The sequence below is a fragment of the Streptomyces sp. GL_140 genome (assembly GCF_057834465.1).
The window spans coordinates 7,373,908-7,429,617 of record NZ_CM174404.1 but is presented as its reverse complement, the minus strand read 5'-3'; the positions used below and the strand labels follow the sequence as shown (position 1 = coordinate 7,429,617).

52 protein-coding genes and 3 pseudogenes (2 of these 55 cut by a window edge) are annotated in these 55,710 nt (G+C 71.3%); 21 read left to right on the top strand and 34 right to left on the bottom strand.

All coding sequences use genetic code 11. The features are described from left to right. Both AC3IYJ_RS34575 and AC3IYJ_RS34570 read left to right on the top strand, forming a co-directional pair. Positions 1–466, top strand: the 3' portion of a protein-coding gene (locus tag AC3IYJ_RS34575; protein ID WP_371619012.1) for a sigma-70 family RNA polymerase sigma factor. The gene continues 74 nt to the left of window position 1, outside the view; the window shows 466 of its 540 coding nt (coding positions 75–540); its start codon lies off the left edge, out of view; its stop codon occupies positions 464–466. A gap of 198 nt (positions 467–664) precedes the next feature. Further along, positions 665–1,183: a hypothetical protein gene (locus AC3IYJ_RS34570; RefSeq protein ID WP_489398440.1), complete on the top strand. Its 519-nt coding sequence runs from the start codon at positions 665–667 to the stop codon at positions 1,181–1,183. Between the two features lie 48 nt (positions 1,184–1,231). Here AC3IYJ_RS34570 and AC3IYJ_RS34565 read toward each other — a convergent pair whose 3' ends face one another. The 4 genes from AC3IYJ_RS34565 to AC3IYJ_RS34550 form a co-directional block, all read right to left on the bottom strand. Beyond that, positions 1,232–1,627 carry a hypothetical protein gene (locus AC3IYJ_RS34565; protein WP_489398439.1) on the bottom strand — a complete coding sequence of 132 codons (396 nt, stop codon included), beginning with the start codon at positions 1,625–1,627 and terminating at the stop codon, positions 1,232–1,234. A gap of 21 nt (positions 1,628–1,648) precedes the next feature. Then, entirely contained in the window at positions 1,649–2,509 is an 861-nt protein-coding gene (locus AC3IYJ_RS34560) for an Fpg/Nei family DNA glycosylase (protein WP_489398438.1), read from the bottom strand. A gap of 73 nt (positions 2,510–2,582) precedes the next feature. After that, positions 2,583–4,646, bottom strand: a complete 2,064-nt coding sequence (locus tag AC3IYJ_RS34555) for a SpoIIE family protein phosphatase (RefSeq protein WP_489398437.1) — start codon at positions 4,644–4,646, stop codon at positions 2,583–2,585. A gap of 7 nt (positions 4,647–4,653) precedes the next feature. After that, positions 4,654–5,916: a DUF6777 domain-containing protein gene (locus AC3IYJ_RS34550; protein ID WP_489398436.1), complete on the bottom strand. Its 1,263-nt coding sequence runs from the start codon at positions 5,914–5,916 to the stop codon at positions 4,654–4,656. A 174-nt stretch (positions 5,917–6,090) separates the two neighbouring features. Between AC3IYJ_RS34550 and AC3IYJ_RS34545 the strand changes: the two genes are divergently transcribed. Genes AC3IYJ_RS34545 through AC3IYJ_RS34530 form a run of 4 tightly spaced genes read left to right on the top strand, consistent with a single transcriptional unit; the run spans position 6,091 to position 10,077 of the window. Continuing rightward, positions 6,091–7,089, top strand: coding sequence for a YndJ family protein (locus tag AC3IYJ_RS34545; RefSeq protein ID WP_489398435.1), 999 nt, complete (start codon positions 6,091–6,093; stop codon positions 7,087–7,089). Continuing rightward, positions 7,086–7,640 (top strand): DUF1990 domain-containing protein, encoded by a 555-nt coding sequence (locus AC3IYJ_RS34540; protein ID WP_489398434.1) that lies wholly within the window; start codon positions 7,086–7,088, stop codon positions 7,638–7,640. The genes AC3IYJ_RS34545 and AC3IYJ_RS34540 overlap by 4 nt, the downstream gene beginning before the upstream one ends. Beyond that, positions 7,637–8,653, top strand: a complete 1,017-nt coding sequence (locus AC3IYJ_RS34535; protein ID WP_489398433.1) for a YndJ family transporter — start codon at positions 7,637–7,639, stop codon at positions 8,651–8,653. Before AC3IYJ_RS34540 ends, AC3IYJ_RS34535 begins: the two co-directional genes overlap by 4 nt. Further along, on the top strand, positions 8,611–10,077 hold the full coding sequence (locus tag AC3IYJ_RS34530) for a lipase maturation factor family protein (protein WP_489398432.1): 1,467 nt from the start codon (positions 8,611–8,613) through the stop codon (positions 10,075–10,077). Before AC3IYJ_RS34535 ends, AC3IYJ_RS34530 begins: the two co-directional genes overlap by 43 nt. On the opposite strand, the gene AC3IYJ_RS34525 is transcribed toward AC3IYJ_RS34530, so the two are convergent. After that, positions 10,063–11,046: an NAD-dependent epimerase/dehydratase family protein gene (locus AC3IYJ_RS34525; RefSeq protein WP_489398431.1), complete on the bottom strand. Its 984-nt coding sequence runs from the start codon at positions 11,044–11,046 to the stop codon at positions 10,063–10,065. The genes AC3IYJ_RS34530 and AC3IYJ_RS34525 overlap by 15 nt on opposite strands. Before the next feature lie 160 nt (positions 11,047–11,206). Further along, a complete protein-coding gene (locus AC3IYJ_RS34520; protein ID WP_489398430.1) occupies positions 11,207–11,383 on the bottom strand; it encodes a hypothetical protein in 177 nt (58 codons plus the stop codon). Positions 11,384–11,723: 340 nt separating this feature from the next. Here AC3IYJ_RS34520 and AC3IYJ_RS34515 point away from each other — a divergent pair, with 340 nt between their 5' ends. Further along, positions 11,724–12,059: a hypothetical protein gene (locus AC3IYJ_RS34515; RefSeq protein ID WP_489403022.1), complete on the top strand. Its 336-nt coding sequence runs from the start codon at positions 11,724–11,726 to the stop codon at positions 12,057–12,059. Between the two features lie 91 nt (positions 12,060–12,150). Here AC3IYJ_RS34515 and AC3IYJ_RS34510 read toward each other — a convergent pair whose 3' ends face one another. Together AC3IYJ_RS34510 and AC3IYJ_RS34505 are read right to left on the bottom strand one after the other, a co-directional pair. After that, on the bottom strand, positions 12,151–13,638 hold the full coding sequence (locus AC3IYJ_RS34510; protein WP_489398429.1) for an SDR family NAD(P)-dependent oxidoreductase: 1,488 nt from the start codon (positions 13,636–13,638) through the stop codon (positions 12,151–12,153). 203 nt (positions 13,639–13,841) lie between these two features. Next, a complete protein-coding gene (locus tag AC3IYJ_RS34505) occupies positions 13,842–15,098 on the bottom strand; it encodes a transglycosylase family protein (RefSeq protein ID WP_489398428.1) in 1,257 nt (418 codons plus the stop codon). Positions 15,099–15,304: 206 nt separating this feature from the next. On the opposite strand from AC3IYJ_RS34505, the gene gndA reads away from it, so the two are divergent. Continuing rightward, positions 15,305–16,750, top strand: a complete 1,446-nt coding sequence (gene gndA, locus AC3IYJ_RS34500; RefSeq protein WP_489398427.1) for an NADP-dependent phosphogluconate dehydrogenase — start codon at positions 15,305–15,307, stop codon at positions 16,748–16,750. Between the two features lie 41 nt (positions 16,751–16,791). On the opposite strand, the gene AC3IYJ_RS34495 is transcribed toward gndA, so the two are convergent. The 4 genes from AC3IYJ_RS34495 to panD all read right to left on the bottom strand — a co-directional run bounded on the left by AC3IYJ_RS34495 (position 16,792) and on the right by panD (position 18,501). After that, positions 16,792–16,992, bottom strand: coding sequence for a hypothetical protein (locus tag AC3IYJ_RS34495; protein ID WP_489398426.1), 201 nt, complete (start codon positions 16,990–16,992; stop codon positions 16,792–16,794). Positions 16,993–17,094: 102 nt separating this feature from the next. Continuing rightward, positions 17,095–17,715: an aspartate/glutamate racemase family protein gene (locus tag AC3IYJ_RS34490; RefSeq protein WP_489398425.1), complete on the bottom strand. Its 621-nt coding sequence runs from the start codon at positions 17,713–17,715 to the stop codon at positions 17,095–17,097. Beyond that, positions 17,712–18,065: a GNAT family N-acetyltransferase gene (locus tag AC3IYJ_RS34485; protein ID WP_489398424.1), complete on the bottom strand. Its 354-nt coding sequence runs from the start codon at positions 18,063–18,065 to the stop codon at positions 17,712–17,714. Before AC3IYJ_RS34485 ends, AC3IYJ_RS34490 begins: the two co-directional genes overlap by 4 nt. Before the next feature lie 16 nt (positions 18,066–18,081). Further along, positions 18,082–18,501 carry an aspartate 1-decarboxylase gene (gene panD / locus AC3IYJ_RS34480; RefSeq protein ID WP_356868243.1) on the bottom strand — a complete coding sequence of 140 codons (420 nt, stop codon included), beginning with the start codon at positions 18,499–18,501 and terminating at the stop codon, positions 18,082–18,084. Between the two features lie 241 nt (positions 18,502–18,742). Between panD and AC3IYJ_RS34475 the strand changes: the two genes are divergently transcribed. Beyond that, positions 18,743–20,431: an SWIM zinc finger family protein gene (locus tag AC3IYJ_RS34475; RefSeq protein ID WP_489398423.1), complete on the top strand. Its 1,689-nt coding sequence runs from the start codon at positions 18,743–18,745 to the stop codon at positions 20,429–20,431. Between the two features lie 413 nt (positions 20,432–20,844). Here AC3IYJ_RS34475 and AC3IYJ_RS34470 read toward each other — a convergent pair whose 3' ends face one another. The 6 genes from AC3IYJ_RS34470 to AC3IYJ_RS34445 all read right to left on the bottom strand — a co-directional run bounded on the left by AC3IYJ_RS34470 (position 20,845) and on the right by AC3IYJ_RS34445 (position 26,187). Next, positions 20,845–20,997: a hypothetical protein gene (locus AC3IYJ_RS34470; protein WP_489398422.1), complete on the bottom strand. Its 153-nt coding sequence runs from the start codon at positions 20,995–20,997 to the stop codon at positions 20,845–20,847. An 847-nt stretch (positions 20,998–21,844) separates the two neighbouring features. Then, complete coding sequence (locus AC3IYJ_RS34465; RefSeq protein WP_489398421.1) at positions 21,845–22,855, bottom strand: DUF6286 domain-containing Asp23/Gls24 family envelope stress response protein; 1,011 nt, start codon at positions 22,853–22,855, stop codon at positions 21,845–21,847. Further along, a complete protein-coding gene (locus AC3IYJ_RS34460; protein WP_489403070.1) occupies positions 22,852–23,109 on the bottom strand; it encodes a hypothetical protein in 258 nt (85 codons plus the stop codon). The genes AC3IYJ_RS34465 and AC3IYJ_RS34460 overlap by 4 nt, the downstream gene beginning before the upstream one ends. Beyond that, on the bottom strand, positions 23,106–23,591 hold the full coding sequence (locus AC3IYJ_RS34455) for an Asp23/Gls24 family envelope stress response protein (RefSeq protein ID WP_489398420.1): 486 nt from the start codon (positions 23,589–23,591) through the stop codon (positions 23,106–23,108). Before AC3IYJ_RS34455 ends, AC3IYJ_RS34460 begins: the two co-directional genes overlap by 4 nt. Before the next feature lie 827 nt (positions 23,592–24,418). After that, the gene (locus AC3IYJ_RS34450) at positions 24,419–25,285 is read right to left on the bottom strand and encodes a universal stress protein (RefSeq protein WP_489398419.1); all 867 of its coding nucleotides are present in this window, start codon (positions 25,283–25,285) and stop codon (positions 24,419–24,421) included. Further along, positions 25,285–26,187: a universal stress protein gene (locus AC3IYJ_RS34445; RefSeq protein ID WP_489398418.1), complete on the bottom strand. Its 903-nt coding sequence runs from the start codon at positions 26,185–26,187 to the stop codon at positions 25,285–25,287. The genes AC3IYJ_RS34450 and AC3IYJ_RS34445 overlap by 1 nt, the downstream gene beginning before the upstream one ends. Positions 26,188–26,485: 298 nt before the next feature. Between AC3IYJ_RS34445 and AC3IYJ_RS34440 the strand changes: the two genes are divergently transcribed. From AC3IYJ_RS34440 to AC3IYJ_RS34425, 4 genes and pseudogenes are all read left to right on the top strand, one after another. Continuing rightward, complete coding sequence (locus AC3IYJ_RS34440) at positions 26,486–27,109, top strand: CBS domain-containing protein (RefSeq protein WP_489398417.1); 624 nt, start codon at positions 26,486–26,488, stop codon at positions 27,107–27,109. Positions 27,110–27,147: 38 nt separating this feature from the next. Continuing rightward, complete coding sequence (locus AC3IYJ_RS34435; protein ID WP_489398416.1) at positions 27,148–28,020, top strand: universal stress protein; 873 nt, start codon at positions 27,148–27,150, stop codon at positions 28,018–28,020. 48 nt (positions 28,021–28,068) lie between these two features. Further along, positions 28,069–28,293: pseudogene (locus AC3IYJ_RS34430) on the top strand (DUF4389 domain-containing protein); the annotation flags it as partial. 99 nt (positions 28,294–28,392) lie between these two features. Next, positions 28,393–29,274, top strand: coding sequence for a universal stress protein (locus AC3IYJ_RS34425; RefSeq protein WP_489398415.1), 882 nt, complete (start codon positions 28,393–28,395; stop codon positions 29,272–29,274). Positions 29,275–29,738: 464 nt separating this feature from the next. On the opposite strand, the pseudogene AC3IYJ_RS34420 reads toward AC3IYJ_RS34425, so the two are convergent. The 8 genes and pseudogenes from AC3IYJ_RS34420 to AC3IYJ_RS34385 all read right to left on the bottom strand — a co-directional run. Then, a pseudogene (locus tag AC3IYJ_RS34420) lies at positions 29,739–30,450 on the bottom strand (Tn3 family transposase); the annotation flags it as partial. Positions 30,451–30,506: 56 nt separating this feature from the next. Next, positions 30,507–33,197, bottom strand: a complete 2,691-nt coding sequence (locus tag AC3IYJ_RS34415) for a cation-translocating P-type ATPase (protein ID WP_489398414.1) — start codon at positions 33,195–33,197, stop codon at positions 30,507–30,509. Further along, positions 33,190–33,777: an Rv1733c family protein gene (locus tag AC3IYJ_RS34410; RefSeq protein ID WP_489398413.1), complete on the bottom strand. Its 588-nt coding sequence runs from the start codon at positions 33,775–33,777 to the stop codon at positions 33,190–33,192. The genes AC3IYJ_RS34415 and AC3IYJ_RS34410 overlap by 8 nt, the downstream gene beginning before the upstream one ends. 26 nt (positions 33,778–33,803) lie before the next feature. Continuing rightward, positions 33,804–34,319 (bottom strand): flavodoxin domain-containing protein, encoded by a 516-nt coding sequence (locus AC3IYJ_RS34405; protein WP_489398412.1) that lies wholly within the window; start codon positions 34,317–34,319, stop codon positions 33,804–33,806. Between the two features lie 173 nt (positions 34,320–34,492). Beyond that, a pseudogene (locus AC3IYJ_RS34400) lies at positions 34,493–36,888 on the bottom strand (glycoside hydrolase family 65 protein). After that, positions 36,885–37,640: an HAD family hydrolase gene (locus AC3IYJ_RS34395; RefSeq protein ID WP_489398411.1), complete on the bottom strand. Its 756-nt coding sequence runs from the start codon at positions 37,638–37,640 to the stop codon at positions 36,885–36,887. Before AC3IYJ_RS34395 ends, AC3IYJ_RS34400 begins: the two are co-directional and overlap by 4 nt. After that, on the bottom strand, positions 37,637–38,317 hold the full coding sequence (locus tag AC3IYJ_RS34390; RefSeq protein WP_489398410.1) for a helix-turn-helix domain-containing protein: 681 nt from the start codon (positions 38,315–38,317) through the stop codon (positions 37,637–37,639). The genes AC3IYJ_RS34395 and AC3IYJ_RS34390 overlap by 4 nt, the downstream gene beginning before the upstream one ends. Positions 38,318–38,571: 254 nt before the next feature. Then, positions 38,572–39,006 (bottom strand): DUF1003 domain-containing protein, encoded by a 435-nt coding sequence (locus tag AC3IYJ_RS34385; RefSeq protein WP_489398409.1) that lies wholly within the window; start codon positions 39,004–39,006, stop codon positions 38,572–38,574. 285 nt (positions 39,007–39,291) lie between these two features. On the opposite strand from AC3IYJ_RS34385, the gene AC3IYJ_RS34380 reads away from it, so the two are divergent. The 3 genes from AC3IYJ_RS34380 to AC3IYJ_RS34370 all read left to right on the top strand — a co-directional run bounded on the left by AC3IYJ_RS34380 (position 39,292) and on the right by AC3IYJ_RS34370 (position 42,988). After that, complete coding sequence (locus tag AC3IYJ_RS34380) at positions 39,292–41,655, top strand: phosphoketolase family protein (RefSeq protein ID WP_489398408.1); 2,364 nt, start codon at positions 39,292–39,294, stop codon at positions 41,653–41,655. A gap of 116 nt (positions 41,656–41,771) precedes the next feature. Beyond that, positions 41,772–42,257, top strand: coding sequence for a Crp/Fnr family transcriptional regulator (locus AC3IYJ_RS34375; protein WP_489398407.1), 486 nt, complete (start codon positions 41,772–41,774; stop codon positions 42,255–42,257). Positions 42,258–42,301: 44 nt separating this feature from the next. Then, a complete protein-coding gene (locus AC3IYJ_RS34370; protein WP_489398406.1) occupies positions 42,302–42,988 on the top strand; it encodes a response regulator in 687 nt (228 codons plus the stop codon). Positions 42,989–42,997: 9 nt separating this feature from the next. Here AC3IYJ_RS34370 and AC3IYJ_RS34365 read toward each other — a convergent pair whose 3' ends face one another. The 3 genes from AC3IYJ_RS34365 to AC3IYJ_RS34355 all read right to left on the bottom strand — a co-directional run bounded on the left by AC3IYJ_RS34365 (position 42,998) and on the right by AC3IYJ_RS34355 (position 46,650). Further along, positions 42,998–44,713 (bottom strand): sensor histidine kinase, encoded by a 1,716-nt coding sequence (locus AC3IYJ_RS34365; RefSeq protein WP_489398405.1) that lies wholly within the window; start codon positions 44,711–44,713, stop codon positions 42,998–43,000. Between the two features lie 168 nt (positions 44,714–44,881). Beyond that, positions 44,882–45,745 carry a universal stress protein gene (locus AC3IYJ_RS34360; protein ID WP_489398404.1) on the bottom strand — a complete coding sequence of 288 codons (864 nt, stop codon included), beginning with the start codon at positions 45,743–45,745 and terminating at the stop codon, positions 44,882–44,884. Continuing rightward, positions 45,742–46,650 carry a universal stress protein gene (locus tag AC3IYJ_RS34355; protein WP_489398403.1) on the bottom strand — a complete coding sequence of 303 codons (909 nt, stop codon included), beginning with the start codon at positions 46,648–46,650 and terminating at the stop codon, positions 45,742–45,744. Before AC3IYJ_RS34355 ends, AC3IYJ_RS34360 begins: the two co-directional genes overlap by 4 nt. Positions 46,651–46,914: 264 nt before the next feature. On the opposite strand from AC3IYJ_RS34355, the gene AC3IYJ_RS34350 reads away from it, so the two are divergent. Then, a complete protein-coding gene (locus AC3IYJ_RS34350) occupies positions 46,915–47,538 on the top strand; it encodes a CBS domain-containing protein (protein ID WP_489398402.1) in 624 nt (207 codons plus the stop codon). A 159-nt stretch (positions 47,539–47,697) separates the two neighbouring features. Continuing rightward, complete coding sequence (locus tag AC3IYJ_RS34345) at positions 47,698–48,567, top strand: slipin family protein (protein ID WP_489398401.1); 870 nt, start codon at positions 47,698–47,700, stop codon at positions 48,565–48,567. Positions 48,568–48,987: 420 nt separating this feature from the next. Here the strand turns inward: AC3IYJ_RS34345 and AC3IYJ_RS34340 are convergent, their stop codons facing one another. Continuing rightward, positions 48,988–50,076, bottom strand: coding sequence for an alcohol dehydrogenase catalytic domain-containing protein (locus AC3IYJ_RS34340; RefSeq protein WP_489398400.1), 1,089 nt, complete (start codon positions 50,074–50,076; stop codon positions 48,988–48,990). Positions 50,077–50,502: 426 nt separating this feature from the next. Between AC3IYJ_RS34340 and AC3IYJ_RS34335 the strand changes: the two genes are divergently transcribed. Continuing rightward, complete coding sequence (locus AC3IYJ_RS34335; RefSeq protein WP_489398399.1) at positions 50,503–50,661, top strand: BON domain-containing protein; 159 nt, start codon at positions 50,503–50,505, stop codon at positions 50,659–50,661. Between the two features lie 170 nt (positions 50,662–50,831). Further along, entirely contained in the window at positions 50,832–51,398 is a 567-nt protein-coding gene (locus tag AC3IYJ_RS34330; protein ID WP_489398398.1) for a DUF5994 family protein, read from the top strand. A 297-nt stretch (positions 51,399–51,695) separates the two neighbouring features. Here the strand turns inward: AC3IYJ_RS34330 and AC3IYJ_RS34325 are convergent, their stop codons facing one another. From AC3IYJ_RS34325 to AC3IYJ_RS34310, 4 genes are all read right to left on the bottom strand, one after another. Further along, positions 51,696–52,805: an aryl-sulfate sulfotransferase gene (locus AC3IYJ_RS34325; protein WP_489398397.1), complete on the bottom strand. Its 1,110-nt coding sequence runs from the start codon at positions 52,803–52,805 to the stop codon at positions 51,696–51,698. A gap of 64 nt (positions 52,806–52,869) precedes the next feature. Further along, on the bottom strand, positions 52,870–53,880 hold the full coding sequence (locus AC3IYJ_RS34320; RefSeq protein ID WP_489398396.1) for an ABC transporter substrate-binding protein: 1,011 nt from the start codon (positions 53,878–53,880) through the stop codon (positions 52,870–52,872). Positions 53,881–53,947: 67 nt separating this feature from the next. Further along, complete coding sequence (locus AC3IYJ_RS34315; protein WP_489398395.1) at positions 53,948–54,664, bottom strand: ABC transporter ATP-binding protein; 717 nt, start codon at positions 54,662–54,664, stop codon at positions 53,948–53,950. Beyond that, on the bottom strand, positions 54,661–55,440 hold the full coding sequence (locus tag AC3IYJ_RS34310; RefSeq protein ID WP_489398394.1) for an ABC transporter permease: 780 nt from the start codon (positions 55,438–55,440) through the stop codon (positions 54,661–54,663). The genes AC3IYJ_RS34315 and AC3IYJ_RS34310 overlap by 4 nt, the downstream gene beginning before the upstream one ends. A gap of 140 nt (positions 55,441–55,580) precedes the next feature. Here AC3IYJ_RS34310 and AC3IYJ_RS34305 point away from each other — a divergent pair, with 140 nt between their 5' ends. Beyond that, on the top strand, positions 55,581–55,710 hold the start of the coding sequence (locus AC3IYJ_RS34305) for a helix-turn-helix domain-containing protein (protein ID WP_489398393.1). It continues 440 nt past the right edge of the window; 130 of the gene's 570 nt are visible here — the first part of the coding sequence; the start codon lies at positions 55,581–55,583; its stop codon lies beyond the right edge, outside the window.

Here is a 55,710-nt window from a genome sequence, read left to right as displayed (position 1 = left end):
CCTGTTCGGATTCCTTCTGGGCCTCACCGCCGGCGACGCGCAGCGCGCGGAGGACCTCGTACAGGAGACGCTCCTACGGCTCTGGCAGCACCCGGAGGTGCTGGCGAGCGGGCACGAGTCCCTGCGGCCCTGGCTGTTCACGGTGGCCCGGCGGCTCGCCATCGACGCCCGGCGGGCGCGGCTGTCGCGCCCGCTGGAGGTGGACCCGGAGGGGCTGGAGCACGCGGTGGCGCCGGGGGACGCGGTGGCGGGCTCGGTGACGGCCATCGACGTCCGGCGGGCCGTGGGCTCCCTGGGGCCGGAGCACCGGGAGGTGCTGATGCAGGTCTACTTCCGGGACCGCTCGGTGGCCGAGGCCGCGGCGGAGCTGGGCATTCCGGCGGGTACGGTCAAGTCCCGCACCTACTACGCACTGCGCGCCCTGCGCAAGGGCCTCCAGGGGTACGGGTACGGACTCGGCGCGTGAGGGAGGACCTCCATGAAACGCGTCAAAGAATGGCCCGAACGCGCACGGAGCGGACATCAACCGCATCGAAATCGGCACCAGACCGTTCAAGTTGAGTAAACATCCCCCGTTCCGCGAGCCGCTCAAGGAAGGCTCTGGACTGACGGCGGGATTGCTCGACAGCGTGCGGGAGAAGGTGGAACGGTGCAGCCCGAGGGTATGAACGGCACCAGTGACGGCGGGCTCGCGGTGCCCATGGCGTGGCTCTACGCGGAGTACATCGCCGACGAACTGCTGCGCACGGGCCGGCTGATCCCGGTCAGCACCCTGGAGTTCCGCGCCGGGCGCGACACGCTCGCGTTGACCATCTACCTCTCGGACGCGGCCGGTGAGCTCTCCGGGATCCGGGTCGTCTCCCAGCTCGACGAGTGGATGTCGCTGACGGCGTACGGTCACCCGTGGCGCGACTGGGTCCACACCCGGTTCCTGGCCCTGGGCGAGGAAGCCCGCGAACGGGCCCGCGAACGCGGCGAGGAACCGGAAGAGGACCCGGACCTGGAACTGGCCCGGGCGGCCTGGCGCTGGCTGGACCACACGGAGCTGTTCGCCACCAACCTCGACCCGGGCCGCCACGGCCACGCCGACACCCCGCCGGGGCTGGACGAGAACGCCAGGGTGTGGACCCCGGCCTGGCAGCTGGGGCTACCGCTCGGCCATCTGGCGATGCACCTCTTCTGAGCGGTCGGTCGGTTTCCGAGCCGCCACCGGATTCCGGTCTCTCGGCGGTCAGTCGGGGCCGCGCGGCCCCGGAGCCTCGGCCGGATCGGTGACCAGCCCGGTGAAATCGGCCTCGTTGCGCTCGGCCCGGATCACATAGGTGCGGGCGATGAACCACAGCACCGGGTACACCAGCACCCCGAGCGCGACCCAGACCAGCGGACCCGACGCGACGCTCGGGACCAGGAACAGCAGCGGCAGCGTGCCCACCAGGAGCGAGAGCACGGCCAGCGCACAGAGTCCGGCGCGGAGCTGGCTGCGCATGAGGGCCCGTACGTAGGTGGCGCCCAGGGTGGTCTGCTCGGAGATCTCGGAGCGGGCCGGGGTGTGCGCGTGCGGGCGGCGGGTACCGCGCGGGACCCCCGTGACGACCTCCCGCCGGGGCGGCTGCTGCGGCTCGACCATGGGGTGGAGTCTAGGCCGCCGCTACTTCAGGAGCTTCGACAGGCGCCGGTCCGCGAGGGGCTTGCCGCCGGTCTGGCAGGTGGGGCAGTACTGGAGCGAGGAGTCCGCGAAGGACACCGACCTGACGGTGTCCCCGCACACCGGGCACGGCTCCCCCGCCCGGCCGTGCACCCGCAGTCCACTCTTCTTCTCGGCCTTGAGCCTCCCGGCGGCCACCCCGTGGGCCCGCTCGACGGCCGAGCGCAGGGTCTCCTGGACGGCCGCGTACAGGTGGTCCACCTGGACCTCGTCGAAGGAGGCGGCCAGCTTGAAGGGGGACACCTTCGCATGGTGGAGGATCTCGTCGCTGTACGCGTTCCCGATCCCCGCGATGACGCTCTGGTCGCGCAACACGCCCTTGATCTGGCGCCGTTCACCGGCGAGCAGCGCGCCGAAGGCCTCCCGGTCGAAGTCCCCCGCCAGCGGGTCGGGGCCCAGCCGCGCGATCCCGGGGACCTCCTGGGGGTCGCGCACCACGTACACGGCGAGCCGTTTCTGGGTGCCCGCCTCGGTGAGGTCGAAGCCGCCGCCGCCCTCCAGTACGAGGCGCAGCGCGAGCGGCCCCTTCCCGGGGCCCGGCGGCCGGTCCGGAACGTGGTCGATCCAGCGCAGCCAGCCGGCCCGGGCGAGGTGGGTGACGAGGTACAGCTCGCCGATCCGCAGCGCCAGGAACTTGCCGTGGCGTGCCGTGGCCCCGGCGCTCTGCCCTTCGAGGGCGCTCAGGGGCGGGTCGTAGGTCTTGAGCACGCTCACGGCGAGCGGGAGGACGCGCTCGACCACCCGCCCGGCGAGGTGTTCGTCGAGGAACTCCCTCAGGGCCTCGACCTCGGGCAGTTCGGGCATGCCCCCAGCCTGCCTCGACCTCGGGCGGAGCGCGAGCCGTGGAGGAGGGTCCGTGTGCCGCCGGCCGGTCGGGTCAGGCCATCACGAACTCGCACCACACGCACTTGCCGCTCCCCCGCGACTCCACGCCCCATACGTCCGCCAGCCGGTCCACCAGCATGAGCCCGCGGCCCGAGACCCCGGAGTCGCCCGCCTCGCGCCGCCTCGGCAGGGCGGAGGACCGGTCCTCGACCTCCACCCGGAGCCTGCGCTCGGGGCCGGTGAGCACCCGCAACGTCACGATGGCGGGACCGTCCGTGTGCATCAGGGCGTTGACGATGAGCTCGTCCGCGACGAGCTCGATCTCGTCGGCACGGTCCCGCGCGCCCCAGGCGCGGACCGCCGCGCCGATCATGTGGCGGGCCGAGACCAGGGCTTCGGGGTCGCCGGGGGCCACGTGCTGCTGGAGGCGGCCGCCGCCCTGCGGGACGTCCTCGACCTCGCGGCGCAGGAGCAGCAGCGCCATGTCGTCGTCGCCGCCCCGGTCGTCGACCACCTCGCACAGCCGGTCCGCCAGCCGTGCGAGGTCCGCCGGTCCGGTGCGGATGAGGGAGGCGAGGAGCTCGATGCCGTCGTCGAGGTCGGCGCCGGGCTGCTCCACCAGGCCGTCCGTGCACAGCAGGAGCGTTTCCCCGGGCTCCATCTCCACCGTCGTGACCGGGTATTCCAGCCGCCCGAACTCGGCGGAGAGCCCGAGCGGCATGCCGCCCTCCAGCGTGACCCGCCTGCAGTCCCCGTCGCGGGTGCGCAGCAGGGGGTCGAGATGGCCTGCCCGGACCAGTTGCAGCACCCCGGTCGTGAGGTCGGCCTCGACGTAGGTGCAGGTGGCGAAGCGGTCGGTGTCCAGCTCGTGCAGGAAGACCGAGGCCCGCGCCATGACCGTGGCCGGCGAGTGCCCTTCGGCCGCGTAGGCGCGCAGCACGATGCGCAGTTGCCCCATGACCGCCGCCGCGTGCGTGTCGTGGCCCTGGACGTCGCCGATGACGGCTCCGACCCGGCCTCCGGGCAGCGGGATGACGTCGTACCAGTCGCCGCCGATGTCCTGGCCCATCCGGGCCGAGCGGTACCGTACGGCGATCTCGGCGCCGGGTACGGACGGGATCCTGCGCGGCAGCATCGCCTGCTGGAGGCCTTCGGCGAGATCGTGCTCCTGCTCCAGCAGCATCGCCCTCTGGAGGCTCTGCGCGATGCTGCTGCCGAGTGCGACGAGGAGGTTTCGCTCGTCCTGGGTGAAGCCGTCCTTGTCCCGGTAGAGCAGCCCGATCGCGCCGATCGGGCGGGCCTGGGCGATCAGCGGCAGGTACGCGGCCGCCGAGATGTCCATGTACGAGATCTTCGCCCAGAGCCCCGGGTAGCCGCTGGCGAACTCGGCCGCGGAGTCGAGGAACCGCGGCTGGAGCGAGCGGACGACCTCGCTCATCGGGTACTGCTCGTCGATGCGGGTGTACCGGGTGCCGGGCACGAAGCTGCCCTCCGGGCCCTCGGCGACGAGGTGGATCCGGCCCGCTTCGACCAGGCCCATCACCATGCCCATCGAGCCGAGCCGCTCCAGGCCGTGGGCGTCGCCGAGCGCGTCGATGACGTCCTGGACGGTACGGGCGTGCGCGAGTGCGGCGGTGGTGCTCTCGACCACCGAGGTCTGGCGGCGGCGCTCTTCGTCGAGTCCGAGGCGTTCGGCCGAGTGGCTGAGCTCCTCGGTGGCGTCGCGGACGATGCCGATGATCCGGTAGGGGCGACCTTCGGGGCCGCGCATGACCCGGCCCTGGGTGTGCGTCCAGCGCAGCCGGCCGTCGTGGCAGCGGATGCGGAAGTAGGCGCCGTAGCTGTCGACCCCGCTCTTGAGGGCGGCGGAGACGAGGGCGTCGAGCCGGGTGGCCTCGGCGGCCGGGACGCGCGGCCCGAGCGACTCGGGCCGGCCGTCGTACTCCTCGGGGGTGGTGTCGAAGACGTCCAGGCCGGCGGAGTCCATGTGCATGAGACCGGTGACCAGGTCCCAGTCGAAACTGCCCATGCGATTCAGTGCGAGCGACCGGTCCGCATGTGCGGGCCAGTCGTCCGGCAGCGATACGGCGGTCGGCACCGGTCCACCATGACACACGGGCCGGTCAGGCGCTCTCCAGGTACGGGGCTTCGCTCGCGGGCGTGGGCTGCTGCTGGTCGGGGACGGCGTACGGGTCCGCGTACGGGTCGTAGGGCGCGTACGGGTCGCTCGGCGTCGGCAACGCCCCGTCCGGGCCCACCAGGATCCCGGGGTCGCTCGGCGTCTGGCCGGGCAGGTCGGACGGGATGTCCGTGGGGACGTTGGAGGGGAGGTCGGAGGCGGGCGGCGGGGAGGTCTTCGGCCCGGTGGGGGTCTGCGGGGTGTTCGGCGCGGTCTGCGGGGAGCTCGGCGGGCATTCGGTCGGCTGCCCGCTGGGGTTCGTGCCGGGGCTCGCGCTCGGGCTCGGCGTCGGCGCGCCGGACGTGGGCGGGGTGGTACGGGCGAGGCTGTTGTTGTCCGGGGTCGCGCACGGATCGGCCGAAGAGCTGCCGGGCGGGGTCGCGGGACCGACCGGGATCCCTTCGGCCGGGTCGTACGGGGGCGGGCTCTGGGGGGCGTGGTCCTGGGCGCCGTCGTCGCCGGTCCTGCGCTCGATCCAGGTGTTGTCGGTGATGTTGACGATCACCAGGTTGTTGATCACCTGCGCGGTCGGCTCGATGACGACGACCTGGTTGGGCTGGTAGCCGGTCCAGGGGTCGCCCTTGAGCACCGGGGCGCCCTTGGCGGTGCGCGGCGCGAGGAGCGGGTTTCCGCAGGCGCAGCGGACCCGGGGCATTCCGTGGTCGTCCACGAGGACGGCGGTGCCGGCCTGGAGGACGGACTGGAAGGCGTTCGGGTTGCCGTCGGTGAAGCCGTGGTTGGTGACCCGGGTGTCGGCGCGCAGCACGACCGGGGTGAGGCCGCGCAGGAACTCGGGGATCTTCGCCTGGTCCACCTGGGAGGCGGCGGCGAAGGCGCGTGCCTTGGCGTCGTCGGCGGTGAGCGACTGGACCTGCGCTTCCACGTCGCAGCTGCCGAGCCGCTGGGTTCCGCCGTACAGGCCGGGGGTGGCCGCGTTGACGGTGCGGATGCCCTGGCCGGTCGGGTTGGGGAGCGGGGGCTGGACGGGAGCGGACTCGCCGGTGGCGGAGGAGGAGGTGAAGGGGTCGGGGCCGGCCGAGGCGACGGGCTGGAGGTGCACGTCCCTGCTCTCGGGGGCGGGGCCCTTGGTCTGCCCTTCGTCTCCGGAGGCGCCGCAGGCCGCGGCGAGGAGCCCGAGGACCGCGAAGAGGGCCGCGCGGGCCGGTGCGTGACGACGCGGCGCCTGACGAGGTGTCGGTGCGTACACGTTGCATCTCCCTGTTTGCCCCGGTTACTCCCTCTTGTCTGACGTATGTACGGGGTCTCCGCAACCCGAGGATCAAGAGCCCGACCCGGTCTTGAACATGTTCAAGCAACCCCCTAAGCTCACGACCGTGAGTTGAACGCGTTCAAAGCGTTCGGCGTCGGAGGGGAGTCCACGGTGACGGTACTGGTGAATCTGATCGTCACCCTGGGCATGTTCTACGTGGTTCCGGCCGGCCTGCGCCTGATCGATCCGGCCCGGCTGGGCCGCACGGCCCGGCTCTGGCCACTGCTCGCGGCCCCGGGGGCGGTGTGCCTCTGGCTTCCGCGCGGCGCCCCCGCCACGGCGCTCGCCGCACTCTACGCGGCGGCCACCCTGACGCTCACGGCCCGGGTCCCGGCCCGGCTGCTGCGGGCCCTCGCCCGGACCCCGTCCGGGCGGATCCGGCCGGCCCCCGCCGAGGTGGCCGTGCTCACCGCACTGGCCGCGCCCTCGGTCGCCGGGCTCGCCCTGGTCAGCGAACGCGCCGGATACCGGCTCTTCGGCTTCGACCTCGACATCCTGGCGCTGACCGTGCCGCACTTCCACTTCGCCGGCTTCACCGCGGCCCTGGTCGCCGGGCTGGTGTGCCGGGCCGTCGGAAACGGGGCGAGGGGAGGCGGGGCCGTCGGGGACGGGGCCGCCGCACGGGGAGGTCCCTCGACCGAAGCCCTCGCGCGCTGGGCCGGGTACAGCGTCCCGGCCGGCACCCTGCTCGTCCTGCTCGGCTACTTCGTCGACGACTGGGCCGAGCTGGTGGGCGCCGTGACGCTGACCGCCGGGATGTGGGCGGTGGCCCTGCTGACCTGGCGCGACATCCGCCCGGCGGCCCGCGAACCCGGCCGCCGCGACCGAATCACCGGCGGACTGCTCGCGACCTCGGCCGCGGTCCTGGTGGCCACCATGCTGCTCGCCCTGTGGTGGGCGCTCGGCGAAGCCACCGGGATCGCGCACCCCACCTTGACCTGGATGGCCGCGACCCACGGCCTCGGGAACGCCCTCGGATTCGCCCTGTGCTCGCTGCTCGCCTGGCGCCGGCTGACCGCCGCCGAGGCCACCGCACACCACCGGGCAACCGCACACGACCAAGCCACTCGGCCCGATCACACCGCTCGAACGGAGACCGTGACACCATGACGCGCCTCATCGGCGAAGGCCGCAGCACCTTCAACTACCCCGACAGGGGAGCCACGGCCCGGCGGCCGCTGCCCGCCGGATACAACCTCACCCACCACCGCACCCGGATCGGATACGGGTCGGCCGTCCTCGCGGCGGCCGGGGCCGCCGTCACCACCTTCGCCGCGCACCGCACCTCGGGCATGCTCGTCGAGGCCGCCCCGCAGCCCGTCCGCCCCGGCGACCGGGTCGTGGTCGGGATCGGGATCGGCCCGCTGCGGGTGGACGCCCCGTGCGAGGTGATCTGGACGGCGTACGAGCCCCGGCGGATCGGATTCGCCTACGGGAGCCTGGCCGGTCACCCCGAGAGCGGCGAGGAGTCCTTCGTCGTCGACATGGAGGCGGACGGCTCGGTGTGGTTCGAGGTCAACGCCTTCAGCCGCCCGGGAAGCTGGTACACCCGGCTCGCGGGGCCGGTCGTCCCCTTCCTCCAGCAGGCCTACGCCCGGCGCCTCGGACAGTTCGTCCGGCGGCTCGCCACCGACGCGGCACCGCGGGGGAACCGGAAGTGACTTCGTTCGGTGCAGTCTTCATACTCATCTGGCTGCCCCTCGTCGCGGGGCCCGCCACTGGCATGCTGTACGTGATCCCGCTGAGCCTGCGCCTGACCGACCCGGCCGGCCCAGCCGACCCCGTCGACCCGGCCGGCCCGCATCGCAGGGTCCGGCCCCGGCTCCGGCTCCTGATCGCCGCGCCCGGGGCGCTGAGCCTCTTCCTGCCTCACGGCGCCCCCGCCGCGGCCCTCGCCGCGACCTCGGCGGCGGCCGCCCTGGTCCTCGCGGTGCGGGCCCTGGCACCGCTGCCGCGGATCCTTCCCCGGCTCGTCGCCGGGAAGGGCCCCGGGCCCCTGTCCACACGGGTCGCGGTCCTCACCGCCCCGATCGCGCTCGTCGTCGTCGCGATCGCCCTGGTCGTCGAGCGCTCCGGGCACCGGCTCTTCGGCGTGGATCCGTCCGACCTGCAGGCCGTCCTGTGGCACTTTCAGTTCATCGCGTGCGCGGCCGTCCTGGTCGCCGGGCTGGCGCACCGGGCCGCCTCCCCCGGAGCCCTCGCCCGCTGCGCGGCGTACAGCGTCCCGCTCGGCCTCCCGCTCGCCCTCCTCGGCTACTTCGCCGGCCCCTGGGCCTGGCTGGCGGGCCTGCTGGTGCTGGCCGGCGGGCTGTGGGCGGCGGCCCTCCTCACGATGCGCGAGCTCCGGCAGCCGGGCGGCGGTTTCATCGCGGGCACGGCCCTGGCCTGCACCTCACTGATCACCCTGGGGTGGATGTCCTCCGGCTCCTCCGAGTCCGTCTCGACCGGCGAACCCACCGGAATCGTGGTGCTCGGCCTGATCCTCGCGGGCGCGGCCGCCGTCTTCGGAATGCTGCTGTGCCTGGCGGCGGCCCGGAGCCGGCTGGCCGCCGACCGGGCCGGCGCCGCCACCGGGACCACCGGGACCGCTGCGGTCGCCACGGCCGCCGCCCCGGCCGGATACTTGGGGGGATGGACTGGTTCACGGCGCCCGGATACTGGCTGGGGCGGCTGATCTTCCAGCGGGCCCTGGCCGGTGTCTACCTCCTCGCCTTCGCCGGGGCCGCCCTGCAGTTCCGGGCACTGATCGGGGCGCACGGCATGCTGCCCGTGCCGCGGTACGTGCGGTACGTGCCCTTCCGGCGCGCCCCGAGCCTGTTCCAACTGCGCTACTCCGACCGCCTCTTCGCCGCCTGCGCCTGGACCGGGGCGGCGCTCGCCGCGGCCCTCGCCGCCGGGGCCGGGGACGCCGTGCCGCTGGGCGCGGCGATGGCGATGTGGGCGCTGCTGTGGCTGCTGTACCTGTCCATCGTGAACGTGGGGCAGACCTGGTACTCCTTCGGCTGGGAATCGCTGCTGCTGGAGACCGGATTCCTAGCCGTCCTCCTCGGCAACGCGCGGGCCGGTCCGCCCGTGCTGGTGCTGTGGCTGCTGCGCTGGGTGGTCTTCCGGGTCGAATTCGGGGCCGGACTGATCAAGATGCGGGGAGACCCTTGCTGGCGCCGGCTCACCTGCCTGTACTTCCACCACGAGACGCAGCCGATGCCGGGGCCGCTCAGCTGGTTCTTCCACCACCTGCCCAAACCCCTGCACCGGGTGGAGTGCGCGGCCAATCACGTCACCCAACTGGTGGTGCCGGTACTGCTGTTCGCTCCGCAGCCGGTGGCCTCGTACGCGGCCGCCGTCATCGTGGCCACGCAGCTGTGGCTGGTGCTGTCGGGGAACTTCGCCTGGCTGAACTGGCTGACGATCACGCTCGCCCTCCCCGCCGTCGAGTTCACGCGGTTCACCGGGTCCGCAGGCCCACCGCCCGCGGCCGCCTCCCGGACCGGGCCGCTCTGGTACGTGGTCCTCGTGTGCGCGGCGACCGCGCTGGTGCTGGTGCTGAGCCGGCATCCGGTGGCCAACATGGTCTCGCGCCGCCAGGTGATGAACCGGTCCTTCGACTCCCTCCACCTGGTCAACACCTACGGAGCCTTCGGCACGGTCGGCCGGATCCGCGAGGAGGTCGTCGTGGAGGGCACCGCCGACCCGCTGCCCCGGGTGGACGGCGAGTGGCGGGAGTACGGGTTCAAGGGCAAGCCGGGTGAAGTGCGGCGGATCCCGCGCCAGTTCGCCCCGTACCATCTGCGGCTCGACTGGCTGATGTGGTTCGCGGCGCTCTCCCCCGGCTATGCGCAGGACTGGTTCGGGCCGTTCGTGGAGCGGCTCCTGGCCGGAGACCGGGACACCCTTCGGCTGATCCGGTACAACCCCTTCCCGGACGCACCGCCGCGCTACGTCCGGGCGCGGCTGTACCGCTACCGGTTCACGACCTGGCGCGAGCTCCGCGAAACGGGGGCCTGGTGGCACCGCACGCTGGTGCGCGAGTACCTGCCGCCGACCCGGCTCGCGGGAGCCGCCCGGCCGGGGCCCTCGGAGCCCTCAGAGCCCGAGTAGTGCCGCCTCCTGCTCCGCGTCCATGCCCGGGACGGGGCGGTCGGCGCGCTGCGGGGCCACCCCGCCCAGGCTCCGGAGCCAGGCCCAGGTATCGGCGACCGTCTCCTCGACCGGCCGGCACACCAGCCCCGCGGCCAGCGCCTTGGTCACGTCGCCGCCGAACATGTAGTCGTGCTGCTCCCCCTCGGGCAGCCAGACCGGCAGCTCGGTCCAGGGCTGCACCCCGGCTTCCTCGATGCGGGCCGGGTCCGTCCAGCGGAGCTGCGCGCCGCCGCCGGTCACGGCCGCGCAGGCCTCCAGGAGGCCGCCCATCGTGGCGTGGCCGGGCGGGGAGACCAGGTTGTACGGGCCCGCGTGCCCGGCTTCGGCCGCGTCGAGGGTCCAGCGCGCGAGATCGCGTACGTCCACGTACTGGAGCGGGAGCCCGCGCGGTCCGGGGGCCGGTACTGGGCCACCGCGGGCGGTGCGGTTCAGCCACCAGGGCAGCCGGCCGACGTTCTCGTACGGGCCGAGGATCAGCCCGGCGCGCACCAGCAGGGCCCGGTCGCCGAAGGCGGCCAGCGCGGCGAGCTCGCCGCCGCGCTTGTCCTCGGCGTAGGCGACGGGGCCGGCGTCGGGCGAGCCGTCGACGAGGGGGCCGTCCTCGGCCAGTCCGGCCGGCGCGGGGTAGGAGTACACGGAACGGCTGGATATGTACGCGTACCGGCCGACCCGGTCGGCGAGGAGCCGGGCGCTGTCGCGCACGGCGGTGGGGGCGCCGCCCCAGGTGTCGACGACGAGGTCCCACTCCCCCTCGGCGAGGGAGTCCAGGCCGCCGGGGGCGGTGCGGTCCCCGTGCAGGGCCGTGGTCCCGGGCGGGGGTGCGTGGTGGCCGCGGTGGAAGACGGTGACCTCCCAGCCGCGGTCCAGGGCGTCTTCGGTGATCGCGCGCCCGACGAATTCGGTGCCACCCAGCATCAGCAGTCTCATGCAGGTCAGCGTGCCCGCGCCCGGTGTCCCGCGTAACCCTTGATCGCCCAGAGCGATGACGCTGAAGGCGTACGCCTCACGGGAACCCGACGAGCCCCCGCGCCGATCGTCGGCGCGGGGGCTCGGAGCAGATCCCGGGCTCTGGGCTCCGGGGCCGCGGTCAGTCGATGCCGGGCAGGATGTGCGGCTCCGCGAGGTCTTCCTCGTAGCCCGCGAGACGGATCGGGGCGGACCGGGCCCAGACCTCCAGGTTGCCGAGCGTCTCGGGGTGCTTCTTGCTCCGCGGCCCCGTACGTTCCAGCAGCGCCTGGTCGGTCTTCGTCAGTTCTGGTGTCACCGCGCACTCCTTTGTGTCGCGTAACCCGGCGGGCGAGCCGCGCACCGGGGGCAGGTGTCAAGGGTTTCCGGACGCGGTGGCGCCTTGGTGGAGCGAGTGCCCGGGTGGGGCTCTCATGTGCATCAGAGTACACATATGAGCGGACCCCTGCTCGATGGAAAGGTAAAATCCACTCTGGACCACTTGTTTTCGCCACCAGTTCAGTCACTCGTACGGTGACACGCCACACGCGACTGATCTGCTCGGCGGCGCCAAACGGGTGACGCCCGGTCGGGCGACGGAGGGAACGACAGTGGCGAAATCCGAGGTGCCGGCGGTTGTCGGAAGCGTCGAGGAACTGATGGAGCTGCTGCGGGACGGGCCCGGTGACGGACACGGGCTGCGGGCCGCCGCCCTGCTGCGCCGCTCGCACCCCTTCGACAAGGAACTGCAGGTCGCAGGGCTGTTGATCGCCCACTCCGCGGATGCGATCGCGCCTCTGCTCGGCGCGCGGGTGGCCCGGCTCGTACGGCTCCACGCGCCGGGCACGCCGGATCCCGAGGACGACCTCGACCTGGACGCCCTGTGCCGTGCGGCCGAAGCGGGCCGGGCCGGGGGCCCGGACGCGGGGGTCCTGGAGGACTGGCGGCCGGTACTGGAACTGGTCGCGGCGGGGGCCTACGGCCGCACGAGGTGAATTCGAAGCCCCCTCCACCCCCGCTCAAATGAGAAACGCCCCCGGCCGCTCATATGAGTGGCCGGGGGCGCCGCGGAACGGGCCGGGCTGCCTACCAGTTGGCGGGCGCGTAGTCCTTGAGGAAGACGCCGTACAGGTCCTCGCCGGCCTCGCCTCGAACGATCGGGTCGTAGACCCGGGCCGCGCCGTCGACCAGGTCGAGCGGAGCGTGGAAGCCCTCCTCGGCGAGGCGGAGCTTGTCGAAGTGCGGGCGCTCGTCGGTGATCCAGCCCGTGTCGACCGAGGTCATCAGGATCCGGTCCGTCTGGAACATCTCCTGGCCGCTGGTCCGCGTCACCATGTTCATCGCCGCCTTGGCCGCGTTGGTGTTCGGGTGTCCCGCGCCCTTGTAGCCGCGACTGAAAACGCCCTCCATCGCCGAGACGTTCACGATGTAGGCCCGGCCGCCGTCGGTCTTGCGGGCCGCCTCGGCCATGGCCGGCCGGAGCGCACTGATCAGGATGAACGGCGAGGTGTAGTTGCACAGCTGGGTCTCGAGCAGCTCCACCGGGGAAATCTGGTCGATGGTCTGCACCCAGGTGTTGCTGTCGACGACGTCGGGCAGCAGGCCGCCGGCGTCGATGGCGGTTCCGGCGAGGTGCCGCTCCAGGCTGGCGTTGCCCGCGACCAGCGCGAGGTCGGCGACCTTCTGCGCCTCGAGCCCGCTCACGCCGATGGGCAGGGCCGCCAGGCCGTCGACCGCACCAGAGTTGAAGGCGCCGATGACGTGGTGGGCGGGGAGCTCACCGGCCGGCAGCGGGGCGCTCTCCCCCTCGACCAGCGCCGCGTAGGCGGACGGCAGGCGGCGTACGGTCTGCGTCGCGTTGTTGATCAGGATGTCCAGCGGACCGGCCTCGGCCACCTGCTCGGCGAGCGCCACCGACTGGGCCGGGTCGCGCAGGTCGATGCCCACGACCTCCAACCGGTGCATCCAGTCCGCCGAATCCTCCATCGCCTTGAAGCGGCGGATGGCGTCCTTGGGGAAACGGGTGGTGATCGTGGTGTGGGCGCCGTCCCGCAGGAGCCGCAGCGCGATGTACATGCCGATCTTGGCGCGGCCGCCGGTGAGCAGCGCACGCTTGCCGGTGAGGTCGGCGCGGGCCTCCCGCTTGCTCCGGTTCTCGGCGGCGCAGACCGGACAGAGCTGGTGGTAGAAGTAGTCGACCTCGACGTAGCGCGTCTTGCAGATGTAGCAGGAGCGCGGGCGCTGGAGTATTCCGGCGATCCGTCCGGCTTCCGTGACCGAGGAGGGCAGCAGACCCTCGGTCTCGTCGTCGATGCGCTCGGCGGAGCCGGTCGCGGTCGCCTCGGTGACGGCCTTGTCGTTGGCGGTCTTGGCGGCGCGGCGGTCCTGGCGGCGGCGCTGCTTGACCGTCCGGTAGAGGCCCGCGGTGGCGCGGCGTACGGTGATGGCGTCCGGGTGGTCGACATCGAGCTTGTCCAGCTCGTCGAGCACGCTGAGGCAGAGGGCCAGGCGGTCGGGGTCGATGCCGGGCCCGAAGGCGTGGCCCTGCTCCTGGCTGTCTTCGGTCACCGTCATACCCGCTGCCGTTCCTTGATCACTCGTCCGCGTCCGCCTGCTGCGGAAGTCCCCAAAAGGGCTAGTGTACGGATCCGGCCCGGCACAGGACAAACTCGTACTCCGCCCCAGGTCACGCGCGGTACGAGGACCGGCCGCACGCCCCTGGGGGGGCACGGCCGGTCCGGCTTCGATCAGGGCTCCGGTCGCGGTACGGGCTCCGCTCAGATGTCGACGCCGTGGGCGCGCAGGTACTTCAGCGGGTCGATGTCGCTCCCGTAGCCCGGCCCCGTGCGGATCTCGAAGTGCAGGTGCGGTCCGGTCGTATTTCCGGTGGAGCCGGAGCGGCCGATGCGCTGCCCGCCGGAGACCTGCTGTCCGGCTTTGACGCCGAGCGCCGAGAGGTGCGCGTACTGGGAGTACCGGCCGTCGGTGTGCCGGATGACGACCTGGTAGCCGTACGCACCCGCCCAGCCCGCCGAGACCACCTCGCCGGGGCCGGCGGCCTTGATGGAGGTGCCGGTCGCCACCGGGAAGTCGACCCCCGTGTGGTAGCCGCTGGACCAGGAGGAGCCCGCCACGTGGTAGGCGGTGCCGAGGCCCGCGTCCACGGGCGCGAAGAAGCCGTCCGAAGGCGCCTGCGGCTTCGCAGCGACGGGTTCGGCCGCCGGCTTCTCTGCCGGTTTCTCCGCGGGCTTCTCGGCCGGCTTTTCGGCGGGCTTCTCCGCCGTCGGTTCCACGGGCTTGACGGGCTCGGCCGTGCGCGGCGGCTTCTCGGGGTTCTGGGCGGGGGGCGCGGCCGTGATGCGCAGGGTGAGCCGCTGTCCGGGGAAGATGAGGTTCGGATTCGCGCCCACGGTGGCCCGGTTGGTCTCGTACAGGGCCTGCCAGCCGCCCTCGACGTGCTGGTCGGTGGCGATCGCCGAGAGCGAGTCGCCGGGCGCGACGACGTACGGGTTGGGCAGGACCGAGGTCCCGGTCGGGCGGGGCGCGGTGCTCTGCGGAGCGAGCGCCCCGGTCTCCTGGAGCTGGGCCTTCACCTGCTGGGCCTGCGGCGCCGGGGTCGCGGCCTTGGACTGCGTGCCCGGGGCCGGGGCCGGGCCGCTGCGGCTGAGTCCGGCCTGTTTTCCGCAGGCCGGCCAGGCCTGCGGACCCTGCCCCTTGAGCACCTTCTCCGCGACGGCGATCTGCTGGTCCTTGGTCGCGAGGTCGGCGCGGGCGGCATAGGCGGTGCCTCCGAAGGCCCGCCAGGTGCTCTGGCTGAACTGGAGCCCGCCGTAGTAGCCGTTGCCGGTGTTGATGTGCCAGTTGTTGGTGGACTCGCAGGCGGCGACCTTGTTCCAGGTGTCCACGGAGGCGGCGTGCGCGGCCCCGGCGCCGATGAGAGGGAGCGCGATCCCGGCGCCACCGGCGGTGACGACGAGCGAGGCCCGGTTGATGCTGCTCGGCTGATACCGGCGGTGCCGGCCCCGTACACCCATGGGAGCCCCCATCGAAGACAGCAGGAACCGCACACCGTAACGCCGGGGCCGGAACATGACAAGGTCGACAACCAGACACGTTCGAGGGGAAGTTGAGCGCGCTCGAAAAGTAGGGGGTCGATAAGGATCTCTCCCGATGTAGCGTCGGTGTTCCCGCATTCCCCCGCATATCGAATGCACTGTCGAAGCACTCAGGAGTGCACCCCATGAGCAGCAGCACGGCGCAGATCGGCGTCACCGGCCTCGCGGTGATGGGCAGCAACCTCGCCCGCAATTTCGCGCGCAACGGGTTCACCGTGGCCGTCCACAACCGCACCGCCGCCAAGACCACCGCGCTGGTACAGGAGTTCGGACACGAGGGCACCTTCGTGGCCGCCGAGACCGCCAAGGAGTTCGTCGACGCGCTGGAGCGCCCGCGCCGTCTGATCATCATGGTGAAGGCCGGCGAGCCCACCGATGCCGTGATCCAGGAGTTCGCTCCGCTGCTGGAGCCCGGCGACGTCATCATCGACGGCGGCAACGCCCACTTCGAGGACACCCGGCGCCGGGAGAAGGAACTGCGCGAGCAGGGCCTGCACTTCGTGGGCGTCGGCATCTCCGGCGGCGAGGAGGGCGCGCTGCTCGGCCCGAGCATCATGCCCGGCGGCTCGGAGGAGTCCTACGCCTCCCTCGGCCCGCTGCTGGAGAAGATCTCCGCCAAGGCCGCCGACGGCACCCCCTGCACCTCGCACGTGGGACCCGACGGCGCCGGCCACTTCGTCAAGATGGTGCACAACGGCATCGAGTACGCCGACATGCAGCTCATCGCCGAGGCCTACCACCTGCTCCGGGAGGTGGCCGGCTACTCCCCCGCGAAGATCGCCGAGACCTTCCGCTCCTGGAACAAGGGCCGGCTGGACTCCTACCTGATCGAGATCACCGCCGAGGTGCTCGCGCACACGGACGCCGCGACCGGTCTCCCCTACGTGGACGTGATCGCCGACGCCGCCGAGCAGAAGGGCACCGGCCGCTGGACCGTGCAGATCGCCCTCGACCTGGGCGTGCCGGTGTCGGGCATCGCCGAGGCGGTCTTCGCCCGCGCGGTTTCGGGCCACGGCGACCTGCGCGGCGCCGCCCGGGGCCTGGCCGGCCCGAAGGCCGCGCCGCTCTCCCCCGAGGCCGCGGACGCCTTCGCCGCCCAGGTGGAGCAGGCGCTCTACGCCTCGAAGATCGTCTCGTACACGCAGGGGTTCCACCAGATCCAGGCCGGCAGCGAGGAGTACGGCTGGGGCATCGACCTCGGCGCCGTGGCCTCGCTGTGGCGCGGCGGCTGCATCATCCGGGCCGCGTTCCTGGACCGGATCCGCGCCGCGTACGACGCCCGGCCGGAGCTGCCGAGCCTCCTCGCCGACGCCGGGTTCGCCGAGGAGATCGGCGCCGCGCAGGAGGACTGGCGCGAGGTGCTGGTGGCCGCGGTCCGCCAGGGCATCCCGGTACCGGCCTTCGCGGCCTCGCTGGCCTACTACGACGCCCTGCGCGCGGAGCGGCTTCCGGCGGCCCTGACCCAGGGCCAGCGCGACTTCTTCGGAGCCCACACCTACCGCCGCACCGACCGCGAGGGCTCCTACCACACCCTGTGGAGCGGCGACCGGTCCGAGGTCCGTACGGCCTGACGCGCGGCCGGTCGGCTCCCCGGGCCGAGCCCCGGCTCAGCTCAACTCAGCGGCTCCGGCATCGGCGCGGGCTCGGGCGGCGGCGGACCCGGATCGGGAGGCGGTACGGGTCGCGGGGGGATCGGCTCGGGGTCCGGGAACGGTCCGGGCCCCGGCAGGGGCGGCGGATCGGGAACGGGCGGCTGCGTCTGCTCCGCCCGCCGCGTCGGCGTGCGGTCCTCGTGCTCATCGATACGCACCATGATTCCCAGCTTCCACCGTCATGGCCCGGCCCGCACGACGAGAACGGCGCCCCGCACGGGGCGCCGTTCCACGTTCACCCGATCGCCTTCACCCGACCACCTTCACCCGAGGGCTGCGGCCAGCCCGGTCCGCGGGCTGGAGAAGACCGGGGTGGCGGTCGCGGTGAGGTCCTCGGCACCCGCCATGGACGCCTGGGCCAGCACGATGACGTCCGCGTCCGTGGCCGCGTCGGCCGCTGCCGCGACCAGGGCCCGGCAGCCCGCCTCGTCGCCCGCCGCGAAGCGGTCCCAGGCCCCGGTGACCACCTGGGTACGGATGTCCACCGGCCCGTCGGCCTCCTCCTCCAGCATCGCCACCGTCGGGGCCAGGGTGGATTCCACCGTGGCCAGGACGAGGATCCGCGACCCGGTGCGCACCGCCGCGGCCGCCATCGGGCGGTCGACGCGGAGCACCGCGACGCCCAGGGCCTCGGCCAGCGACTCCCCGACCGCCCCGATGGACGAGCAGGTCACCAGGACGGGCCCGGCGGAGCCCTCCAGTAGCTCGCGGACGTCCGGAGCCACCGATTCGGGCCCGTGGGCACGGGCCCGCTCCAGCAGCTCCGGGACCACGAGGTGCCGTAGGACGGCGCCGGGGTGGTGCCGGTCGCGCAGCGCGTCGAAGACGGGGACGTGCGCCGCGGAGGTGTGCAGCAGCGTCAGGGCCTTCGGGGACCCGGTCACCAGAGGTCGGAGTCCGAGTCGAGCTGCGCCTTCGCCGCGGCCACGACCCCGGCCGGGGCCTCGGGCGCCTGCTCGGGGTGTTTGGCGGCCCAGCTCGCGGCGTACGGGCACAGCGGGACCACGGGAACGCCCTCGTCGGCGGCGATCCCGTAGAAGGTCCTCACCAGGTTCCCGGCGATCCCGCGCCCCTCGTGGCCCGGCTCGACGACGGTGTGGACCGCCACGAGCGCGTGGGGCTCCTCGGCGAGCACGAAGTAGGCGATGAACCCGACCACCGCCTCACCCTCGACGGCCAGCAGCCGCCCGGACTTGCGGTCGTCCACGAACTCGATCGGCACGGCCTGCGACATGGGTCCCCGACTTCCCTCAGACAGCCACCGCGTGGGGGCTGCGCTCCTGATCCGTTCCCGGAACCGGGGCGGACGGGTCCGCGCCCAGTTCTACGATGCGGTTGTCCGCGTCGACGTGCACGACGCGCGGCTTCAGCACCCGCGCCTCGGCGTCCTCCACCTGCGCGTAACTGATGAGGATGACGAGGTCCCCGGGGTGCACGAGATGCGCGGCGGCGCCGTTGATCCCGATCACCCCGGAGCCCCGCTCACCCTCGATGACGTACGTCTCGAGCCGCGCCCCGTTGGTGATGTCCACGATGTGCACCAGCTCCCCGGGCAGCAGGTCCGCCGCGTCGAGGAGATCGGCATCGATGGTCACGGAGCCGACGTAGTGCAGGTCGGCCTGGGTGACGGTGGCCCGGTGGATCTTGGACTTGAACATGGTGCGAAACACGAGGTAACTCCCGTTTTGTCTGCTCCCTGCCCGCATTTTGCAGGTCAAGGGCGGTGTTCGGAGCCTACAACGGTTCGCATTTTCGGTCAGCTTTCCCCAGGTTTTCCAGGACTCATGCTGACCCGCTGCTGACTCTTCTGATGCACCGTGGGCACGGTGCGCGGACATGCCTGGGCTGCCAAGGCATGAATCATCCGCAAGGCGTACCGACGCGCGGTTCCCATCCGATTGAATCGATGCCGTGACACATGCTCTGGGTTTCACCGAGAAGGACCTGTGCCGGCTAGCGGGGGCTCGCTCCTTCGAGCGGGGGCTCGGCTATCTGTCCGCGGTCTCACGGCTGGAGATCGGGGACGAGGCGATCACCGCCACCGTCGACGGAAGCGACGCCTACGAGGTGGAGCTGACCGAGGACGAGGACGGCGGGCTCAGTGGGTGGTGCGACTGCCCGTACGGTCAGGAGGGCAACTTCTGCAAGCACTGTGTGGCGGTCGGATTGGCCGTCCTGGGGCAGGCCGAGTCGGTACCGCGGCAGCGGTCGGCCGCAGCCTCGCGCACCCGGACGCTGGACGGCTGGCTGGAGTCCCGCAGCCGCGAGGACCTGCTTGCCCTGGTACGGGAACAGCTCGCCGACGACCGTGACCTGCGGCGCCGCCTGGAGCTGCGCGCGGCCGCCGACGGCGAGGACACCGGCATCGTCCGCGAGCGCGTCCTGAGCCTCCTCGACACCCGACCCTTCGCCCGCTACGGCTACATCGAGTACGCCGACGCCCACGCCTACGGCCGGCAGGCAGCAGAGGCCGTCACCGCACTGCGAGCGCTGACGGCGACCGGCCGGGCAGCGGACGCTGTGGAGGTGGCCCGCGAGGCAATCCAGGCTCTGGGGCGCACGTACGGCGAGATCGACGACTCGGACGGTCTGATCGGGGACGTGGCCACCGGGCTGGCCGAAGCCCATCTGGAGGCCTGCCGGACTGCCCGGCCCGACCCGCTGGAGACCGCCGAGTGGCTGGTGCGTTGCCTGCTGGACGAGGCGAACGACGCCACCGACATCGACCTCTTCGACTACCGGGAGGTGCTCGGTGACCCGGGCCTGGCCCGGGCACGCGCATTGGTCGTGGCCTCCTGGCGGGCCAACCCGAAGGGATGGGCGGAGAAGTACCTCATGGAGCGCCTCCTGAAGGCCGACGGCGAGAGCGTGGACGCGCTGGTCGAGGTCCACGCGGCGGACCTCGCTCCGAACGGCCACACCCACCTGGTGATCGCCAGAGAGCTGGAGACGGCGGGCCGCTCGGACGAGGCCCTGGAGTGGGCGGAACGCGGCCTGCGCGAGACCGTCTCCGAATGGGGACCGGACGACGATCTGGTCGCCTTCATCTGCGAGCGCTACGAGCATGCCGACCGCCTGGCCGACGTAGTCTCGGTCCGTCGGGACCTGCTGCGCGCCCGACCGTCGCTGGCCGCCTATCAGCAGCTGCGTACGGCAGCCAGCGCTGCCGGAACCTGGGAGAGCGCCGAACGCGCGGGCGCCCTGGAGATGCTGAGGGCTGTCACCCAACCCAAGAAGGGCCGCTGGTACGACGGCTCCGTGCTGGTCGACGCCCTCATCGACGACAACGACTTCCAGGCCGCCTGGCAGGCCGCCACCGACGGCCATGCCGACGAACGGCAGTGGCTCGCCCTGGCCGACCGGATCCGCGACCGACAACCGGCCGACGCGCTGGCCGTCTACCTCCGCTGCATCGAGCCGCTGCGCGAGCAGACCGGTGACAGCATGTACGAACGTCTCGCGGAACTCCTGCTCAGCGCCCGTGCCTGCCATCGCGCGCTGGGTTCGGAAGCCGAGTTCGCCACCCATCTGGCCGCACTGCGCGCTGACCAGAAGCGCAAGCGGAAGCTGATGGCCATCCTCGACCAGCACGGGCTCTGAACGCTCCACCCGCCACGGGGTGGGGTGCGCAGGCCGTTGACGTAGTCCTGCCAGCGAGGCGAGTTCGCGCCTCCTGGCCCGGATCGGTGAAGAGGCGGCAGAAGGCTGCGCCATCCTTGCCCTGCGCCCAAGTGAAGCGGCTCAGGGTGCCGGCCACGTACGGGCCGTTGTCGGCGCCGGTCTGGGAGTCGAAGCCGCCCGACATGACAAGGGTGGGGATGTCGCTGCGAGTGACGTCCCGGATCGAACGGGGGTCCGCAGGGAAGTTCCAGGCGGCGCAGTCCTTGCTGAGGAAGGGAACTTGCGGCGGCTGGGCCAGTACCGGGTCAGGGAAGGTCGAAAACGCTTCCCGGCCGGCCTGGAGGGTCTGGTTTGACCTGCGGATTTCTCCACTCTCGATGAACGGTCCGCGTTCACCGGGTCTCCGTCGCGAAGAAAGCCGCACGCTTGAGAATGTCGACGTCCTCGCGCAGCCTGCGGATCTGCCGCCGCAGTGAAGCCGGTTCGTCACGTTCACTGCTGGTCATGCCCTCCCGTTCGCCGGCGTCGACCTCGGCCTGCCTCACCCCGCTTCGCACCGCCGTCCCGGTCAGCTCGAAATCCCTGATCTCCGATGTCCGTCAACGCGGATCAAGCCCACACAGACGCCGAATGAGCATCCGGTTCGGCGGGATCAGCGCCTGAACCACCCCGCTCGAGCGGGCTGCTCTCCGGTCGGAGCCGTATTGGACCCCGGCCAATGAGGGCAGCGTGCCGATCAGCGGGTGCGACGCGCCTTGTGGGGAGGAATGGTCAACCGGATCTCGACCGGCAGGTGCGGCCAGCCGGTCGAAATCCGGGCATGCTGGATCGGCCCTGTCTGCAGGCTGTTCAGGACTTCGCTCAGGTCACCTCTCGGGGTCATGGCTACTCTGAGGTCCAGTCGGAGGTTGGTGCTCGGGCCGTTCAGGCATACGTGGGCGTGCTGGACTCCGGGGGCGGCCAGAACCTGGTCCCGGACGGCCCGCGCAAGGGCCGAGCCGCGTACGGTGACAGGCCCCCGTTGCGCGGGTCCGCCCACGGGAGCATTGCGAGGCATAACGCCGGGAAGTTGCCTCAGCAGCCAGGCAAGCCCGAACAAGACGAGCAGCGTCAGTGCGGTCACCGCCACCGGCCAGGCCCACGGCCACGTGGCGATGCCATCGCGTGCTGTGGAGCGTAGGGCCTCGTGCGGGCCAGTGGGGATCCACCGGGGTGGCCTTGGCAAGTCCCAACGGCGGTACAGGTCAAGCCCGCCGGCCAGGGCCAGGGATCCGACGCCGAGCAGGGTCGCCCCGATTGAGGCCAAGAGGGCGCGGTTGACGACAAGTTGCGTTCGCATGACAGGTTCCAGGGACGAAGGTTGGTCAGTTGGAAGGGCGGGGGCTCCGCAGGCTAGGACGTGCGCCGTCGGATGCGGACCGTCAGGGCAGGCGGGTGGGCCAGGCAGAGCCCGTCCAGCGCATGATTCATGGCTTGGCTCAGATCTGTGTCGATCTGCTGTGGGTCGCCGAAGCTACTGACGGCTCGCACGGAGATCCGGCGACGTAGGCGTACCCGCGCGGAGGTTACGCCCGGCACACTCAGCGCCGCATCGCGCATCGCGAAGGCGGCACCGGCGCGGTCCAGGGCGGCCCGCACCTGGTCCTGGTCCTGGCCCTCCAGGCGTAGAGGCAGCAGACGGCGCCGACCAGGTGTAAGTGCCAGGACGACGAGCCACAGACCCAGCGTGACGCACAGGACCGCTGCGAACATCGGCCAGGCGCTGCCCAGCGGACGATCGGTCAGCTGGCGGACCAGCGAGCCCTGGGCCCAGCGGGACAGGTGGCCCTGTCCCACGGCCACGATGTCGTAGATGAGCAGCCCGGACCCGGCCATCACCAGCACGGCTGTCAGCACGGCGGGGATCCGGCGTGCTGCCCACCACCGGCACGGCTCGGGCGTTCCATGGTTCGCGGTCGCGCCGTTGCCCCCGACAAGGGCCGGAACGCGGGGCCCAGGGTGCGTCGGCGGCTTGGTGAGGTCCACCGCCGGGCCCCGTACTGTGCCGGCGGGGGCGAAGATGAAGTGCTGGATTCCGACGCGCACTTCGCGGACATGAAGGCCCGTCATGCCGGCCAGGGACAGTGCGACGTGGTCCTGCAGTCGGGTGCAGACTCCTGAGAGGTCGGCCGGGTAGGGCAGGTGGATCTGCAAAGCAACCCGCACTTCTCCCCCGGCAGTGGTGATCCGGGCGTGCGGGGCCTGGCTGCGCTGTGCGGGCTCGGCGTGCGCATCGAGCGCGTCGGCCGCCAGGCGGGCGGCGATACGGGCCACGACCCTGCCCTCGATATGTGTGGTCCCGCGCCCCGGAGCCGCCACGGCCGCCCGTCGGTGGGGCTCGGGCGGCACCGGGGCGGTGCTCATCGTCTACCGCCGCGTGCCCCCAGAACGGCGCCCAGGTCCAGGCGCCCCTCCAGGACAAGCCCCGTCACCAACCCGGCCGTTCCCATGACGGCCACCAGTAGGAAGGCGAAGAATCCGCCGAAGCAGCCGGCGAACCCCAGGGCCATCCCGGCCAGCAGGCCGATGCCGGCGATGTGCCCGCCGAGACACCGCCCGGATTCCGCGTCCGACGCGACCTCACGCCAGGTGGTGCGCTCCAGCGGGGGACGGGTCACTGCACCCGGCTCTCGATGGGTGCGGACTCGTCCTCCTCCTGGGGCAGGTGGACGTCGACGACCGCGATGTTGACCTCCACGATCTCCAGGCCGGTCGTCCGCTCCACCTCGGAGATGACGTGGGCGCGGGTGGCAGCGGTGATATCGAGGATCGCGACGCCGTACTCGACCACCACGTCCAGATCCACGGCAGCCTGGCGCTCGCCGACCTCGACCTTGACTCCGCGGGAGAGGTTCGAGCCTCCGCCGGGGACATGGTCGCGCATCGCGCCAATGGCCCGGCTCATCCCGGCGCCCAGGCTGTGGATGCCGGGAACTTCGCGGGCGGCCATGCCGGCGATCTGAGCCACCACACTGTTCGCGATCGTCGTCCGGCCCCGAGACTCCGGTGCGGGCAGTGCGGCAGTGGTCCGGTGGCGCAGGTCCTTGCCCGTGCTGCTGGGCACGCTCTCGACGGGGACCCGGGTAATGGTGTCGGTCATGTTGTCTCCTTGAAGCAGGCACCTCGGGTGCCCCGGAAGAGCACCGCATCGGCCTGCTCGTACCGACAGCGTGCCCGGGATGCACCGACAGCCGCAGGGCCGAACGGCCCTGCTTTCCGTGCCACTTGGGCCAAAGAATCACACCGTCATTCCCCCGTGGAGGCTGAGACGTAGATGAGCGCTCGCAGTCCCAAGCGGCGGGCAGGGGTGCCGCCGCCGGTCGAGACCTTTCCGGCCTGCACTTCTACGGTGCGGGTCGGCGGTCACCGTCCGGTGAGGGCGGGTGGCCCGCCGCCTCGCTTCCCCCGGCGGGCCCGACCACCCCATCAACGACAGTCACCTGGAGAGCGACGGGCCGGCACTGGTTCGGGCGGGGTGAAATGCCGACAGCGGGGCGGTCGCCCGTGAACGCGACGTCGGAGTGGGCCGCTCCGGGCACGACGGTGCTCCCCACATGCCCGTCACCCCGACCGGGGTCATCTCGCTTCAGTCGTGGGAAATCGCTGACGTGGCGCGATTCTGCGCCGGCCTGGAACGTAGCGGCCCGTGCAGGTCTGACCAGCGCCAGGGCCCGTGCGTACGGTGCCGGCCGCAGGGCGCGGCCGCCAAGGCAGCGCGTCCGAGACCGGAGCGCCCGCGTCCCGGTGTGCGAGACAGTCGGACATGCCTATGGCATGTCCAGTGCATTCGAATGCCCCCTGTCGAACCGCGCGCCCCGTCGGAGCACGGCCCCGTACGGTCCGGACCTCTACCGTCCCGACGAGACACCGCGGGCCTCCTCGGCGCCGGAGATACTGCGGATTGACCAGCGGGTCCCGGCGCGGACATCAGGTCCCTTGCACGAGGGGAACCGTGATGACCGGGCAGTATGCCCGGTGCAGCAGTCCGTGGACGACGGAGCCGAGCCGCATTCCGGTGTAGCCCCCGGTTCCGCGGCGGCCCAGGATCAGGGCCAGGGCGTGTTCGGCCGCCTTCGCCAGCTCCTCGACCGGGTGGCCTGCCAGCACTTCGTGGGTGAGCGCGACGTCCGGGTACTTCTCCGACCAGCCGGCGACGGTCTCGTACAGCATGCGGCGCTGCTCCTGGAGACCTTCGTTCCTGTTCTGGAACGAGAGCAGGGGCTGATGCCACACCGAGATGGCCCGCAGCATGCACCCGCGTACGCTCGCTTCCTCGAAGGCCACGGCCAGCCCCGCCTTCGACGACTCACTGCCGTCGACCGCGACGACCATGTACGGCGACAGCTGGCTGACGTGCTCCGCATCGCCGACGACCACGACCGGACAGTGCGCCTGCGCGACGACGGGCACCACCAGCGAACCGGCACTGAGGAACTCCTCGGTGCGGCTGAGGTGTCGCGAACCGAGCACCAGCATGGGGGCCTTGAGGGAAAGCCGCCCGAGGGTGTGGGCAGGAAGCCCGTCGAGCAGGTGGGTGGACGGTTCGAGATCCGGGTGCCGCGAGCGCGCCCACACGGCGGCCGCTTCGAGGGTTTCCGCTCCTGTTCGGCGCAGGTCGATGCGGTGCGTGCTCCCGTCGGCGTGCTGGGTGTCGTGCTGCGGTGGCACCACCAGTGCGAGACCCAGTCCGAGCGCCCGGCGGTGCGCCTCGTCGGCCGCCCAGGCCAGGGCCATGTGCCAATCCCTGACCGGGTCGATGCCGACGACGATCTCACGGTCTGTCATGTTCTTCATCACGACTTGCTCCCCTGGTCGTTGGCGTGCCGCGGGATGAGCAGCACGGGACACCGCGCGTGGTGCAGGAGGCTGTGGCTCACGTGTCCCAGCGTGCGGCCGATGTAGCCCGGCGAGCGCTTCCCGCCGACGACCAGCAGGTCCGCGTCCTGCGAGGCCTCGGCCAGTACACCGGCCACCGAGAAGCTCTTCTCCAGGTCGGCGTGCACGGTCAGATCCGGGAACTCCTCGCTGATCAGGCCGGCCGTGGCTGTCAGGCGCTCCGCGTGCCGGCCGCTGATCTCCTCGACGTCGTCGAGCATGCTCACGACGTTGCCGATGGAGTGCAGCAGGTTCCATACGTGCAGCAGCCGCAGCGACGCCTTGCGCAGCCCGGCTTCGCGCGCCGCGTACCGGATGCAGTCGAGGTCGTGTTCGTCGTGGACACCGGCCAGCACGCTGCCCGTCTCGACACGCGGGTCCGTACCGCGCAACACCACGAGGGGGGTGGTGGCGCTCGCGGCGGCCTTGAGTCCGACGGACCCGAGCATCAGCGAGGCGAACCCGCCGAGACCGCGGTTGCCGACGACGATCGTGCCGTGGACACCGGCGGCCCGGTGGAGGCTGAGTACGGGTGCGTTGCGGCTGAACTCCATGGTGACGTACAGATCGGGATGGAGTTCCGCTACGGCCGCGGCGGTGTCATCAAGTAGTTCGCGGCCCGCCGTGCGGACCCGTTCGATGGTTTCCACCGATGCGTAGACGGCTCTGCTGTCCGTATCGGCGGCGTGGACGATGTGCAGGGTGGTGCCCCGCCGTGCGGCTTCGGCCGCGGCCCACAGGGCTGCCCCGCGTGCGGGGTCCGACCCGTCAACGCCGACGATGACCGTCCCGAGTTCCGGACCGGCAGTGATGCCTTCCATGTTTTCTCCTGATCGAGGGCCATCGTGCTTGCCCTCTCACGCTGGCATCGCGGGCGCGTGGCCGGCGAGGGCCATAGGGGCCAGGGCAAGGGCCGACTGGTCCCTCCCCGGCTCCCCGACCTGGTTCCCCTGCCCGGCTCCCGGAACCGGCCTACACCCCCGTGGACTGACCCGGTCGGCCCTCGTAGAGGACCGTTCGGCCCTCGATACGGATGCCGGCGGCGCGGATGGTGGCTGGTACGGGTGGTGCACACCAGCCCTCTGCGCCCCTGCATGACGACGTACAGGAGGTCCGGTCGTGAAGCACACCCAGGTCGGCGAGGTGATGACGGCAGATGTCGTCTCGGTGGACCGTTCGACGACGTTCAGGGAGATCGCCAAGCTCCTCGCCGACCACGACATCACCGGACTGCCCGTCGTGGACGAGGACGACCGGGTGGTCGGCGTCGTCTCCGAGAGCGATCTGCTCGCCCGCAGGGCCCTGACAGCCGCAGAGATCATGACGGCCCCCGCTGTCACCGTCCGCGCGCAAGAAGACGTCTCGGAGGCCGGGCAGCTCATGACGCGCCTGGGTCTGCAACGCCTTCCGGTCACCGACGAGGAAGAACGCCTCGTCGGCATCGTCACCCGGCGCGACCTCCTGCGCGTCTTCCTGCGCCCCGATGCCGAGATACGGCGGCACGTGAGCGAGGACGTGCTGTCGGAAAGCGTCGGGGCGCCCACCGGGGCGGTGGACATCCACGTCCTGGACGGTGTCGTAACCCTCGCGGGCCGACTGGAACGGCAGAGCCAGATCCCCCTCGCCCTGCGACTCACCGCACGACTGGACGGCGTCGTCGCCGTGGTCGACGAGCTCACCGCCCGCACGGACGACTCCCGTCTGATCCCGCCGGAGCGCGGAGCACAACCCATCACCTGGTGACCGCGGAACACTCCGCGCAGCCTGAGGAGGCCACCGTCATGAACCACCACGTAACCGTCGGCGTCGACGGCACCCCCCAGAGCCTCTCCGCAGCTCGCTGGGCAGCCCGCGAGGCCAGCCTCCGCCAGGCCCCCCTGCGGATCGTCCACGCCGAGGACTGGTCCTCCGGCACGCTGATACCCGAACTGGATCCCGGGACGCGCGACCGCTGGGCCGACGAGGTCCTGACCTCCGCCACCGACGAGCTCAAGCAGGCTTATCCCCGCCTGGAGATCTCCACCCGCCGCCTCTCGGGCAGGCCTTCCACGGCTCTGGCGGCAGAGGCCGAGAGCGCCGGCCTCCTGGTCCTCGGCTCCCGCGGGCTGGGCAGTGTGGTCGGCTTCATCGTCGGCTCCGTGGGCCTGTCCACCCTCACCGCCACCGAGACCCCAGTCGTCCTCGTACGGGCGGAGGAGGACGGCGGGGAGAACGCGGCCCGCACCCCGTACGGCGAGATCGTCGTGGGCGTCGACATACACCAGGCCTGCGACAGGGTCCTGGCCTTCGCCTTCGAGGAAGCCTCGCGCCGCGACTGCGCGTTGCGGGCGGTGCACGGCTGGAAGCTCCCTCCCGCGTCCGGCTACTCGCCCGTCCTCAAGGCCTCGGTCGCACGCGAGGTCGACCACACCGTGGCCGAGATGCTCGACGACATGCTCATGCCCTGGCGGCTGAAGTTCCCGGACGTGCGACTCGAGGAGAAGACGTTCATCGGATCGGCGGGACGGGAGCTCGTCCACGCCACCGCGGGCGCGGACCTCGTCGTCATCGGGCGACGCATCCGCCGCTCGGCCATGGGCACGCACCTCGGCCCGATCGCCCACGCCGTGCTCCACCACACGGCCGCACCGGTGGCCGTACTCGCCCACGACTGACCACCGGCCAGAGCCGACGGGTACCGCTCCACTGCGCAGGGCGGCGAGGGCTGGTCAAGCATCGGCCTGATCGGCGTACTCACGCTCATCGCGGTCGTCGCCCTCGCCTTCACCGGAACGTACCCGCGCGACCTGTTCGACCTGGTCGTGGGCCTCAACCGCTGGGTGCTGCGCGCCATCGCGTACGCCGCGCTCATGACGGACGGGTACCCGCCCTTCCGGCTCGACCTGGGCGGTGCCGAGCCACAGCGCACTCCGAACACCGCCCGGTAAGGGCCGGTCGGCTCAACAACGGACTCCTCGGCCCCCTCCTGGAAGCGGTGGTCGGGGCGGAATCTGGAACCCACACGTCAACTGAGGGAGATGGACAGCATGGCAAACCTTGTGACCGCCGGCCTCGACGGCTCGCGCGAAAGCGTCGCGGCGGCCCGATGGGTCGCGCACGAAGCAAACCTTCGAGGGGTACCTCTGGCCCTGGTCCACGTGGAGGAGTGGCTGGAGCGCCCCCCTCTCGCCGTCACGACCACCGAAGTCCGGCGCGAGTGGGCGCAGGGACTGCTCCGCGAGGCCTCCGAGGAGATCAAGGGGCTGTACCCGAACCTGGAGATCACCTCCCGCCGGCTGTCGGGGATCCCGGCTACGGCCCTGGCCCACGCGGCCGCCTCGTCGGACATGCTGGTGCTCGGCTCGCGAGGGCTCGGCGGCATCGCCGGATTCATCCTCGGGTCCATCAGCGCCGGGACCATCGCCGCATCCGATCAGCCGGTCGTTCTCGTCCGGGCACCGCACGATGAGGCAACGCCCGCCGAGGGGCGCGGTCCCGACGGCCCGATCGTGACAGGCGTGGACATCGGGCGCCCCTGTGACGCGCTGCTCTCCTTCGCCTTCGACGAGGCCGCACGCCGCGGGTGCGCCCTGCGGGTCCTCCACGCCTGGGCACCGCCGCCCGTCGTCGGCTCCGGCTACAGCTACGGTCTCGATCTCGGCGTTCAGGAGGAGATCGGTCGGGGGATCGCCACGGCCGTGGACGAGATGATCCGCCCCTGGTGCGAGAAGTACCCCTTGGTGACCGTCACCCCCGAGGTGTTCATAGGCCAGTCCGCGATCCGGCTCTTGGACGCCTCCAAGGGTGCCGCGCTGGTCGTGGTCGGCAGGCGCATCCGGCGCTCCGCCTACGGCACCCACATCGGCGGGATCGCACACGCGGTCCTGCACCACGCGGCCGCGCCGGTCGCCGTCATCGCCCACGAGTGAAGGCGCCTCCGTCCCGAAGCCTCCGCGCTACCGCGAGCTGGTCGGCGACGGTCCGGGGTTCCCGACCGAGGAGCTCGGCGGGCAGGCGGTCGACTCCTCGTGGTCGAGCGTGACGCGCCCGACCGCGAGGCCGTCGGCCTTCGTTGCCAGAACCCCGCTGCGACGGTGCCCACCGCACCAGTTCCCAGCTGGGGTGGCTGTTCCAGAGACCTGGAACAGCCACCCCACGCCGCTGCAACAGCCGGGCCCGGGTCAGAAGAGCCGGACGCAGCAGCTGGTTGACGGTGACGCCGGTTCCGGTGCGGCCGGCGACGGGGGTGACGGGCCCCTCCACTTGGCCTGTCTGGAGCAGTGATCCGACGGACAGGCGCACGACCCGTCGGCGTCACCCCTGATCTCGCCGACGGCGGGCCCCCTCGACGGCCTCTTCCTGCAGAGTCCCCGTCCCATCCTCGCCGGCCCAGGTCGCGCAGCGGGCGCAAAGCGCCGACCGCCGGGGTGGAGGCGGTGAAACCGTAGCGGCCGAGCACGTTGAGGTTCGCGTGTGAGTGGGGAGAGCCGGGCGATGTCCTCGGCGCGAATCTCGTGGCACTCGGCGCGGAGCTGGGCGAAGGCGGCGTCGATGTACTTCGTCGTCCACAGCACGATGGCGTTGAGGACGAGGCCGAGTGCGGCAAGCTGATCCTCCATACCGTCGCGCTACGCCTGGTGGATGGTGCCGCGCTTGCCGTGGCACACGTCCCGGGCCAGTTCGTGGCGGGACTCCTGGACGGTGAGCGACCGTTCATCTGCCGGTGGTAGGTGTCGTCGACCAGGTCGATCATCCGCAGCAGGTGCTCGGGCTCGCCGATCCGCCCGTACTCGGCGATCGCCTGCTCCAGCGGAGTGGGGTGACCCTCGCGGCCGAGCATCCGCAGCAGGTCGTACTAGCGGACCTGGTTGGTGACCAGGGAGTCGGCGACACCGAGCAGTCCGGTCATCACCTCTCGATCTTCTTCAGGTTGACCCGATCGCGCGCGAGCGGCTCCGGGACGCCCTACGTCCCTGTCTCAACTCCGGGCATCGTGGCCCGCCAGAACCGCTGGTCGTCCAGGTCCTCGAAACGGGGGCTGAAGTTGGAGCCAGGATCTCGGAGATCCCCAACACGACGTCGGAGTAAGAGGCGTTGTCGGTGGCCGACCCTACCCGGACCCGTGTAAGCAGGATCCGACCACGCCTTCCTCTCTCTCGTGTCAGGTCCGCGCGGGCTTACGGGTGCGCCGCCTTAGGCGGCGCAGTTCGTCGGTGCCCCAGACCAGGACGGGGAAGACCGCGATGAGGGCGACCACGTCGAGGGGCAGGGCGGCGGTGCCGAAGAGGCCTTGCAGGAGCGGCACGTAGACCAGGGCCGCCGTGAAGACGAGTTCGAAGGCGATGCCGGCCAGGAGCAGCGGGTTGGTGAAGAACCCGATGGCGCGCAGTGACGCGTGGTCGGTGCGGGCGGCCACCGCCGTGCCGACCTGGCAGGTGACGATGCCGGCGAAGGTGGCGGTCGTCGCAGTGACGTAGGCGTGGTGCAGTGGGGCTCCCGGGCCGGTGGGGTCTCCGGGGTGCCAGCCGGCCCGCCACAGCACGTAGAAGAACGCGGTCATGACCAGGACGGCGGACACGGTGCCGAGGTATCCCCAGCTGCGGATGAGCATGTCCTTGGAGATGACGCCCTGGGAACTCGGCCTGGGCGGCCGGGTCATGCTGCCCGGCTCCGCGCGTTCGCGGCCCAGGGCGAGCGCCGGGAGGGTCTCGGTTCCGAGGTCGATCGCCAGGATCTGCAGGACGGTGAGGGGAAGCGGGATGGAGCCGCCCGAGAGGGCGAAGACCAGGAAGGGGACCACCTCGGGGGTGAGGTGGGCGAAGATGTAGACGATGAACTTCCGGACGTTGTCATAGACTTGGCGGCCGGATTCGATCGCGGTGACGATGGTGGCGAAGTTGTCGTCGGTCAGCACCATCGTGGACGCCTCGCGGGCGACGTCGGTGCCGGAGAGCCCCATCGCCACGCCGATGTGGGCGCGGTGCAGTGCGGGGGCGTCGTTGACGCCGTCGCCGGTCATCGCGACGATCAGCCCGTGGGCCCGTAGGGCGTCTGCCACCTTCAGTTTCGTCTCCGGTGAGGAGCGGGCGAAGACGACCTCGGCGTCGCCGTCCACGAGGAGCCGGTCGAGGTCGTCGTCGCCGATCGACTCGGACTCCGCGACCACGACGAGCCGGGGCGCCCCGATGCCGACCTCGCGGGCCACGGCGGCGGCGGTCGCTCCGTTGTCGCCGGTCACGATGTGCACGAGGAGCCCTGCTTCGTGGCAGCGCCGTACCGCGGCGGCGACCTCGGGGCGCGGGGGATCGTAGAGGCCCACGAGGCCCAGCAGCGTCAGTCCCGTCTCCGCGTCCTCGCGGCGGGTCACGGTCGCGTCGCCGCCCAGTTCGCGGGTGGCGACGGCGAGTACGCGCATTCCCCGGCCGGAGAGTTCTTCCGCCGCGGCACGCGCCGTGAGGTTCTGGGCGGCGTCCAGGGTGCGGGCCAGGACCGATTCCGGGGCTCCTTTGACGATCAGCCGAATGCCGCCGTCCGCCGGATCCCGCTGGGCGACGGACATCAGGCGCAGTCGGGGGTCGAAGCGGAATACGGTGTGGCAGTCCGTGTCGCGCGCGTCGATGTCGAGCGGGGCGCCTCGCTCGGCGGCGCCGTTCACCAGGGCGATCTCCGTGGGGTCGCCGTGCAGTTCAGCGTCTGCGTCCCTGGTGACGGTGGTGCACAGGGCAGCGGTAGCGGTGAGTCGTACGGCCTCGGGGCCGGGATTTTTGCCGGCGGCGGGCGTCCAGGTGCTCTGGAGCCGCATCCTGTTCTGGGTGAGGGTGCCGGTCTTGTCGGTGCAGATGACGTTGGTGGATCCCAGCGTCTCCACGGCGCTGAGTCGCTTGATGACCGCGCCCTGGCGTGCCAGGAGGCGCACTCCGACGGCGAGTGCGAGCGTGATGGTCGGCAGCAGTCCTTCGGGCACGTTGGCGACGAGGAGTCCGATGGCGAACATCAGCGCGTCGGTCAGCGGCAGTCCCACGGCGACGCCCAGGACCAGGAACAGCGCGCCCATCGCGACCGCGACGGCGGCGATGAGCCAGGCGACCTTCTTGACCTGTTGCTCCAACGGGCTCGGGTCCCGTCGCGTGCGCTGACTGAGCGCGGCGATGCGCCCGAGTTCGGTGCGGTCGCCGGTGGCGAAGACCATCGCCCTGGCCTGACCGGCGGTGCAGGTCGTACCGCTGAAGACGAGGTTGGGTTCCTGCAGGAGTGTGGAACCTGCGGTCCCCGGACCGGCGATGCGCTGGGCCGGGGTGGACTCCCCCGTCAGCATGGACAGGTCGACTTCGAGGCCTCCGTCGACGAGTCGGACGTCGGCGGGCACTTTGTCGCCCTCGTCGAGGGTGATGATGTCGCCCGGGACCAAGGTGCGAGCTTCCGCCTGCTGGGATTTGCCGTCTCGGATCACCATCGCGTGTTCGGGAAGGTACTTGGCGAGGGTTTCCACCGCCTGCTCGGCCTGGCGCTCCTGGAGCAAGGCGAAGGCGGCATTGACGAGGACGATGGCAACGATCGCGATCCCGAGGACGCGGATATCGGCGACGAACGCCATGGCCGCCGCAGCCCACAGCAACAGGGCCAGCGGGTGCACCAGTTGACGCACCAGCTCGCGTCCCAAGGAGGTGTGGCCTTTGCGCCGGACCTCGTTGGGTCCGTAGACGGCCAGCCTGCGTTCGGCCTCCCGCGTGGACAGCCCATCCGCTCCGGTATCGAGCTCCCGGCGCAGCAACGGCAGCGGTTCGCTCGGATCACGTGGTGTGGGCGGCGCTCCTCCCTGGAAAGGGAGATGGCCGGTGAGCGCCTCAGTCATCGTCGACTCCTGATTGAGTGGGCAGTCGGCCCGACCAGCCGGGTTCCACGCGCTGCCAGTCCCGTCCCCACATGGACAGGCTGCGCGCCTCTATGGCCCGAAGCCTCCGGTGGACGGCGCCTGCGGCTGTCAGCGCGATCAGGGCAGCGGCAGTGGCGCCGACGGTCATCGCGGCGAAGGCCCGCTCGCCCGCGGGTGGGGTCCCCTGGACCGTACGGCCCGAGTCGTCCACCCAGATCACGACGGGACTGCCCGCGGGGGTTTTGGGCTGGACCGTTACGAGGCCTGTGTGTCGGGTGGCCGAAGGGAACTGCCAGGCAGCCTGTGCTACGGACGCGGCGGCACCGCCGCTCCAGGAGTCGGGTGCGTGTTCGGCAGCCCCGAGCGTGGTGGCCGTGATCCGGTGTGCGTGCTCGGCCTCTTCCCGCGCGGTGCGGCTGTCGACGTTCCACACGGCCAGCCCGAGGGCCACTCCGCAGAAGGCTGCGACGAGACTCGACAGGGCGAAGGCGACGAGCCACCTCGTGCGCGTGCGGTCAGCCGTCCGCCACAGCGGATTGGGCGGTGTTCCGTGGAGCATGGCGGGCCTCCGGCACCAGGCGTCTTCTATTGGGCGGGTGAGGGGGCTGCGGCGAGTTCGGCGCCGATGTGGTGCGCCCAGGCCTGGATGCGCTCGGGGTTGCGGAAGTCTCCGCCCTTGCCCTGGCGTACGAGGGTGCGGGCGAGCAGGCCGGGCGTGCCCTCCGTGAGGCTGCCGCCGAAGGTGATGTGGTCGCGGGCGCCGAGTTGTCGCATCTGCCGGGCGACGGCCCGTACCGGCGGGATGTCGTTGCGTTCGGCGGAGGAGTCGACCGGTCCGCTGCTGAACAGCCAGACGGGACGTTGCTTCAGATACCGGGCGTTGCGCTTCGCGCAGCGCCGTGCGCGGCCGTTCCAACGCCCGGCGTACAGGGAGCCGCCCAGCACCACCCCGTCGTAGCCGCGAACGTCGGTGACCTCGTCGGCCGGGACCACCCAGACGTCGATGCCGTCCTCGCGCAGCGCCGTTCCGATCTGATCCGCGATCCCGGCGGTCGCACCTTGCTTGCTTCCGTAGGCGATCAGAACCTGCTTCGCACTCATGCGCTTCCTCCTTCGGTCGTTCCTGCGAGCCCGTGCGTGATGTGTCTTGGCGCTTCTTCCACTGTCCACTCGGGAACGCGCGGCCCGTAGGGGTCCACCGGGGCCCGGGTAGGGGCCGTTCGGCCCTCTCGGGCTGCCGGACCCTTTGAGGGGGATCTCTTTTGAAGCAGGGGTCAGTCCGGTGGGAGGCGGAACAGGTGCTCGTCTCCGGCCGTCACCACGACCGCCCGTTCCCTGGGCAGCATGAGGGCCAGGGGACCTTGGCGGGATTCCGGCACGGTGATGCCGAACCTGCCGGGGAGCAGTCGGACGCGGACACCGCGGTGTCCCCGGTGGCAGAGCGTGAAGGAGACGGGCTCGATCTCCCGTAGGGGGACGGGATCGACGTACAGGCCGTCGGGGCCGGTCTCCAAGCCCGTGACGCCGCGCTCGGCAAGGTCGAGGGTGCCGGCCATGGCGCCGAGGTGGATTCCCTCGCCGGTGGTGCCGCCCTGGATGTCCGTGACATCGCCGAGGAGTGCCTCCTGGCAGTACTTCCAGGCGTCCGGGTCCTGCTGGCGGGCCAGTACCCAGCCGTGTACGAGGCTGCTGAGCGTCGATCCGTGGCTGGTGCGCGGCAGGTAGTAGGCGACGGTCGCCCGCCACACCGTGTCGTCGAGTCGGTAGCCGAGCCGGGCGAAGAGGCCGTACAGCTCGGCGGGCCGGAAGAGGTGCCCGAGCATGACCACATCGGCCTGTTTCGATGCCTGGTAGCGGTTGACGGTATCGCCTTCGGCTTCCAGGATCCGGTCGAGCCGGCGGATGTCGCCGAACCGGGCGCGGTAGGCAGCCCAGTCCAGCTCGGCCAGGTCCCCGTACCCCTCGAACTGGCTGATGACGCCCCGATGAAACGGGACGTACAGGCGGCGGGACACGTCGTCCCAGCGCTCCAGCGCGTCGCGGTCCAGCTCCAGCCGGTCGGTCAGCTCCATTCGACGGGCGGTCGGCAGCTCGTCGAGCAGTTCGAGCCCCTGCTGGATCACCCAGGCGGCCATCACGTTGGTATACGCGTTGTCGTCAATCCCGGGGTCCGCCGCCTCGGGATAGGCGTCGTGGTACTCGTCCGGGCCCAGCACCCCGCGGATGCGGAACCGCCCTCGCTCCGAGTCGTAGACCGCGGCTCCCACCCAGAAGCTCGCGATCTCCAGCAGGAGTTCCGCGCCGGGGCCGTGCAGGAAGCCTGTGTCCCCGGTGGCCCTCCCGTACCGGACGACGTTCAGGGCTATGGCGGAGCCAACATGGCGCTGCAGGTGCGAGTGGTCGGGCAGCCAGCGGCCCGAGCGGGGGTTGAGGTGCAGCGCCTGGCTCTCCTCCTGTCCCGAGCTTCCGCTCTGCCAGGGGAACATGGCCCCGCTCCGGCCGGCTCGCCGGGCAGCATCGCGGGCGGCCGGCAGCCTTCGGTGGCGGTACATGAGCAGGGCTCGCGCGACTTCGGGAAAGTGCAGCGTGATGTAGGGCAGGACGAAGAGTTCATCCCAGAAGACGTGGCCACGGTAGGCCTCACCGTGCAGCCCACGCGCGGGGACACCCACGTCCAGCTCGGCGGTGTGCGGGGAGAGCGTCTGCAGCACGTGGAAGACATGGAGGCGCAGGATCCGGCCCGTCTCCCCCGAGACGGTCAATTCGCCTTGCTCCCACAACCGTTCCCAGGCAGCGTGCTGTGACGTCAGCAGATCCGGGAATCCGGGGGCCCGCGAAGCATGTTCGATCGCGCGTGACAGGAGGTCTCCGGTCGGTCGAGGGAGGTGTACAGGGCTGCGGTCTTCACCACCGTCGCGGATCGCCGGGGTGCCACGGGCAGTCTGAACGTCTGTACCGTCCCGGCCGCGGTGTGGCTCGTCATGGTGGGTACGCGAGGTCGAGTGGCCGTCCTGACAGCAAGGGCGACTTCGGTGCGCGAGGAGGTGGTACGGCAAGCGATCCATCCGACGCCGTGCGGCGCGAAGCCCGTCCGGTGGTCGGTGAGGTGGTGGCCGTCGAGCCCGCTGTACCGTTCCACTCCCGCGTTGGCCACGTCTCCGTCGAGCACTGACTCCACTTCGACCAGGCCGCGCCAGCCGTACGCGCGGAAGGTGGTCCGCTGGGCTGCGACGTAGGGGTCCCCCATGTGCACGATGCGGACGTGGGTGACGCCGAGGCGGCGGCCGTGGCCGTCCTCAAAGAGCATGTGCCGTGTGAGCACACCCCGGCGCATGTCGAGCACCACCTTGTAATGCACCATGCCGGGGTCGTCGGGAGTCAGCCAGTCGCCCGGGAGTCCGTCGGCGGCAATGCAGCGGTACCGCAGTGCCGTCCAGTTGGGCAGGTTGACCATGTCCTCGTTGTCGACCTGCTGTCCGGCCACGTGCGAGGTGAGCCGGTTGTAGCAGCCGGCGGCGTAGGTGGCGGGATAGTGCACGGGGCCCGCCGCGGTCTCGGGGGCCGCACCGCGCGTGGCGAACCTGCCGTTGCCCAGCGTGCACAGGGCTTCGACGAGTCGCTCCTTCTTGGGGTCGTAGGCGCCGTACTCCCACTTCCACGAAGCGGTCACGATCCGGCCCCGCAGACGGTGTCGGCGACGGCGTGGAGGCCGGCGGCGACCAGGTCCGCCCCGCGTTCCCGGAGTGCCCGCGCGGTGGCGGGGCTCGTCGTCCGGTCGAGGCCGACGACGAGGCCGAAGTGGCCCCGCCGGCCCGCTTCGACACCCGCAAGGGCGTCTTCCACCACCGCGCAGCTGGAGGGGCCCACCCCGAGCCGTACGGTCGCTTCGAGGAACAGAGCGGGGTCCGGCTTGCCCGCCAGTCCCAGTTCGGCAGCGTCCGTACCGTCCACCACCGCGTCGAAGCAGTCCAGGAGGGAGGCTGCTCCGAGAAGGGGCCGGGCGTGGCGGGAGGCCGATACGGCGGCGCAGTACACGCCGTGAGCCCGCAGCCGGGCGAGTGCCGGAGCGACGTCGGCGAAGGCCTCCACGGCCCCCGCCTCCAGCGTGCGTACGAACGCCGCCTCCTTGCGCGCCGCGACCGCCCAGACCGTGTCGTCGCCCGGTGCGCTGTCGGGACTGCCGGTCGGCAGGTCGATGCCACGGGAGGTCAGGAAGGACTCCGCCCCGTCCAGCCGGGGCTTGCCGTCGACCCACCGGCGGTACTCACGGTCCGCGTCGAAGGGCGGCTGCCTCCCGTGCCCGGACGCGGCCCAGAAGTCCAGACAGCTGTCGAAGGCGGTCTTCCAGGCCGCGGCGTGCAGCCGGGCCGAGTCGAGCAGTACTCCATCGGTGTCGAAGACGACAGCACGCGGGGCGCTCACCCGGATCCCACGCGCCGGCCGGAGACCCGGGTCGGGGCCACGGTCATCCAGTGCGTACGGGGTCCGCCGGCCCAGGGCAGCGAGCGGGCGACGGAGTACAGGTGGCTGACGCGCTCCCCGTCCGTGATACCGGACAACTCGCCGACGGCCATGATGCTCCAGCCCGCTCGCATCGCGTCGTCGATGTGGTCCACCTCGAAGGCGACCTCGGTACCGGACGCCCCGGCGAGCCGGGAGTCGACCGCTGTGCGGAAGGCGATCTCGTTCCCGACAACGACGTAGTTGACGGGAAAGACGGCAAGCCCTTCCATCCCGGAGAAGCCGACCCGGCCGATGCCGTGGGTGGAGAGCAGCCGGTGGCACTCGGCCTCGCTCAGCACCGTCGACGCGGAACCGCGCGTCGAGGTCCCCATGCCGGGAGGACTGTCCGTTGTTCTCCCGGTCAGCTCACCAACGGTGGTCCCCAGACCGTCCGCGAGACCCACGAGCATGCCCATGCTCGGCGCCGCCGCCCGCTCCTCCACGTAGGCGATGTACGACGCCGCGGCCCCACAGCGCTCTCCGAGTTCCTCACGCGTGATTCCCAGCTCTTCGCGGCGGGCCGTCACGCGTCGCCCGAGGTCACCGCGGGCAGCCGGAACCTTGATCGGGGACGCGTCTGCCGTGGTCTCTCCCATGATCGTCACACCCTTGCGGTTCGTAGCAGGTACGAGAACTTTGGCGACGCACTGGTCGTCAACCCCAGGCTGTACCCGCCACTGGTGCACGCACAGGGCCGGACGGTCCCCTACCGGGGCCGGTCGGACCCATGCGGCCCTCTCCTCGGGGCGTGACTGGCGGTGAAGGCCGGCGCTCACGCCCCGGGCCGACACACTGCTGACCGAGGCTGCTCAAACTCTGACCGGGGGCATCATGCGCACTGTGGCCCCCCTCAGCCTGCCGAGGACCCGCCGTCACCGTCCGCTTCGGGAACCAGCCGGCTGTGGAGTTCCGTGGTCATCGCGTGGATGGCACGGGTCAGTTCCGTATTGGTCTTGAGTTCCAGCTCCTGCTCGACGAAGTCGTGGTCGGCCTTCTCCTGCTGGAACGCCGCCTGCCGGTTCTGGCCGATCATCACGAAGGTCGACAGGAAGATCGCCTCCAGGGAGACGACGAGCGTCAGCATCGGCCAGGGATTGGCCTCCACGAACACCATCCAGAAGGCGAAGCCGATCGCGTGGAGATAGACGAACGGCATGGAGCCGGCGAACTTCGTGATCGCGTCGGCGACCCGCAGCTGGACATCGGCCGCCCGGCTCGTGCGGTGTGCGACGACAACCGGATGATGCCGAGCCTCGGCTTCGGCCTCGGCCTGAGTTCCCTTCACCTGCCTGCCTCCTCGGACGAGCACCCTGACACGGTCCTGTGCCCCGCATCGTCTCAAACCGGCCGCCGTTCCCGGCCTACCGCCGGGGCCCGCCCTGACGGCGGCCACATGACCCGGTAACGGCCTGACTGCCCACACTCCATGTCCGGCCGTCGTCGCAGAAGGGGCCGACCGGCCCCCCTACACGGGCCAGCTCTGCCCTTCCCGCCTCCGACCCCGCAGGAGCACGGTTCGGGCATCGGCTCAACCGGCGCATGCCCCGGACTGCGGTTCGAAGGAGCACTCATGACGACCACGTACCGGATCGCGGAGCTGGACGCGCACTGGCGTGCCGCGAACTATCTGGCCGCCGGCCAGATCTACCTCCTGGGCAACCCGCTGCTCGCGGAACCCCTGCGGCCGGAGCACATCAAACCCCGGCTGCTCGGCCACTGGGGCACCGCACCCGGCCTGAACTTCGTCCACACCCACCTGAACCGGGTGATCAAGGAGCGTTCGCTGGAAGCCCTGTGCGTCTGGGGACCCGGCCACGGCGGGGCGGCCGTCCTCGCCAACTCCTGGCTGGAGGGCACGTACAGCGAGACCTACCCGGACATCGGCCGGGACGAGGACGGGATGCGCAGGCTGTTCCGCCAGTTCTCCTTCCCCGGCGGCGTGCCGAGTCACGTGGCGCCGGAAACACCGGGCTCCGTCCACGAGGGCGGCGAGCTCGGCTACTCACTGGCCCACGCGTACGGGGCCGCCTTCGACCATCCCGGCCTGCTGGTGGCCTGCGTCATCGGCGACGGCGAGGCGGAGACGGGACCGCTGGCCGCCTCCTGGCACTCCAACAAATTCCTGGACCCGGTCCACGACGGCGCCGTCCTGCCCATCCTGCACCTCAACGGATACAAGATCGCCAACCCGACCGTGCTGTCACGGATCCCGGAGGCCGAGCTCGACGCGCTGCTGCGCGGCTACGGACACGATCCCCTCTACGTCTCCGGCCACGACCCCGCCCTCGTCCACCCGGCCATGGCCGGAGCGATGGACCAGGCACTCGACCGCATTCACACCATCCAGCGGGAAGCCCGGGCCGCAGGTACGGATCCGGGCGCCGGGCGCGTCCGCTGGCCGGTGATCGTCCTGCGGACCCCCAAGGGCTGGACGGGCCCCGCGACCGTCGACGGCCAACCCGTCGAGGGCACCTGGCGCGCTCACCAGGTGCCGCTCGCCGGGGTCCGCGAGAACCCCGCACACCTCAGGCAGCTCGAAAGCTGGATGCGCTCCTACCGGCCGGAGGAACTCTTCGACGCCGACGGCCGCCCGACGACGCAGGTCCTGGCCTGCGTCCCGGAGGGCGAGCGCCGCCTGGGAGCGAGCCCGTACGCGAATGGCGGGCGGCTGCTGCGCTCGTTGCCACTGCCCGGGCTGGACGCGTGGGCCGTCCACGTGGACAAGCCGGGAAGCACTCTGCACGAGCCGACGCGCGTCCTGGGCCGCTACCTCGCGCAGGTCATGCGGGACACCGCCGGACGGCGGGACTTCCGGGTCGTCGGGCCGGACGAGACGGCGAGCAACCATCTCGACGACCTGTACGACGTGACGGGCAAGGCCTGGGAGGGCCTGACCGAGCCCACCGACCGGAACCTGTCCCGGGACGGCCGGGTCATGGAGATCCTCTCCGAGCACGTCTGCCAGGGCTGGCTGGAGGGCTACCTCCTCACCGGCCGCCACGGCCTGTTCTCCACGTACGAGGCCTTCGCCCACATCGTGGACTCCATGGTCGGCCAGCACATCAAATGGCTGAAGAGCGCCCGCGGGCTGAGCTGGCGCGCGCCCATCGCGTCCCTGAACTACCTGCTCACCTCGCACGTCTGGCGTCAGGACAGCAACGGCTTCTCCCACCAGGACCCCGGCTTCGTCGACCATGTCCTCACCAAGAGCCCCGAGGTCGTACGGGTCTACCTGCCGCCGGATGCCAACACCCTGCTCGTGGTGGCCGATCACGCGCTACGCAGCCGCGACCAGGTGAACGTGATCGTCGCCGGCAAACAGCCCTGCCACGACTGGCTGAACATGGACGAGGCGCGAACGCACGTCGCCCGGGGCGCCGGAATCTGGGCGTGGGCCGGCACGGACGACGGGACCCGCGAGCCTGATGTCGTGCTGGCCTGCGCCGGCGACGTACCCACCCTGGAGGTCCTGGCCGCCTCCGCCCTGCTGCGCGAGCACCTCCCCTCGCTGGCCGTGCGCGTGGTCAACGTCGTCGACATCGCCCGCCTGATGCCACGGGAAGAACACCCCCACGGGATGACGGACACGGACTACGACGCGCTCTTCACCACCGACAGGCCGGTCGTCTTCGCCTATCACGGCTATCCGTGGCTGATCCACCGCCTCGCCTACCGCCGGACCGGCCACCCGAACCTGCACGTCCGCGGCTACAAGGAGTCCGGGACCACGACCACCCCCTTCGACATGGTCGTGCGCAACGACCTCGACCGCTACCGGCTCGTCATGGACGTCATAGACCGTGTCCCCGGCCTCGTCGGCCGTGTGGGGGCCCTGCGCCAGAGCATGGATGCCCAGCGGATCCGCCACCACGACTGGATCCGCCTCCACGGAACCGACCTGCCGGAGGTCGCCGACTGGTCCTGGCCCTACTGATCGCCCGCCCGGGGCGGGACACGGGGGCCGCCCGGGTCCGGGAGGGTACCGAACGGCCCTTCCCGGGCCGACCGCCACCGGCGGAGAGTGGAAACGGACCCGAACGGAGAACCGCCATGAGCACCTCTTCCCCACACCGGCTCACCTCCTCCCCCAACCGCTTCGACCACGCCTTCTCCCCGGAGCAACGCGGCAGGCTGCTGACCCTCGCCCACGAGGCGGACTTCCCCGCCGGCGCGCGCCTGTACAACCAGGGCGGGCACACCAGCCACTTCTGGGTCATCCGGTCGGGGAACGTCGGCATGGACGTACACGTACCCGGCCGGCAGGCCGCGGTGGTCGAGACGGTCGGTCCCGGCGAGCTCGTCGGCTGGTCCTGGCTGTTCCACCCCTACACCTGGCACTTCGGCGCCGAGGCCACGACGCCCGTGCGCACCGACGAATTCGACGCCGCCGCCGTGCGCATGCTGATGGACACCGACCCCGCGCTCGCCTCCGCGATGTGGCAGTGGGTGGGCCAGGTGCTCGCCCACCGGCTCGTCTCCGCCCACATCCGGCTCCTCGACCTCTACGCGCCCCACGGCAGCGGAAGCCGCATCTGAGACAATTGGCCCGAGACGTATCCCGACCCGAGGGTGTGGCGTGGATGTCCGATGCACCATCTGCCCCGGTGCCCATCCGGGTGTTCCTCCTCGACGACCACGAGGTCGTCCGCCGGGGCCTGCACGACCTCCTGGACGCCGAGCCCGACATCGAGGTGGTCGGCGAGGCGGGCACGGCCGCCCAAGCGCTGGCCCGGGGGCCCGCGCTGCGGCCCGATGTCGCGGTGCTCGACGTACGGCTGCCCGACAGCGACGGGATCACCGTCTGCCGCGAGCTGCGCTCGCGCATGCCGGACCTCGCCTGCCTCATGCTGACGTCCTTCGACGACGAGGACGCCCTCCTCGACGCGATCATGGCCGGCGCCGCCGGGTACGTGCTGAAGCAGATCAAAGGATCCGACCTGGTCTCCGCCATCCGCACGGTGGCCACGGGCCAGTCGATGCTCGACCCGGCGACCACCGCGCGCCTGATGAGTTCGCTTCGGAACCCGACCTCGGGGAATCCGCCCGGAGACGATCGGCTGACGGTCCTCTCCGAACGCGAGCGCGCCGTACTCGAGCTCATCGGCGAGGGCCTCACCAACCGGCAGATCGGCAAACGCCTCTTCCTCTCCGAGAAGACGGTCAAGAACCACATCTCCCGGCTCCTCGCCAAACTGGGCGTCGAACGCCGCGTACAGGCCGCCGTCATCGCCGCCGAGGTCCGCGAGCACGACGAGACCGGCCGCTGAAGCCCGCGCTCAGGGGGGAGGACCGAGCGGGATCCGCCAGTCCAGACGGGTTCCGCCACCCTCGTGGCGCGGTGAGACGGACAATCGGCCCCCGCGGGCTTCAGCGCGCTCCGCGAGATTGCGCAGACCACTCCGACGGCCGCCGTCCGTGAAACCCACCCCGTCGTCACTCACCGTCACGTCCAGCGTGCCGTCCGACAGTACGATCCCGACCTCCACCCGCGCCGCCCGCGCGTGCCGGGCCACGTTGGTCAAGGCTTCCCCGAGCACGGCCATCACGTCGTCCGCGACCGGGGCCGGCACATCCGTGTCAATCAGGCCCTCCATACGCAGGGCGGGTGCGAAGCCCAGTACCGTCGCCGCCTCGCCCACGGCCCGCACCGCGCGGGCTCGGAGCCTCGGGGTGCTGCCCGCCGCCTCGTGGTCACGTAGTCCGAAGATGGTCGTACGGATGATCTTGATCGTCTCGTCCAGGTCGTCGATCGACCGGCTCAGCCGCTCCGACGCCTCGGGGTGCTCCACGAAGCGCCGGGCGCTCTGCAGGGTCATCCCGGTCGCGAAGAGCCGCTGGATCGCGAGATCGTGCAGGTCGCGGGCGATCCGGTCACGGTCTTCCAACAAGCTCACCTGCTCGCCGTCGCGGCGCCGGTCGGCCAGCTCGAGCGCCAGGGCTATCTGGCCCGCGAAGCCTGGTAGGGGCGCCACCTCGGCCCCGGCGAACGCCCGCCGGCCGGAACGCCTCGCCAGCATCAGCACGCCGCGCAGCTTCGCCCTGGTGCCCACCGTGACCGCCACAGCCGGCCCAAAGCCCGTCCAGGCATCCGGCTGGGCCATGATCCGGGCGTCGGTGGCCACGTCACCCACGGTGATCAGTCCGTCCTGGGCTTGGTCGAGTGCGGCCAGGATCCCCTCGCCCCCGGGCAGGACGATCCCGCGGTGTGCTTCGGCGCCCTCCCCCAGGGCCAGCGAACCGCGCAGCTCACCGCTGGGCCCCACCTGGTAGAAGACGCACATCTCGGCCGAGATGATGTCCCGGGCCCGCTCGAGCATGCCTTCCAGCACCTCGATCTCGGAGGAGCCCGACAGCAGCTCGCTGGTGAAGTCCGAGCCGGCCTCCAGCCAGCGCTCCCGGAGCCGGACCTCCTCGTACAAGCGGGCGTTGTCCACGGCGACACCGGCAGCGACCGCGAGGGTGGACAGGACTCCCTCGTCCTCCGCGTCGAAGCCCTTCCCGCCCCGCTTCTCCGTCAGGTAGAGATTGCCGAACACTTCACCCCGGACCCGTATCGGTACACCGAGGAAGGAACGCATCGGCGGATGGTGCTCCGGAAACCCGACGGAGGCCGCGTGCTCCGAGAGGTCTCCCAGGCGCAGGGGCCGCGGATGCCTGATCAGCTCGCCCAGCAGCCCGTGGCCAGTCGGCAGGGCCCCGATCCGCGCGCGGGCCTGGTCGCTGATGCCCACCGGGAGGAACTCCGCGAGCTTCTCGCCATCCCCCACCACGCCCAGCGCGCCGTACTCCGCGTCCACCAGGACGACCGCAGCCTCCACGATGCCGCGCAGCACCTGGGCCAGGTCCAGCTCCTGCCCCAGCGACATGACCGCCTCCAGCAGGCCCGTCAGCCGATCTCGGGTATCCCGCGCGTCAATGATCTCCGCCTGGAGCGCGTCCAGTCGCGGCTGCGGAATCCGGCTCGTCGGCGTATCGCGATCGTCCCCGACCATGGACACCTCCGCCGGCATCGAGGGGCCCTGCGCACCAGCCCGGCCTTCAGCGTAGTCCCCACTGCCCGCCGACCGGTCAGGGCCGACGCCCTGGGTGACGGGCCTGGGGGGCGAGCCGTGGCGGAATCCGGTCAGGCTGTTGCCCACGAGCGAGGGCTTGGAGCCCGTTCACTTGCCCGGGACAGTGACGAGTGGGCAGTGCGCACGGTGCAGCAGCCCGTGGACGACCGACCCGAGCCGGATGCCCGTGTAGCCGCCCCTGCCCCGCCGGCCCACGACCAGTGCCAAGGCATGCTCAGCTGCCTCGGCGAGGCACTCCACCGGGTGCCCGGTCAGTACCTCGTGGCTGAGCTTCACGTCCGGATACTCATGCGCCCAACCTGCGGCCGTCTCGGTCAGCATGCGGCGCTGGGCGCCGATGGCCGCCGTCGCGTTCTGGAAGGAGAAGACGGGTGGCTGCCATACCGAGATCGCGTGCAGCTCGCAGCCCCGGAGGCTGGCCTCCTGGAAGGCCAGGGCCATGGCCGTCTTCGACGCCTCGCTGCCGTCGACTGCGACGACAAGGTGGGGCGGGCCCTGGGGGACGCCCTCGGAGCCTCCCACCACGACGACCGGGCAGCGTGCCTGCGCGGTGACGGGCAGCACGACGGAGCAGCCACTGAAGATCTCCTCGGGCCGGGTCAGGTGCCGCGAACCGAGGACGACCATGCGCGCATGTCTGGACGTTCCGCAGAGCACTGGTGCTGGATGTCCGTCGCGCAGAACGGTCGCCAGTTCCGTACCGGGGTGGCGCTCACGCGCCCAGACCGCGGCCTCTTCCAGGGCCTCCGAGCTGGCCTGGCGTACGGCATTGTGCTGCGCGGTGTCGTCGACCATGTGCTCGGTGTCGTGGGGCGAGGGGACTGCCAGGACGAGACGGAGGCGTACATTGCGGCGGTGTGCCTCGTCGGCAGCCCAGGCGAGGGGCAGGAGCCACCTTCCGGTGGGGTCGATCCCCACCGCGATGTCCCGTCCTTCCGCGATGTCCGTCATGACGCGTCGCTCCCCTGCTCCTCGTCGTGCCGCGGAATGAGCTCCACGGGGCAGTGCGAGTGGTGCAGGAGACTGTGCGTGGTGCGTCCCAGGGTGGGTCCGAAGTACCCGGGTGATCGCCTACCTCCCATGACGAGCATGTCCGCGTGACGTGACGCCTCGACCAGGACCGAAGCCACCGACACGCTCTTCTCCGCGTCGGTGTTCACCGTCAACGCGGGGAACTCCTCGCGTACGCGGTCGGCGACGGACTTCAGACTTCGGACGTGGCGGCCGGCGAACTCGTCGACGTCATCGAGCATGCTGACGGCGGTTCCGGCGTACTGGAGTACGTTCCACACGGTCAGCAGCCGCAGCGTTGCCTTGCGCAGCTCCGCTTCGCGGGCGGCGCGTCGCGCGCATTCGAGGTCGTACTCGTCCCGGACCCCGGCCAGCACCACCCCGCTCTCGGCAAGGTCCTCGCCGCCGCGCACCACGATGACGGGGGTCGTCGCGGCTGCCACGACCCTCAGACCGACCGAACCGAGCCGCAGGGCCTCGAACCCGCCCAGACCTCGGTGACCGACCACGGTGGTGCCGTACTTCGCCCCCACTCGGTGCAGACCGAAGACGGGGTCCCTGCGGCTGTACTCCGTGGTGACGTGGAGGCCGGGGAACCGCTCCGAGACCGCGGCGGCCGTGACCTCCAACAGATCGCGACCCTCCGCGTGGACGCGTTCGATGATCTGAGCCGAGAGGTAGAAGACCCGGTCGGCAGTGTCGGCCGCGTAGAAGATGTGAAGGGTGCTGCTGCGTCGGGACGCCTCGGCGGCGGCCCAGAAGGCCGCTGTCAGTGCGGTGCTCGATCCGTCGACACCGACGACGACCGAGGCGAGGTCCGGACGGTGTCGGGTGGAGCCTTCCATGGCTTCTCCTCTGTCGAACAGCGTCGGGGATGCCTTCACACTGCCACCCCGACCTGCGCGAGGAATGGGCCGCAAGGGTCAGTCAAGGGACCGAAGGTCCCTTGCCCGCCGCACCGCCCCACCGGTCGTGCACCGCAGGGGACCGGTCAGGCCTGAGCGAGGACCGTTCGGCCCCTCGCACCGCGGGCGTACGGGGCGGATGGTGGCTGGTGAGGGCGCTGCGCACGATGCTCTCGCTGACCGAAGCCGACAGGAGGGCCACAGATGAAGCACGCCAAAGTCGGCTTCCTCATGACCGACGAGGTGGTCTCGGTCTCCGGGCGGACCCCGTCCGCGGACGTGGCCGCGCTGCTCGTCGAGCACGACATCAGCGGAGTGCCGGTCGTGGACGAGGACGAGCGCGTCCTCGGAGTCGTTTCGCGGACCGATCTGCTCACCCAAGACCACTTCACCGCTCAGGACTTGATGACCGCGCCGGCCGTCACGATCCACGCCGAACAGACCGTCACCGAGGCCGCCCGCCTCATCACCCGACGGGGCGTGACGCGGCTTCCGGTGATCGACGACGAGGACCGTCTGGTCGGCATCGTGACCCGCCGGGACCTGCTGCGCGTGTTCCTCCGCCCGGACCACGAGATACGCCGCGTGCTGGTCGAGGACGTGCTGGCGGACACCATGGGCATCGGCGCCGACTCCGTGATCGTGCGCGTCGTGGACGGGGTCGTCACCCTGACCGGCCGGCTGCCCAAGAGCAGCCAGATCCCCGTCGCGCTCCGGCTCGCCGGACAGCTGGACGGAGTGGTCGCGGTCATCGACCGGCTCACGGCCCACTCAGACGACATCCGCACCGCTCCACTCGGCCGCGGTACCGAGGACGCACCCCCCTGATCCAGGGTGTGGACCGTTCGGCCCCTGCCCGCCCCACCCGCGACGCGCGAGCATGGAAGGAGGCAGGCTCGCCGCCCCCGATCGCAGAGGCGCCGAGTCCTGCGGACGGACCCGGGTCATCCCCTTGCTCCGCCACCGCACTTCGTGAGGAGCACGTTCATGGAAGTCCTGATCTTCGCGCTGATCGCCGTGGCCGTGGTTGCCCTGATAGGGCTGCCGATGGCCCTGAAGATCGTCAAACAGTACGAGCAGGGCGTGCTGTTCCGCTTCGGCCGGCTCACCGGCACCCGTCCGCCGGGCCTGCGGGTGATCGTGCCGTTCGCGGACGTCCTGCACCGGGTGTCCCTGCGGATCGTCACGATGCCCATCCAGTCCCAGGGCATCATCACCCGCGACAACGTCAGCGTCGACGTCTCCGCGGTCGCCTACTTCCGCGTCGTCGACGCCGTGAAGTCGGTCATCGCCATCGAGAACGTGGGCGCGGCCATCAACCAGATCGCACAGACCACCCTGCGCAAGGTCGTCGGGCAGCACACCCTCGACGAAACCCTGTCGGAGACCGACCGCATCAACCTCGACATCCGCGAGATCCTCGACGTCACCACCGCAGAATGGGGCGTCCAGGTCACCCTGGTCGAACTCAAGGACATCCAACTGCCCGACAGCATGAAGCGCGCGATGGCCCGACAGGCCGAAGCCGAACGGGAGAAGAGGGCCAAGATCATCAACGCGGAGGGCGAATCGATGGCCGCCGCCGCACTCGGCGACGCCTCCGACACCATGATGGCCCACCCCCTCGCCCTGCAACTGCGCAACCTGCAGAGCCTCGTGGAGATCGGCGTCGACAAGAACACCACCGTGGTCTTCCCCGCACCGCTCATGAGCACCATCGGCGAACTCGGCGCCTTCCTCGCCCGCGAAACCTCCGCCGCCACCGCGGCCGCCGGCGTCCAGGCACCGCCGATCGCGGACCTCGCCGCCAAGATCCCCGCCCCGCCCCAGCCCAACGGAGCTGCGAAGAGCGTGTAGCCGACAGTCGGCACCGCTGTACGGAGGATGTTGCCTCCGTACAGCGGTGCCGACTTTCCGCAGGACCTTCATTGAGCCACGGCGAGTCCGATACCGATCCGCCGGGCCCAAGTCCAGGCGGGCTCGGGACTGTGGAAGGGCGCGTTCCTTCCTTCTCCCTCAGTACGGCAGGACCCGTCCCGACGGTGTGCGCAGGTCGAGGGGCGTGGGACGGCGCGGCCGTGGGTGCCGGGGTGCCGAGATCTGGATCCGAGGCATGGTGGATCACCTCTTCGAGAGCAGGGCCGGAAGGGCTCCGCACTTCACAGTCCCCCCGTGGAGTGTCCGCGGGGGAGGGCCAAAGCGGACAGGCCCGGGGGCCGACCGGCCCCACCCACCGACCCCGACGACGTGACGCCGCAGAGATCCATCAGACACCCCCTAGGCCCGCCGGACCCGCGACGGGTTCGATACGACCAGGTCGTCGTGGCGCGTGCCACCCAGTACGACCTTCAGGGCGCCGGTCTCGCCGGCGCGGGAGAACACCTCGTACGCCTCTTCCATCCGTCCCAGCTCGAAACGATGGGTGATCAGCGACGAGGTCGGCAGCCGGCCGGCCGCCAGCATGCGCAGCAGCATCGGCGTGGAGGAGCTGTCCACGAGCCCGGTGGTGATGGTGACGTCCTTGATCCACAGGTCTTCGAGGTGCAGGGTCGCGGGCTTGCCGTGGACGCCGATGTTCGCGATCCGGCCGCCCGGGCGGACCATGCGGGTGCACATCTCGAAGGCCTCCGGCATGCCGACGGCCTCCATGACGACGTCCGCGCCCAGACCGTCGGTCAGGTCGCCCACGAGCATTTCCGGTTCCTCGGCGGCGTTCACGACCGCGTCCGCCCCCAGCTCGTGTGCCCTCGCCAGCCGGGACGGCGCGAGGTCCACGGCGATGACACGGGCCGGCGAGTAGAGCCGCGCCGTGGCGATGGCCGCGAGTCCGACGGGTCCGGCGCCGACCACGACGACGGTGTCCCCGGGCCGCACGTTGCCGTTCAGCACTCCCACCTCGTAGGAGGTGGGGAAGATGTCCGCAAGCAGGACGGCGTCGGCGCTGTCGACCGCGCTCGGCAGCGGGTGCACGGAAAGGTCGGCGAACGGTACACGGACGTATTCGGCCTGGGTGCCGTCGATGGTGTGGCCGAGCACCCAGCCGCCGCCCCCGCGGCACTGTCCGTAGCGGCTCTCACGGCAGAACCGGCACCGGCCACACGAGGAAATGCAGGAGACCAGCACCCGGTCACCGGGCCGCACCGAGCGGACGTCACCGCCGCTCTCCACCACCGTGCCCACGGCCTCGTGCCCGAGCACGCGCCCCGGAACCACCTCCGGCAGGTCACCCTTGACGATGTGCAGGTCCGTACCGCAGATGCTCACGACGTCGACGCGCACGATCACATCGCCCGGGTCCTTGATGCTCGGGTCCGGCACGTCCTGCCAAGCGGTGCGCCCCGGCTCCTGGAAGACGAGTGCCTTCATGACGCCACCTCTCTCTGTGTCTTCCGTGCTTCTGCAAAGGTCACCTCATGCTGTCGCCGCCTCTCGCGTTCCGGACAGGGCCGGACGGGCCCGCACCGGGGCCTGACAGGCCTGTCCGGCCCTTGCCTTGGAGGTGTGATGGTGGGAAAGCGGTGCCTCCTCCGCCTGGAGGACGGCCGCCACCCTCCAGGCCGGCCCGGAGACCCCCGCCGTCACCGTTCCGCCCGACACCACCCTCCCCCAGGCGGCCCGGCTCATGGCGGAACGGCACATCAAACGACTGCTGGTCGTCAACCCGGCCGGCACCCTCCAGGGCATCGTCAGCCGCACCGACCTCCTCAAGGTGTTCCTCCGGCCGGACAGTGAACTGGCGGACGAGGTCCGGCGCGAGGTGTCGGCCGGCTGTTCCCGCTCGCACAACACAGAGTGCGGGTCGATGTCCGCCACGGTGTGGTCACCCTTACCGGCGGCATCCTCGACGCCTCGCGCATTCCCATGGCATCACGGCTCGCACGCGCCGTGGAAGGCGTGGTCGACGTCAACCGCGCCCTGACCGCGTCGGCCACGCAGACAGTCGGAGCATGAACCTCCTCCTCAGCCGAAATACCTGGTCAGAACCCCTCTTGATCTCCGCACCGGAGTACGGTGGAGGTACCGGGAGTATTTCGCGCACCGGATGCAACTCAGGTGTCATTTCCGGCGATCAATACGCCGGGCCGTCGGACTGCAGGCGGCCCGGGGACAGGTCTCCCACCATGACCGCCACCCTGGAACGCACCACGCTCCCCGCACCTCTTCGCCCCCCTCGTCTCGTGCTCACGCCGAAGACTCCCCTCGGCGGCCAGCTGGACGGCGCCTGGTGGCCCCGTTCCCGTGACCTGGAAGCCGAACTCCCGCTTCTTGTCGCCGCCTTGAACGGGACGTGGGGGCGCATCACCCGCGTCACCGTGAACCCCGACCGGTGGCCCGTCATCCCGCACACGGTTCCCGTGGACGGGCGCACCCTGCACGTCGGCTGGTTCACCGAACAGGACCCCGACAAGCTGATCCTGCTCTCCTACACCGTCGGCCGCTGGGACCTCCTCGTCGTGCCACCCCACACCGCGCCGGCCGCCGCCGCCCGCCTCATGGCGGCCGCCTCTGTCCCCGGCAGCGTCCTGACCGCCGGCGCGCTGATCGCCGCCGAAGCCGTTATCGGCAGACGGCCGGATGTCCGGAACCGAGAGGACGCCTGGGAAAGTGAAGGCGGAGCGTGCATGTCTCCCATGGGGGTCCCTGCCAGGCAACCGGTCGGCCCGCTGTCCGCAGGGGCCTGGTGGTGAGCCCCGTGAAGACCCTCATCCGCGGGCGCCTCCGATACGGAGTCCTCCGCCGGGACAACCACACCTGCCGATACTGCGGCGCCACCGCGCCCGACGTCCCGCTGCGCGTCGACCATGTCACCCCCGTTGCGCTCGGCGGCGCCGACACCCCGACAACGTCGCTGCCGACACCGTCCGTTGGGCCGCCGCTATGCAGCAGGCCGAGTCCGCAGCTGTCGCGCGCCCGCAGATCAGCATCAGTTCCAGGTCAAGGGCGGTCGCGGCAGCCTACAGCGATTCGCATGTTCCGGTCAGCTCTCACAGCCAGGGGAACCGGTCGGCGGAGTAGCGGTAGGCACGGAAGACGGAGTTCTGGGCGCCGGCCGAGGACTCCAGGCCGACCCCGTCTCCGAAGGACCGGAACTGCGGGACCACGAACTCCCAGACCACGTCCCCGCCGGAGGTCACCTCGAAGAGGCGGCCGAAGGAGCCCTCGGCTACGAAGGTGTTCCCGTTCGGCAGGCGCTGGGCGCTGGACATGTACGGGCTGTAGAAGTTCTGCGGCGGATTGTCCTCGTAGGACCACACCTCCTTGCCGGTGCGCGGGTCCAGCTCCAGCACCCGCGAGTACGGCACTGAGGTCGTGTCGCGGTAGGTGCCGTTGTCGAAGACCAGGATGTTGCCGCCGGCCAGCTCGTGCGGATGGTGCTGCTGGGCCAGCACGTCGGGGCCGAAGCGCCAGAGGACCGACCCGTCGGCGCGGTCCACGGCCACTGCGGTGGACGCGCTGCGGAAGCCGATCACGATCGAGCCGTCGGCGGTCTCGTTGACGGTGTTCGCCATCGGCCAGTGCTCGCGGGCGAAGTGCGGGTTGAGCGGGAACTCCTCGGGGTCGAGGTGCTCGATGGCGGCCCAGCGCCACACCTCCTCCCCGTCCCAGGTCAGTTCGTAGACCACGTCCCCGTAGATGACCCCGCCCGGGGCTTCGGAGCCGGGTATGCCGCCCCGGATGCGGGCGGCGTCGGCCGGGTTCAGGGGTTCGACGACGGTGATGACGAGGTTGCCGTTGCGCAGCACCGAGGCGTCGTGGTGGTGGAAGGGGTGCCGGACCTCGCGCAGGACCGTGGAGTCGGGGGCCAGTTCCTGGAAGATGCCGCCGTGGTAGACGTCCCAGATGGGGAAGAGGGTCGGGCTGCTGGTGTCCTTGGCCGCGTAGAAGAGGTTCCCGTTCGGGAGCAGCTGGGCCTGACGGCCGGGCGGGTGCGGGGAGTTCCAGGTGTGGACGGGCCGGCCCTCGATGTCGACGAGGTGGATCTCGCCGGCGCTGGTGATGGGCGTGTAGAGGGTGAGGCCGCCGTAACTGCGGTCGGGGTCGTGGGCGATCAGGCCGACGCCGCGGCGGCGCAGGGTGTTCTGGTCGACGGTCATGAGGGTCTCCTGTGTGGGATGTGGTTCAGGGGTGTGGTTCAGCCGCGTTGTTCAGCGGTGTCGTTCAGCGGACGGTGACCGCGGCCGGGTCCACGGCCGTCAGGGGCTCGGGGTTCAGGTACCGCAGCAGCGCGGCCCGGTCGGCGGAGCCCGGCAGGCCCTGGGCGGCCTTCGCCCAGGCGGCCTCCTGCTCCAGCTGGGTCAGCAGTTCGGGCGAGAGGGTAGCGCCGTAGCCGTAGCGGGGCTGGAAGGCGTCCACGTAGCCGGCCTGGAGCGCGCCCTTGGACTGGGCGAGTACGGCCTTGCGCGCACCGGGCGGGTCGGCGGCGATCTCGCGCTGGGCGTTCAGCAGTGCCCGGAGCACGGCGGAGGTGGTCTTCTCGGTCGCCTTGGAACCCGCGACGAGCAGGGTCCGGGCCGTGTAACCGGTGAAGGGGAGCTCGGCGTAGCGCTCACCCAGGGTGGTGCGGGCGGAGTCGTAGAAGCTCGGGAAGGTGACCCCGGCGTCGATGTCGCCACGGGCCAGTGCCGGAGTGACCTGGTTCGGGGCGAGGTTGACCACGGTGACGTCCGCCGCCGTCAGATGCGCCGAGTCGAGCATCCGCGAGAGGGCGTACTCGACGTTCGTGCCCTGCGGGACGCCGACCTTACGGCCCTTGAGCGCGGCGAAGCCGGTGATCTGCCGGTCGGTACGGGTCAGCAGGCGCCAGTCGTCGAACCGGGAGAGGTCGGCGACGATCCGCAGCTCGCACCCGCCCAGTGCGGCCGTGACCGCGGGCAGGTCGCCCACGACGCCGAGCTGCGCCTGACCTCCGAGCACGGCGTTGAGCGCGTCCCGGCCGGTGGGCTGGGTGGTCAGGGTGACGTCGACTCCCTCGGCGGACCACAGCCCGCGTTCCTGCGCCACGTAGACGGGTGCCCCGCCGAGGTGGTCGCTGGCACTGACGGAGACGGCGGGGAGGCTGCCGCCCGCGTGGCCGGAGCCCGAGGCTGAGCCTGAGCCGCAGGCCGAGGTGAGCGCGCAGAGCAGGGCCGCCATCAGCAGGGCGGCGGCCTTGGCGCGGGGTCCGGGCATCGAGGAGTCCTTTCGGGACGGGAAGGAAGTCGGGGGGAGGGAGAGCTGGGGACAGGAGGTCCCGGCTTCAGTCGGTGCCGAGGTGGCGTGCGATCAGTGCGCGCCGGCCCGGGTCGGGCGGCCCGGTGGGGACGGCGTGGTCGGCCAGCACCCGCCCGGGAGTTCCGCCGAGGACGACGACCCGTTCGGCGAGGCCCAGCGCCTCGTCGATGTCGTGCGTGACGAACAGGACGGTGGTGCCGCGGCGCTGCCACAGCTCCCGCAGCAAGGTCTGCATGCGAGTCCGGGTCAGTGCGTCCAGCGCTCCGAACGGCTCGTCCATCAGGAGCACTTCGGGCTCGGCGGCCAGTGCGCGGGCCAGGGCCACGCGCTGCTGCATGCCGCCGGACAACTGCGCCGGGTACTTCTCGGCGCCGTCCGCGAGCCCCACCTCGGCCAGTGCCGCGAGGGCGCGGCGCCGGCGCTCCGGACGCGGCAGGCCGAGCCGCTTCAGGGCGAATTCGACGTTGCCCCGTGCGGTGCGCCAGGGGAAGAGCGCGTAGTGCTGGAAGACCACGCCCCGCTCCGGGCCCGGTCCGCGCACCGGAGCGGAACCGGCCGTGACCCGCCCTTCGGTGGGCCGCACGAACCCGGCCACCAGGTTGAGGATCGTGGACTTGCCGCAGCCGCTGGGCCCGAGCAGCGCCGTGAAGGACCCCGCCGGGAGCTCCAGGTCCGTGTGCTCCAGCACGGGGGCGGTCCCGTAGCGGACCGACAGGCCCTCCAGTCGTACCCCGAGGCTCATGAGGCGCTCCAGTGCACGAACCGGCGGCCGATCGCGGCCAGTACGAGGTCGACGGCGACGCCGAGCAGCCCGAGGACGAGCAGCCCCGCGAACATCCGGTCCACCCGCAGGAACTGGCCGTCCACCTGGAGCCGGTACGCCAGCCCGCTGTCCGCCCCGCCCAGTTCCGCCGCCACCAGGGCGAGCAGGGCGACCGAGGCCCCGTAGCGCAGTGCGGCGAGCAGGGCGGGTGCGGCGGCGGGCAGCAGCACCTCGGTGAACCGGCGGTGCAGCGGAGCCCCCAGCGAGCGGGCCGCCCGCAGGTGGGACACGGGCACCCGGGACACCCCGTCGTGCACGTACAGCCAGACGGCGAGCAGCACGGCGTAGGCGATGAGCAGGCGCTTGGCGGTCTCCCCGATGCCGAACCAGGCTGTCGCCAGCGGCACCAGCGCGATGGCCGGGATCGGGCGCAGGAAGGAGACGACCGGGGTGACGGCGGCGGAGAGCCTCGGCAGGTAGCCGGTGGCGAAGCCCAGCGCGCTGCCGACGAGGGCGCCCAGCGCGAAGCCCTGCCCCGCGCGGGTCAGGCTGGCGCCGAGGTCGGCGGCCAGGATGCCGCTGCGGGCGCTGTCCGCGAGCGCTGCCAGGGTTTCGGCGGGCGTGGGCAGGAGCCCCGGGGCCACCGCGCCGGACCGGGCGAGCAGGTACCAGAGCGCGAGCACGGCACCTGCCGCGCCCGTTGCCGGGCCGAGCCGGCGCAGGGCCCGGCCGGGCGGTGAGGGGGTGGCGTGCACGGGGCGGCTCCTCGTTCGGTTCCACAGTCGGTGATAAGTGAGGTCAATAATTGACCACGCTTATGACGGCTGTGTTGCAGCAGTGCGAAACCTCGCCGGGGCCCCCGGCCCTTGATCGGTGATGAGGTACGTTCGCCTGCGTGTCTCGACCCGAACCCACGCCCGAGGCGGTCGAGGTCGGACGGGTGATCCGGAGCTGCCGAAAACAGCGCGGCGTCTCCATGGCCGTCCTCGCCGCCCGCTCAGGCCTCTCCCAGCCCTTCCTCAGCC

Bases quoted from the DNA above. Each gene is read 5' to 3' on its own strand.
- AC3IYJ_RS34570 (WP_489398440.1), top strand. From the start codon at position 665: ATGAACGGCACCAGTGACGGCGGGCTCGCGGTGCCCATGGCGTGGCTC.
- AC3IYJ_RS34565 (WP_489398439.1), bottom strand. From the start codon at position 1,627: ATGGTCGAGCCGCAGCAGCCGCCCCGGCGGGAGGTCGTCACGGGGGTC.
- AC3IYJ_RS34560 (WP_489398438.1), bottom strand. From the start codon at position 2,509: ATGCCCGAACTGCCCGAGGTCGAGGCCCTGAGGGAGTTCCTCGACGAA.
- AC3IYJ_RS34540 (WP_489398434.1), top strand. From the start codon at position 7,086: ATGACGCGCCTCATCGGCGAAGGCCGCAGCACCTTCAACTACCCCGAC.
- AC3IYJ_RS34530 (WP_489398432.1), top strand. From the start codon at position 8,611: ATGGACTGGTTCACGGCGCCCGGATACTGGCTGGGGCGGCTGATCTTC.
- AC3IYJ_RS34525 (WP_489398431.1), bottom strand. From the start codon at position 11,046: ATGAGACTGCTGATGCTGGGTGGCACCGAATTCGTCGGGCGCGCGATC.
- AC3IYJ_RS34515 (WP_489403022.1), top strand. From the start codon at position 11,724: ATGGAGCTGCTGCGGGACGGGCCCGGTGACGGACACGGGCTGCGGGCC.
- AC3IYJ_RS34510 (WP_489398429.1), bottom strand. From the start codon at position 13,638: ATGACGGTGACCGAAGACAGCCAGGAGCAGGGCCACGCCTTCGGGCCC.
- AC3IYJ_RS34505 (WP_489398428.1), bottom strand. From the start codon at position 15,098: ATGGGTGTACGGGGCCGGCACCGCCGGTATCAGCCGAGCAGCATCAAC.
- gndA (WP_489398427.1), top strand. From the start codon at position 15,305: ATGAGCAGCAGCACGGCGCAGATCGGCGTCACCGGCCTCGCGGTGATG.
- AC3IYJ_RS34495 (WP_489398426.1), bottom strand. From the start codon at position 16,992: ATGGTGCGTATCGATGAGCACGAGGACCGCACGCCGACGCGGCGGGCG.
- AC3IYJ_RS34485 (WP_489398424.1), bottom strand. From the start codon at position 18,065: ATGTCGCAGGCCGTGCCGATCGAGTTCGTGGACGACCGCAAGTCCGGG.
- AC3IYJ_RS34465 (WP_489398421.1), bottom strand. From the start codon at position 22,855: ATGAGCACCGCCCCGGTGCCGCCCGAGCCCCACCGACGGGCGGCCGTG.
- AC3IYJ_RS34455 (WP_489398420.1), bottom strand. From the start codon at position 23,591: ATGACCGACACCATTACCCGGGTCCCCGTCGAGAGCGTGCCCAGCAGC.
- AC3IYJ_RS34450 (WP_489398419.1), bottom strand. From the start codon at position 25,285: ATGAAGAACATGACAGACCGTGAGATCGTCGTCGGCATCGACCCGGTC.
- AC3IYJ_RS34445 (WP_489398418.1), bottom strand. From the start codon at position 26,187: ATGGAAGGCATCACTGCCGGTCCGGAACTCGGGACGGTCATCGTCGGC.
- AC3IYJ_RS34435 (WP_489398416.1), top strand. From the start codon at position 27,148: ATGAACCACCACGTAACCGTCGGCGTCGACGGCACCCCCCAGAGCCTC.
- AC3IYJ_RS34425 (WP_489398415.1), top strand. From the start codon at position 28,393: ATGGCAAACCTTGTGACCGCCGGCCTCGACGGCTCGCGCGAAAGCGTC.
- AC3IYJ_RS34415 (WP_489398414.1), bottom strand. From the start codon at position 33,197: ATGACTGAGGCGCTCACCGGCCATCTCCCTTTCCAGGGAGGAGCGCCG.
- AC3IYJ_RS34410 (WP_489398413.1), bottom strand. From the start codon at position 33,777: ATGCTCCACGGAACACCGCCCAATCCGCTGTGGCGGACGGCTGACCGC.
- AC3IYJ_RS34405 (WP_489398412.1), bottom strand. From the start codon at position 34,319: ATGAGTGCGAAGCAGGTTCTGATCGCCTACGGAAGCAAGCAAGGTGCG.
- AC3IYJ_RS34390 (WP_489398410.1), bottom strand. From the start codon at position 38,317: ATGGGAGAGACCACGGCAGACGCGTCCCCGATCAAGGTTCCGGCTGCC.
- AC3IYJ_RS34380 (WP_489398408.1), top strand. From the start codon at position 39,292: ATGACGACCACGTACCGGATCGCGGAGCTGGACGCGCACTGGCGTGCC.
- AC3IYJ_RS34375 (WP_489398407.1), top strand. From the start codon at position 41,772: ATGAGCACCTCTTCCCCACACCGGCTCACCTCCTCCCCCAACCGCTTC.
- AC3IYJ_RS34370 (WP_489398406.1), top strand. From the start codon at position 42,302: ATGTCCGATGCACCATCTGCCCCGGTGCCCATCCGGGTGTTCCTCCTC.
- AC3IYJ_RS34365 (WP_489398405.1), bottom strand. From the start codon at position 44,713: ATGGTCGGGGACGATCGCGATACGCCGACGAGCCGGATTCCGCAGCCG.
- AC3IYJ_RS34360 (WP_489398404.1), bottom strand. From the start codon at position 45,745: ATGACGGACATCGCGGAAGGACGGGACATCGCGGTGGGGATCGACCCC.
- AC3IYJ_RS34355 (WP_489398403.1), bottom strand. From the start codon at position 46,650: ATGGAAGGCTCCACCCGACACCGTCCGGACCTCGCCTCGGTCGTCGTC.
- AC3IYJ_RS34350 (WP_489398402.1), top strand. From the start codon at position 46,915: ATGAAGCACGCCAAAGTCGGCTTCCTCATGACCGACGAGGTGGTCTCG.
- AC3IYJ_RS34345 (WP_489398401.1), top strand. From the start codon at position 47,698: ATGGAAGTCCTGATCTTCGCGCTGATCGCCGTGGCCGTGGTTGCCCTG.
- AC3IYJ_RS34340 (WP_489398400.1), bottom strand. From the start codon at position 50,076: ATGAAGGCACTCGTCTTCCAGGAGCCGGGGCGCACCGCTTGGCAGGAC.
- AC3IYJ_RS34330 (WP_489398398.1), top strand. From the start codon at position 50,832: ATGACCGCCACCCTGGAACGCACCACGCTCCCCGCACCTCTTCGCCCC.
- AC3IYJ_RS34325 (WP_489398397.1), bottom strand. From the start codon at position 52,805: ATGACCGTCGACCAGAACACCCTGCGCCGCCGCGGCGTCGGCCTGATC.
- AC3IYJ_RS34320 (WP_489398396.1), bottom strand. From the start codon at position 53,880: ATGCCCGGACCCCGCGCCAAGGCCGCCGCCCTGCTGATGGCGGCCCTG.
- AC3IYJ_RS34315 (WP_489398395.1), bottom strand. From the start codon at position 54,664: ATGAGCCTCGGGGTACGACTGGAGGGCCTGTCGGTCCGCTACGGGACC.